Raw genomic sequence first — 57,671 nt, forward strand, 5'->3', positions numbered from 1 at the left:
GGTAATCCCCCCATTTTTTGGAGCACTCAAAAGTAGAGGTCATGCGGCCTGTGCCAAGCGCTGTTTCGGCGTGTAGCCGCCCAGCGCCATATTGGGCCGCTCATGGTTATAAACCCACAGCCAGTTCGTGGCAAATTCCTGTAACTCATTCAGTGACTCAAACAGGTAATGGCCCAACCAGTCGTAACGCACAGTGCGGTTAAATCGCTCTATGTAGGCATTCTGCTGCGGGTTGCCTGGCTGGATATACCTCAGCGCAATCCTCTTCTGCTGCGCCCATTGCTTGAGCTCTTCGCTGATGTATTCCGGACCATTATCACAGCGGATTGCGGCTGGTTTGCCCCGCCACTCGATGACCTGCTCCAGCACCCGTTTGACTCGCGAGGCAGGCAAGGAAAAATCCACCTCGATGCACAGTGCTTCGCGATTGAAGTCATCGATCACATTAAACAACCGCACCGAACGACCATCGCTGAGCTGGTCATGCATAAAGTCCATCGACCAACAGTGATTCGGTTGGTCAGGGACTGCCAACGGCTCCGGCTTGGCGCGTACTAGCCGCTTCTTGGGTTTTATCCGCAGATTGAGCTCTAGCGCCCGATAGATCCGGTAGACCCGCTTGTGGTTCCAGCCAAAGCCTTTGACGTTACGCAGGTACAGGAAGCACAGTCCGAAACCCCAGTTGCGCTGGTTGGCGGTGAGGCGCAGTAGCCAGTCGGCAATCTCCTGGTTTTCATCAGCCAGCACGGGCTGATAACGGTAGCAACCCTCGCTCACCTTGAACACCTGGCAAGCCAGACGGATAGAAATGGCGTAATGAGCCACAGCCTTGGTCGCCATCTCCCTGCGGGCAGATGGCGTCACCACTTTTTTGCCATCGCCTCGGAGATGATCTCAGCCTTTAGGCGCTCCTCGGCATACATCTTCTTAAGGCGACGATTTTCCTCTTCCAGCTCTTTGAGGCGCGCCATGAGAGAGGCATCCATGCCACCGAATTTGGAGCGCCACTTGTAGAAGGTGGCGGAGCTGATGCCATGCTCACGGCAGAGCTCAGGGACGGGTGAACCAGACTCGGCCTGCTTGAGGATGGCGATGATCTGTGCATCGCTAAAGCGTGATGTTTTCATGTAGAACCTCCTGCGTTCAAGATACGAGAAAATTCTACTTATGAGCACCTCAGTTTTTCGGGGGGATTACCTCAGCACCTCGGAGAGCAGCTTGCCAGCCAGATGGGTACAGGTGACGCCGTGGCCGCTGTAGCCCTGCATGTAGTAGATGTTGGGGCCGATGCGACCAAACTGCGGCAGCCGTGACAGGGTGAGCAGGAAGTTGCCGGTCCAGGTGTACTCCACCTTGACGTCGGCCAGCTGCGGGAAGGTCTTGAGCATCTTGGGGATGATCAGCCGCTCGATATCCGCCGGATCCCGCGCGCCATAGACCACGCCGCCGCCATAGAGCAGCCGGTGATCGCCGGAGGTGCGGTAGTAGTCGAGCAGGTAGTTGCAATCCTCCAGACAGTAGTTTTGCGGCAGCAGTGAACGGGCCCGCTCCTCTCCCAGCACTTCGGTGGCGATCACCTGGGTGCCGCAAGGCATGCTCTTGCTGGCCAGTTCCGGCACCAGATTGCCGAGGTAGGCATTGCCCGCCACCACCACAAAGCGCGCCTTCACCGCCCCCTTGGCGGTCTTGACCAAGGCTGGCTGCCCCGGGGTGATACTGGTGACGGCGGATTGTTCGAAGATCTGCCCCCCCTGGATGCGGATGGCTTCAGCCTCCCCCAACGCCAGATTGAGCGGGTGAATATGGCCGCCGCTCTTGTCGAGCAGGGCGCCGACGTAGCGATCGCTCGCGACCACCTCGCGCACCCCCTTGGCATCGAGCAGTTCCAGCTGGTCGTTGCCCCACTTCTGCCAGCGGGCGTATTGGGATTTGAGCTCGTGCAGCTGCTTCTCGGTCTCGGCGGCAAAGACGCCCCCCTCCTGCAGATCGCACTGGATGTTGTAGCGCTTGATCCGCTCGCGGATGATCTGGCCCCCCTCAAACAACATGGAACCGAGCAGCCTGGCCTGATCCGGTGGGCAGTTCGCTTCTATGGTGTCGATGTCGCGGCTGTAGGAGTTGACGATCTGGCCACCGTTGCGACCGCTGGCGCCAAAGCCGACTCGTGCGGCCTCCAGCACCACCACCTTGTAGCCTTTTTCTACCAGATGCAGCGCGCTGGAGAGGCCAGTATAGCCCGCCCCGATGACGCAGACATCGCACTCCAGCTGCTCGGTCAATGTCGGATAGGGCGCGTGTTTATTGGCGCTGGCTGCGTAGTAACTGTTTACATGTTCGGTCATGATCCCTGTTTCCTTACCGGTTCGGTTGCCAAACTACTGTCAGGATTAAAAGCTCGCCGGGGTGTGGGCGCTGACGATGCGACAGGTCTCCCCCGACGGATTGCTGAAGCTGTGGGGCTCGCCGGTGTCGATCACATAGCTGTCGCCCGCCTCCAGCTGATAACTCTGGCCCGCCACCGTCAGGATCACCGACCCCTCCAGCACAGTGCCGACCTCCTCCCCCTGATGGGTCACCTGACCGCCAGTGTCGGTGCCGGGGGGATAGGTCTCCAGCATAAAGCCGAGCTGGCGGCGGTTGTTGCCGTTGTGCACCAGCTTGAGGGAGACCCCCTGACTGCCCAGCTCGATCAGCTGATCCGCCTTGATCACCACTTCCGGAGTGCGGCTCTCCTCCTCGGCGAAGAAGCGCGACAGCGGCAGGCCGTAGATGGTGAGCAGCTTTTGCAGGGAGGCCACAGAGGGGCTCACCTTGTCCTGCTCGATCATGCAGATGGCGCCATGAGTCAGGCCGCTCAACTCGGCCGCTCGCCGCTAGGAGAGCCCCAGCTGATGGCGCACCGCCGCCAACCGTTCCCCCATGGTGCGCGCCCCGGCGTCAGCCCCACTCAACGGCCGAGCCACGCTCTCCCGACTCTGCGGCCCGCTCATGACAAGCCCCCTGCTGCGCCATGTCTGCATCCTTGCATCATCAGCCTCTCCTGCTTGCGCGTGATCGCATCGGATCAGGCGCTGCCTGTTTACCCTGCTGGTTAAAATAGCCGACCAGCTTTCCCTTGCCGTTCACTATGTTACACAGCGAAACCGTTCATTATTTTGCACACCTGATTTACCATCCCCCGGTCGTCTGCCCACTTGCAGCCTGCAAGCGAACCGGAGAAAGCGCGCTACACAGCCCATTTTCTAGCATGGCGCCCCCCAGCAATTCAAATATATTTAACACTTGAAAAACATTTCAGCTCAAATTATGGTCTTCCTGTGCTTATTATTTTATACGGCAGCGGCGCAGGAAGGGTCGGCTTACTCCGGCAACCAGCTGCTCTGACCCACACTCGAGGCTTCTCATGTCAGGAACAACATCCCACTCCAGCTTGATCACATCCCGCGCCTATATAGATGGACAGTGGTGCGAGGCCGCCAGCGGCCGCACCTTCGAGGTCACCAACCCCGCCAGCGGTGCCGTCATTACCCAGGTGCCCGACATGGATGCCGAGGATACCCGCCGCGCCATCGCGGCCGCCCACGCGGCGCAACCCGCCTGGGCGGCGCTGACCGCCAAGGAGCGCAGCAACAAGCTCTACGCCTGGTTTGCCGCCATCACAGCCCACAGCGACGAGCTGGCCCGCATCATGACCTGCGAGCAGGGCAAGCCGCTGGCGGAAGCCAAGGGGGAAGTGGCTTACGGCGCCAGCTTTATCCAGTGGTTCGCCGAGGAGGGCAAGCGCGCCTATGGCCGCACCATCCCGGGCTTTAGCGGCGATCGCCGGTTGGCCACCATCAAGCAGCCGGTGGGCGTGGTCGCCGCCATCACTCCGTGGAATTTCCCGATAGCCATGATCACCCGCAAAGCGGGCCCGGCGCTGGCCGCAGGTTGCACTATCGTCATCAAACCTGCCGCCGAAACCCCGCTCTGTGCGCTGGCGCTGGCGCTGCTTGCCGAGCTGGCGGGCATCCCCGCCGGTGTCATCAATATCGTCACCAGCCATCAGGCGAGCGCGGTGGGCAACGAGCTGTGCAGCAATCCGGTGGTGCGCAAGCTCTCCTTCACCGGCTCCACCCGCATCGGCAAACTGCTGATGCGCCAGTGCGCCGACACCATGAAGAAGCTGTCGCTGGAGCTGGGCGGTAACGCCCCCTTTATCGTCTTTGACGACGCCGACCTCGACGCCGCCGTGGCCGGGGCGCTCGCCTCCAAATACCGCAACGCCGGGCAGACCTGTGTCTGCGCCAACCGGATTCTGGTGCAGGCCAGCGTCTATGACGCCTTCGCCGAGAAGCTGACTGCCGCCGTCAAAGCCTTCAAGGTGGGAGATGGCATGGCGGAGGGCACCCAGATCGGCCCGCTCATCAACCCGGCCGCCGCCAGCAAGGTGGCCGAGCTGGTGCAGCAATCGGTCGCCGCCGGTGCCGAACTGCTGCTGGGGGGTGAAGCTCACCCCGCCGGTCCCCTTTTTTACCGCCCCACCATTCTGGGCAAGGTGGATAAAACCAACCCCATCCTGCAGGAAGAGATCTTCGGACCGGTGGCTCCGCTGGTACGCTTCGAGACGGAAGCCGAAGCCATCGCCATTGCCAACGACACCCCTTATGGCCTGGCCGCCTACTTCTATGGCCGCGATATCGCACGGGTGTGGCGCGTCGCCGAGCAGCTGGAGTACGGCATGGTCGGCATCAACGAGGGGATCATCTCCACCGAGCTGGCCCCCTTTGGCGGGATCAAGGAGTCGGGTCTGGGTCGGGAGGGTGCAGCCGAGGGGCTGGAGGAGTATCTGGAGACCAAATACCTCTGCTTTGGCGCCATTCGCTAGGGCAGCAACAGAGAGACAAGGCGCCGCCGATCTGGCCCGATGGGCTGATCGGCGGTGATGGGCGCCAAAACGCCTGCCACATTTTCAGGGAATATCGGGGGCTGTGGCCCCTCAGGGAGGAAAGATGAGTCAGTCAGAATCAAACAAGGCGTGGCAAGCGCGCCGCGAAGCATCAGTGGTCAATGGCGTTGGCACCCTGCTGCCGGTCTTTATCGACCGTGCGCAAAATGCCGAGCTGTGGGATGTGGAGGGCAACCGCTACATCGACTTTGCCTCCGGCATCGCCGTGCTCAATACCGGCCACAACCACCCCAAAGTGGTGGCGGCGGTGCGCGAGCAGCTGGAAAAGTTCAGCCACACCTGCTTTCAGGTCACCCCCTACCCCGGCTATATCGAGCTTGCCGAGAAGCTCAATGCCCTGGTACCCGGCCCGACGCCGAAGCGCACCCTGTTTCTCTCCACCGGCGCCGAGGCGGTCGAGAACGCCATCAAGATTGCCCGTGCCCACACCGGTCGCAGCGGCACCATCGCCTTCAAGGGGGGCTTTCACGGCCGCACCATGATGGGGATGGCGCTCACCGGCAAGGTGGTGCCCTACAAGACCGGCTTTGGCCCCTTCCCTGGGGAGGTCTACCACATCCCCTTCCCCGCCGATTATCTCGGGGTGAGTGAAGAGGATGCCCTGCACGCCCTCGAGCTCTGCTTCAGCGCCGATATCGAGCCGAATCGCGTCGCCGCCATCATCATCGAACCGGTGCAGGGTGAAGGGGGCTTCTATCCCGCCTCCCCGAGCTTTATGCAAAAGCTGCGCAGCGTCTGCGACCAGCACGGCATTCTGCTGATCTGCGACGAGATCCAGAGCGGTTTTTGCCGTACCGGCAAGACCTTCGCCACCGAGTATGCCGGCATCGAGCCGGACATCATGACGTTGGCCAAGAGTCTGGCGGGTGGCTTCCCCCTCTCCGCCGTGGTGGGCAAGGCGGAGATCATGAACTCGGCCAAACCGGGTGGTCTGGGTGGCACCTATGCGGGGTCCCCCATTGCCTGCGCCGCCGCGCTGGCGGTATTGCAGGTGATCGACGAGGAGAAACTCAACCAGAAAGCGCTGGATCAGGGGGAGCAGATCAAGGCGGGGCTGGAACGCATAGCCGAGCGTTTTGACTGCATAGGTCAAATTCGCGGCCCCGGTGCCATGGTGGCCATGGAGCTGGTAAAACGGCGTGATGCCAGTCAGCCCGATCCCGACCTTACCAAGCGACTGGTGGCCGAGGCGGGCAAACGGGGTCTGGTCCTGCTCTCATGCGGGGTGCGCGCAAATGTCATCCGTTTTCTCGCCCCCCTGACAGCCCCTGCGGCAGTGATTGACGAGGGGCTGCAACTCCTTGAAAAATCACTGGAGGCCGTGCTGGCCTGACCAGCAGGAAAGTGACCACTTACCTGTGCAAATAAATGCAATTTTGCCCCCTTTTTTTCTTGTCAAGGGGGCCCTGCAAATGCACAATGCGCCGCCACTGAAAGAACCGATGTAAAACAATGGCATCGGTTCTTTTTTAGACAGTGAACAAACCCATAAACGAGGCCGGATCACCCCCGGAAAAGATAGCGAGATTGGCAGCAGTCTCCCGACACCAAGTCTAGTGAGGAACAACATGGGGCATCTCAATGCTTTCCAACCGGCCATGGCCGGTGTGCGCCGCCCTGGCGCCCTTGATTCCCGGGCCTCTCTCCCGGTTTCGTTGATGGACCGTGCCACTCTGGCACTGCATGAGGAACATGCATAATGGCGGCCCAGCAGGTTGGTCTGAAAAAGACCCTCAAACTGTGGCAGGTCGTGGTTATGGGACTGGCGTACCTCACCCCCATGGCGGTGTTCGACACCTTCGGCATCGTTACCGAGATCACCGAAGGCCATGTGCCGACCGCCTACCTGTTTGCTCTCATCGGCATGCTGTTCACTGCCCTGAGCTACGGCCATCTGGTGCGCAAGTTCCCGTCAGCCGGCTCCGCCTATACCTATGCCCAGAAGGTGTTTCACCCCTATGTCGGCTTTATGGTGGGCTGGACCTCCCTGCTCGATTACATGTTCATGCCGATGATCAATATGCTGCTGGCCAAGATCTATCTGGAAGCCCTCTTCCCGAACGTAGAGCCCTGGACCTATATCTTCGGTCTGGCGGCGGTGATGACCGCCCTCAACCTGCGCGGCATCAAGCTGGTGGCCAACTTCAACAGCCTGATCGTGGTGATGCAGTTCAGCATCATCGCCATCTTCATCGGCCTGATCGCCTGGGGCGTTCACAATGGTGAGGGGCTGGGGACCGTGGCCAGCAGCCGTCCCTTCTTCTCCGAGCAGATCCAGGTGTCACCGCTGCTGATGGGGGCCTCGATCCTCTGTCTGTCGTTCCTCGGTTTTGACGCCATCAGTACCCTGTCGGAAGAGACCCCGGACGCGGATCGGGTGATCCCCCGCGCCATCGTGCTGACGGCGCTGATCGGCGGTGTGCTGTTTGTCACTACCTCCTACTTCCTGCAGCTCTACTTCCCGGACATCTCCCGCTTCCAGCATCCGGATGCGGTACTGCCGGAGATCGCCCTCTATGTCGGCGGCAAGCTGTTTCAGGCGGTGGTGCTGGTCAGCACCACAGTAGCGGTGCTGGCCTCGGGGCTCGCCTCCCACGCCGGTGTATCGCGCCTGCTCTACGTGATGGGTCGTGATCGCGCTCTGCCTGCCCGCTTCTTCGGCTACATCCATCCGAAGTGGCAAACCCCAGCGTTCAACGTGCTGCTGGTCGGCCTGCTGGCCCTCTCTGCAGTGTCGCTGGATCTGGAGATGGCGCTGGCGCTGATCAACTTCGGCGCCCTGGTGGCCTTCACCTTCGTCAATCTGGCGGTGATTGCCCACTTCTATGTGAAGCTGGGCCGCAACAAGTGTCTCAAGGATCACCTGATGTACCTGCTGCTGCCGCTCTGTGGCGCCGCCTGCATCGGGGTGCTGTGGCTCAACCTCGAGCCCTCTTCCTTCGAGCTGGGTCTGATCTGGGCGGCGCTGGGGGCCATCTACCTGTTCCTGCGCCTCACCGTGTTCCGCATCCCGCTGCATACCGCCGACAAGGTGGAGATCGCCCAGTAACCGCTGGCCCCCTCCCACCGATAGCGAACAAGGAGCCTGTGGGCTCCTTGTTGTTTTTGCGGCGCGCTGATTGCCAGCAGCACGGGTTGCCAGAAATGCGGTTTCTGCAGAAAGTGTGACTGATTTCAAATAACTACCCAGCCGGACTGCTCCCCGGGTCATGGCCCGAGCCGCGTAGCCTTCTATCCTCAGTCATTAATGTGAATGGATATGCAGCCACTCTTTATCCACTTCACCCCCTTCCATCCCCCGCCAGCCGATAAGTTCGCTGGACTCGAGCCCGGGGGAGCGCCGCCAAATATGATCAGGATCAATGTTGAGGCGCTATGCACCCTGCAGCCCCGATTTGCCGATTTTTCATACGCCATGACAGGGTTCTCTTCCCCCCCGAAAAAGGGGGAGCGGCTCGGGGACGGCTGCAGGGGGCGAGTGACCACTTACCTGCCCCGTACGTATGCAAAAAAATGCGTTAATCCGCCCTTTTTTGCTTGTCAAGGGGGCTGACCGAATGCACAATACGCCGCCAATAAAGGACCGATGTTCACTGCGACATCGGTTTTTGTATTTTTGAAGTGCAGTACAAACCCACCACAAGAGGCCGGAACGTTTCCGGAAGTGATATTCGAGATTGCCAAACAATCTCCCGACGTTGAGAGGATAACAATGGGGCGTTTTAATGCTTTCCTGCCGGTACAGCCCGGTATGCGCCTCCCCGGCGCCCTTGATATACAGGCTTGCGAATCCATCGTATCCCTGCGCTCGTTGCAAGCACGTGCTGCGGCACTGATTGAGGAGAAAGCGTAATGGCATCGCAAAACGCCAAGCTGCTCAAGACCCTTACCCTGACCCAAGTGATCGTCATGGGTTTGGCCTACCTGACCCCCATGGCTGTATTCGATACCTTCGCCATCGTCGGTGACATCACCGAAGGCCGGGTCGCCACTGCCTACCTGCTGGCCCTCGGCGGCATCCTGCTGACCGCCTTCAGCTACGGCCATCTGGTGCGCAAGTTCCCCTCTGCGGGCTCTGCCTATACCTACGCCCAGAAAGTGTTCAACCCCTACATCGGTTTCATGGTCGGCTGGTCCTCCCTGCTCGACTACATGTTCATGCCGATGATCAACATCCTGCTGGCCAAGATCTACCTGACCGCCATGTTCCCGGGTGTCGAGCCCTGGGTGTTCATCTTCGGTCTGGTGACCGTAATGACCTTCCTGAACCTGCGCGGCATCAATCTGGTGGCCAACTTCAACGGTCTGATCGTGGTGATCCAGCTGGCCATCATCACCCTCTTTATCGGCCTGATGGCGTGGGGCATCTACCACGGTGAAGGGGCTGGCACCCTGATGAGCAGCCGTCCGTTCCACTTCGAGTCAGCACAGCTGGTACCGCTCTTTACCGGTGCGACCATTCTCTGCTTCTCGTTCCTGGGCTTTGACGGTCTGAGTTCCCTCTCCGAAGAGACTCCGAATGCCGGCAAGGTGATCCCCAAGGCGATCGTGCTGACTGCCCTGATCGGCGGCATCATTTTCGTGGTGGTCTCTTACTGCCTGCAGCTCTACTTCCCGAGCCTCGCCCGCTTCCAGCATCCGGATGCGGTACTGCCGGAGATCGCGCTCTACGTTGGCGGCACCTTCTTCCAGTCCGTGGTGCTGGTCTGCACCACGGTCGCGGTACTGGCCTCCGGCATGGCGGCTCACGCCGGTGTGTCGCGCATCCTCTACGTGATGGGGCGTGACCGCATGATCCCGGAGCGGGTGTTTGGCTACATCCACCCGAAATACCGTACTCCGGCCATCAACGTGCTGATGGTGGGCGGTCTGGCCCTCTCCGCCGTGTCGTTTGATCTGGATACCGCGCTGGCGCTGGTCAACTTCGGCGCACTGGTGGCGTTCAGCTTCGTCAACCTGTCGGTGATCGGTCAGTTCTGGGTGCGCGAGAAGCGCAACAAGACCCTCAAGGATCACGTCATCTACCTGTTGATGCCGCTGCTCGGCGCCGCCACCATAGGTGCTCTCTGGATCAACCTGGAGCAGAGCTCGCTGGAGCTGGGCCTGATCTGGGCTGGCCTCGGCGCAACCTATCTGTTCCTGCGTCTGGCGGTGTTCCGCATCCCGTTCCGTCAGTACGAGGAAGCAGCTGACGCCTGATCCTTTGCGGATAACGGATAGACAGAAGGGGAGCCATGGCTCCCCTTTTTGCTGCCGGTCTGTGGCCGGTCACACGGGCTTGGGCCCGGTCTGCTTACTACTTATCCAGTACGGCGGTCGCCGCAGCCTTGAGCGGATCGCGAGCGATGGTCTTGGCATCCTGCTCCGCCTTGTGCAGCTGCTGGTTTGCCTTGTCCATCTTCTGCTGCATACCGTTGCCGCTCTCCTTGAGGTCGGCACGCTTCTCGCCCAGCAGGTCGTTGCGGCCTTTTTGCACCTCAGCTTTCACCTTCTCTTTCTCCTGCTTCACCAGCTTGCTGGTATCACAGTTGCCCTTGACCCCCAGAGTGGCATTCACCGCTTCGTTTTTGAGGGCCTTGTCGAGGTTGCAGTCGGTTTTCAACAGGCTGGCCTGTGCCCCTGCCGAGAGCAGCCCCAGCGACAGAGAGAGGATCCATGCACGCATCATCTTGTTTACTCCTGCTTGCCAATAAAGGGGCGCAGTGTAGCGATCACATTCCGGCTGACAAGGCGGCAGAGCTTTCGTCCCCCCTTTTGCCACCCCAGAGCCAACCGGCTCGGTCAGCGCCTGTCGCCGCAGTTCATCGTCATAAAAACATCATCGAAATGTCACGTTGTCATATTTCTGTCATTAACCATTGATTAAATGCGCGGGTCATCAACAACCCAAGACGGAACGACCGTCTCAAGAGGCTTTATGCAACACCATCACTCCTTGTCACAGCCGCCCGCGACCCGCGCCCTGTTCAACTGGATGAGTGTCATCGTACTGGTCTACCTGATCCTGGTTGCCGTGGGCGCCATCTCCCACGGCTTCAAAGATTTCTCCGGCGGCGCCGAGGGCGCAGCCCAGATCTTCGCCTTTGCCAACAACCCCTTTGTCGCCCTGCTGCTGGGTATTCTCGCTACCGCGCTGGTGCAATCCTCCAGCACCGTCACCTCGGTGATCGTCGGTCTGGTGGCTGGCGGCCTGCCCATCAGCATGGCCATCCCCATGGTCATGGGTGCCAACCTCGGTACCACCATCACTAACACCATCGTCTCCATGGGCCATGTGCGGGATCGCGCCGAGTTCCGTCGCGCCTTCGCCGCCGCCACCGTGCACGACTTTTTCAACCTGCTGGCGGTGTTCATCTTCCTGCCGCTGGAACTGATGTTCGGTCTGCTGCAACACAGCGCCGAGTGGCTGGCCAACCTGCTGGTAGGCTCCGCCAACATGTCGATGAAGGGCATGGACTTCATGAAGCCGCTGACCGCTCCGGCCCAGCAGCTGATTGACAGCGCCGTTGCCTTCCTGCCGGGCAAGGGTGCCGCCATCGCGACCATCATCATCGGTATCCTGCTGATCCTCGCCTGCGTCACTTATCTCGGCAAAGTGCTGCAACAGGTACTGGTTGGCCGCGCCAAAGAGGTGCTGCACAAGGCGCTGGGCCGTGGCCCGCTGACCGGCATTACCTCCGGTGCGCTGGTGACCATCATGGTGCAATCCTCCTCCACCACCACCAGCCTGATGATCCCGCTGGCCGGCGGCGGCGTGTTCAGCACCCGTCAGCTCTACCCCTTCACCCTGGGGGCCAATATCGGTACCACCATTACCGCCCTGCTGGCTGCCACCGCCATCAGCGGAGCCGGTGCCCAGCTGGCCCTGACCATCGCGCTGGTCCACGTGCTGTTCAACCTCTTTGCCGTGGTCATCATCTATGGCATCCCCTTCCTGCGCGACCTGCCGGTACGCGCCGCCGAGGGGCTGGCCCGGGTAGGCAGCGAGAACAAGCTGCTGGCTCTGGGTTATGTGACAGGTCTCTTCTTCGCCCTGCCCGCCCTGATGATGGTGGCCGCCAAGTAAGCGCCGCCGCCATGACAAGGGGCGAGTCACCGACTCGCCCCTTTTTGCGTCCAGCTCGCCGGGCTTTGCCTGCCCGCTCACATCCTCCCGCCCTGTGGCTCGCCATCAGGGGCTGTGCGCGATAAGATGGCGCCCTCATTGCACTTTTTACATTTCATGGAACAGGAAAAACCGATGAAATTCATACTGATCGCGCTGCTCATCGCCGGTGTGGCCTACTACTTCTACTCCAGCAGCAACAACAAGAAGCTGGCGGCCGACAACGTGCGGATTGGCGCCGAGTTCCTCGCCAGCAACAAGGAGAAACCGCTGGTGACCACCACCGCCTCCGGCCTGCAGTACGAAGTGCTGACCCCGGGCACCGGCACCGTTCACCCCACCGCCACCAGCAAGGTGAAGGTGCATTACGAGGGCAAGCTGCTGGACGGCACCGTCTTTGACAGCTCGATCGCCCGTGGCGAGCCCATCGAGTTTGGCCTCAATCAGGTGATCGCTGGCTGGACCGAAGGGGTGCAGCTGATGGTGGAAGGTGAGAAGACCCGTTTCTACATCCCTGCCAACCTCGCCTACGGCGACCGTGCCGCTGGCAAAATCCCGCCGGGATCAGTCCTGATCTTTGACGTGGAGCTGTTGGGTATCCAGTAACCGCGCAGGATGCTCCAGTGGCAATATCCCACTGAGCGCCCGTCCTGACCTTTGATGTGGAGCTGTTGGGCATCCAGTAAGCGCACCATCAGCAACAAGGCCAGCATTATGCTGGCCTTGTTGTTATGGGAACCTTACTCCCCCTTGGCGATCCCTTCCCGGCGTGGATCCGCTGCGCCAAACCAGCCGCCAGCGTTGCGCTCAACCCCCTGCAGGCCGGAGGTCTGCTCGTTAAGTACCACCTCATGTCCCCTCGCCTTCAATCCCTCGACCACCGACAGGGGGGTGCGTCCCGCTTCCAGCTCGGTGGGGCCGTTGCGGCTGCCAAAGTTGGGCAGGTTGATGGCCTGTTGCAGGTTCAGGCCCCAATCCTGGGTGCCGAGCAGGGTCTTGCCCACGTAGTTGATGATGGCGGAGCCCCCCGGCGAGCCCAGTGTCATGGTCAGCTCACCGCTTGGCTTGTCAAACACCAGCAGGGGTGACATGGAGGAGCGGGGCCGCTTGCCCGGCTCCACCCGGTTTGCCACCGGCAGACCGGCAGCATCTACCGAGGTGAAGGAGAAATCGGTGAGCTGGTTGTTGAGCAGGTAGCCGTTGACCATCTGACGCGATCCGAAACCATCCTCGATGGAGCTGGTCATGGAGATAGCCATCTCCGCCTTGTCGACGATCGAGACATGGCTGGTGGAGGGGAGTTCCGGGGTCGCATCCTTGCCACGCGCCAGCGCCAGTGGCGGCGTACCGGGCTTGGCAATCCCCATGGAGTGCTGACCGACAAGCTTGCCCCGCTCGGCCAGATAGCCCTTGTCCAGCAGCCCCTTCACTGGCACGCTGACAAAATCGCTGTCGGCGACGTACTGGTTGCGATCGGCGAAGGCGAGACGCGCCGCTTCACTGTAGAGATGGATAGCCTCGCTGGAGGCAGCCAGTCCCCCCTCCTTCGTGGTGATCGGCTTGAGGGCCGCCATATCGCGGCTCTCCAGCATGCCGAAGATCTGGCCGAGCGCCAGGGTGCCGGACGAGGGAGTGGGAAAACCGCAGATCTTGCTCTGGCGATAGTCAAAGCAGAGGCCATCCCGCACTTTGGCCTGATAGCTGGCCAGATCGGTGGCCGCCAGTACCCCGGGGTTGGTGGGATGTTGGCGTACCTTGGCCACCATGGCATCCGCCAGCGGCCCCCGATAGAAGGCATCCGCCCCCTCTGTGGCCAGAGTGCGCAGCACCTTGGCCAGCGCCGGATTGGTCAGCCGGGTACCCGCCGTTTTGGGGCTGCCATCCGCCTGATAGAAATAGGCACGCGCCTGCGGATCCCGTGCCAGATAGGGATCCTTGGCCAGCAATGTGGCCAGCCGTGGACTTATCACAAATCCTTGCTCTGCCAGCGTGATGGCGGGCTCGAACAGCACAGCCCATGGCAGCTTGCCATAACGTTGATGGGCCAGTGCCAGCGCGCGCAGGGTGCCGGGAACACCGACCGAGCGGCCCCCCACCACCCCGTCATAAAACGCCAGCGGCTTGCCATCTTGCATAAACAGCTGGTCGGTGGCGGCAGCCGGCGCCGTCTCGCGGCCATCCACCGCACTCACCTTGCGGCCATCCCACACCAGCAGCAGCGTCCCGCCACCGATCCCGGAGGATTGCGGCTCCACCAGTGTCAACACCAGCTGCACCGCAATGGCGGCATCGACGGCACTGCCACCGGCCTTGATGATTTGGTAACCCGCATCCACCGCCAGCGGGTTGGCGGCCGCCACCATGAAGTCATGGCCCTGCCAGCCCTGTTTGTCGGTCCAGCCACTGGCGGCTTCGGGTGCGATCAGGGTCTGGGCTGGCGGGGTGTAGTGAAAGCCATTGTCACTGGCACAACCGGCCAGCAGGGCAAGGGCGACAGCCAGCCCCAGAGGTTTGCGCAACATGACACTCTCCTTGTCTGTTTTATGACCATGAAGAGGGACTATGTCACGATTGGCGCTGACAGCTCAAGTTATTGAACAAGATCAATGTCTTACTCATCTATCAATAATGGCTATCCGTAACAAACATAAAAAAACCGCCCGAAGGCGGCTTTTACGATGGGATGGCAGAGGCCAAACAGGCGCAAGTCCGGTTAGATGGACTGCTCTTCGCCACCCAAGGCGGCAAACAGCGCCGGGATAAACTGGGACAGCTCGGCGGTGACCAGCGCGAAGTCCGCATCCAGACGGGCGGCCGGATCTTCGCTGTTGACGTCGTCGTTCTGCTCGCGCAGCTCTTCGCTGAATTTCAGGCGCTTGATGGAGAGATCATCCCCCAGCACGAAGCTGACAGTCTCGCCCCAGTTGAGGGCCAGCTTGGTCACCAGCTTGTCGTTGGCCAGGTGGTTCTTGATTTCATCCGTCATCAGATCCTGCTGCTTGCAGCGGATGATGCCGCCGTGCTCCATGGCACTGCGCAGCTCGGCTTCATCTTCCAGAGTGAAGGAGGCAGGCAGGTTACCCTCGTTCAACCACTCGGTCATGGTGATCTCGGGCGGGTTCTTGAGGGCCACCGGCACCACCGGCAGGGAGCCGATGGATTTGCGCAGCAGCGCCAGCAGATCGTCTGCCTTCTTGGCAGAACCTGCGTCCACCACCATCAAATTGTCGGCCGGATTGATCCAGGCGAAGGTCTGGCTGGTACGACTGAAGGCACGGGGCAGCAGGGTGTGGAGGATCTCCTCTTTCAGCGCTTCCTTCTCTTTCTTTTTGAGGGCGCGTCCCTGTTCGAACTCGATCGCCTCTACCTTCTCGGCCAGCATCTCCTTGACTACGGTACCGGGCAGCATCTTCTCCTCTTTGCGGGCGCAGATGAGGATGTGACCGGAGGCAGAGTGGGTCAGGGTTGAGCCGAATTTGCCAAGGGGCTTGACCCACCCGAAACGGGAGATGTCCTGACTGCCGCAAGGGGTGAAGGCACAGGCTTCCAGCTGGGTTTCCAGCTGATCAACGGTCAGGTCAAAGGGGCGGGTAAAGCGATAAATCTGCAGGTTTTTAAACCACATGGCGTCCTCGGTCTCTAGATTGTCCGGCGGGCATTGTACTAGAGAGGCGCTTTGTGATCAGCCAATCATTCTCGCTAAATAAAGGGCGATCGACCTCACAGGGTCTCATTTATGTCACCAGTTTGTTCATCAAGTTCTCCTAGACTGCGAAAGTAAATTGTTAATAAGGATGAAGGTATGTTGCGGCCCAGTCGCCCGGAAGACATGGAAGAGATCGTCGAAATCTGGTTGCTGGCCTCCCTGCAGGCCCACGATTTCGTCGATGCCTCCTGCTGGTGGCAGGCCCAGGAGGATCTGCGTACCCGCTATCTCGATCGCGCAGCCATCTGGGTGTTCGAGGAGCGTGGCGATCTGCTCGGTTTCATGGCGCTGGTGGACAACTATCTCGCCGCCCTGTTCGTACGCCCCGACCGTCAGGGGCGCGGCGTCGGCCACGCCCTGCTGCAGGAGGCCAAGCGTCAGGGGGCGTCGCTCCACGCCCGGGTCTTCGTCGAGAATGATCAGGCGGTGCGTTTCTATCGCCGCCACGGCTTCGTCATTGAGGCCGAGGAGTCCGATCCCCTTACCGGCCACCCCCAATACCGGATGTGCTGCGAACCTGCCTGAATCGATGCCAGCCCCCTGTTTTACTTGAAAAAAGCACGGGGCATCCTCATCTTGTCACCATCGGGTGCCACAGGCACCGTCCCTGCAACCGGGCTGCTTTCCAATGAAAATCCTCCATACCGCCGACTGGCACCTTGGCCACCAACTTCATGGTCATGACCGCCGTTTTGAACACGATGCCTTTCTCAACTGGCTGAGCGACACCCTCAAGGCGCGCGAGATTGACGCTCTGCTGGTAGCGGGTGATCTGTTTGATACCGCCAATCCCCCCGCCAGCGCCTGGCAACAGCTCTACCGCTTTCTGGCCAGACTGCGCGCCGAAATGCCCCGCCTCAACATGGTGCTGATCGGCGGCAACCACGACTCCCCCTCCAAGCTCGATGCCCCCCACGAGCTGCTGCGCGCCTTTGATCTGCATCTGGTGGGCAGCATCAGCCGCGACAGTGAGGGCAAGCTCGAGACCGACCGCCTGCTGGTACCGCTGCAAGACCGGGAGGGCAACATTGCCGCCTGGTGTGCCGCCGTGCCGTTCCTGCGCAGCAGCGATCTGCGGGTGGAACAGCTGGCTGAGGGGCAAGACAGGCTGATCGAAGGGGTACGGCAGGTCTATGCCGAGGTGCTGGCTGAAGGGCGCGCTCGCTGTGGGGAGGCGCTGCCACTGATTGTCATGGGCCACGCCTATCTGGCGGCGGGCCAGCTCTCGGAACTGTCAGAGCGGCGGGTGCTCGGCGGCAACCAGCACGCCCTGCCCGCCGAACTCTTTGCCGGTGCAGACTACACGGCGCTCGGCCACCTCCATCTGGCCCAGAGCCCGGCCGAGGGGGTGCACTACAGCGGTTCGCCACTACCGCTCTCGCTTGCCGAAGCGAACTACAACCATCAGGTGCTGGAAGTGACCTTTGCAGAAGGCAAACTGACCGGATTGGAGCGGATCCCGGTGCCCCGCGCGGTGGAGATGATCCGCCTGCCCCAGAGCACCCTCGACGACGCGCTGAACGCCATCGCATCGCTCGAGCTGCCTGCTTGTCCACAAGAGGCACAACCCTTCCTCGAAGTGCGGCTGCTGCTGCCCAAGCCCGAGGCGCGCATCCGCGAACGCATTCTGGCCGCCATCGCAGACAAACCGGTGCGTCTGGCCCGCATCAGCACCCAATATCAAGGCTCCGGTGAAGGGCTGGCCGATGGCCGCGAGCGGCGCAGGCTCGATGAGCTCTCCCCCACCGAGGTGTTTCGCCTCTGCTATCAGCGCCAGTTTGAAGGGGAGCCCGAGGCGGGGTTGGTTGCCTCGTTTGAAGAGATCCTGGAGCAGGTGAAGGAGTCAAACCAATGAAAATCTTGTCTCTGTCAGGTGAGAATCTGGCCAGTCTGACCGGCCCCTTCACCATCGACTTTACCAAGGGGGCGCTCGGCGCCGCCGGCCTGTTTGCCATCACCGGCAACACTGGCGCGGGCAAGAGCACCCTGCTCGACGCCATTTGTCTGGCTTTATACGACGAGATGCCGCGCTTTATCGCCAATCGCAAGAATGTGGCCGAAGTGGGCCGCATGGATGACGAAGAGAAGCTCAAGGCCAACGACGTGCGCGGCATCCTCAGTCGCGGCCACGCCAGCGGTTTTGCCGAGGTGCAGTTTCGTGGCTGTGATGGCCGCATCTGGCTGGCCCGCTGGGCGGTGCGCCGGGCGCGAAACCGCTCGGAGGGGCGTTTTCAGGCGCAAGAGCGCACCCTGACCGATGTGGAGTCAGGGCAGGTTTTCTCCGGCAGCAAGCGGGAGCTGCAGGATCGCATCGACGAGCTGGTGGGACTCTCCTGGGAGCAGTTCCGCCGTGCGGTGATCCTGCCGCAGGGGGAGTTTGCCGCCTTCCTCAAATCGGACGCCAACGAGCGCTCCGCCCTGCTCGAACGGATGACCGGCACCGAGCTCTACTCCGCCATCTCCATCCAGACCTATGAACGGGCGCGGGAGGAGCAGCAGAAGCTGGCCACCATCGCCCAGCGCCTCGGCGACGTGGCGCTGATGGACGAAGCGACCCGCGAACAGTGGGTGAGCCAGCAGATGAGCCTCTCCACCACCCTCAAGCACGAGCAGCAACAGCAGCAGCTGATGCAGGACTTGCGCGACCTCAATAGCCGCATTGCCGCCCAGCTGCAGGGCTGCGCCGAGGGGCAGGCGGCGCTCGATGCCGCCCTGCAGGCCCACGGCGCTGCGGCCCCCGAGCGCGAGGAGTTTGCCCGTGCCGAACAGGCCCAGGTGGCCCGCGCCGATCACGACGAGCTGGCCCGCCTCACCCTTGAGGTACAGCAGCAGGAGAAGCTGATCGCCGAGCTGGTACCAGAGCTGGCCAAACTCGAGGAGCAGACCCAGCAGAGCGCGCTGACCGAGCAGCAGTTGCTGGCGGAGAAGATCGCCGCCGAGCGGGAATGGGGTGCCCTGCAACCCGAACTCAAGCGGGCACAAGAGCTCGATACCCGCATCCGGGAGAAAGTGCAGCAGTTGCAGAAGATCCAGCAGGAGGGGGCACAGGAGCGAGAAGTGCAGCTCACCCTGGAGCAGGGCTGGCGCGAGCAGAGCAGACAGGTGGAACTGCTCAAGCAGCAGCACCAGCAGTGGGGCCTTTGGCTCGAAGAGCACAAGGAGCTGGCACCGGTTGCCCGCCAGTGGCAGCCCCTGCTCACCGCCATGCAGGATTGGGCCGAGGATGCCGACAAGCTGCAGCAACTGCTCACCCTGCGGGATCACAAGCTGCGCGCCCTGCAACAGTTGCAGCGCCAGCTGGAGCAAGGCCAGCAAGAGCGCGACTACTGGCAACATGAACAAGCTCGGCTGCAACAGCAACAGAACGAGCTGCAGGAGCAACAGTGGGAGAGCCGCCTCGCCAAGGCGCAGGAGCAGTGGCAGCAGCAGACCGAACAACTGGGTCAGCTGCGCCAGCTGCTGGAGCTGGCCGATTACGGCCGCAACCACGGCGAGCAGCATACCCGCCTGCAACAGGAGATTGGCCAGCTGGAGCAGGCCCTTGGCAAGCTCGCCACCCTTGGCGAAGAGCTGGCCCCCGCACGCGAGCGGCTCGCCCTGCAGCGGGACGAGGCGCGCCATGCGCTGGAGCAGTCCCGCGCCATCGCCAGCTTCGAGCAGTATCGCCATATCCTGAGCGATGGCGAACCTTGCCCGCTGTGCGGTTCTGGGGAACACCCCTACAGCCAGAGCCAGCCCCAGGTTGCGGGGATCCTGGGTCAGCTGGCGGAACGGGCCCGCAGCCTCGAACTGGAGTGGGATCGGCTCAATCATCAATACATCCAGTGCGAGAGCGAGCGTCAGGAGCTGGCCCGCCAGCTGGCGGTGCGCCAGCAACATCTGCCGGAGCTGGAGGCACGCGCCGAGCAGCTGACCCAGCGCTGGCAACAGCTGGGGGGCGATACCCTGCTCGGCCATCCGCTGCCGCTGCGCCAAAGCCCCATTGAGTGGAACGAGCTGATGAGCACCCTGCTTGGCCGTGGCCAGGCGCTGGAGCAGGGGTTGGCCCAGAGCCAGCAGCAGCTGCGTCAGGCCCAGCTTGGTCAACAACAGCTGCAAGGGGTGCGTCAGCAACTGAGCCAACTGGCTGCCCAGCACCAGCAGTTCGAGCAGCAGTGGCAGGAGGCCGACCGTCATCGCATTGCGCAGGAAGGGGAAGTGAAGGCAATGGGCGAGCAGGAAGCGACCCTGCGCCAGCGCCTCGAACAGGGGGGCAACCGTCTCGATGAACAGATGGCTGGCCAACCCTGGCGCCAGTGGCTCGGCAGCCAGCAGTGGCACGAGTGGCAGCGAGCCTGCGAAGCCTGGCTGCACGGCCAGAGCGAGTGGGAGCGGCTGGGCAGCGAGATCGCCAGCCTCACCCCCGCCCTGAGTGCGCAGGAGGCTCGCCTGCAGACCCAGCGCGAGCTGCTGCACAAACTCGAGCGGGACTACAAGGAGCATGAGCAGCAGCGGCAGGGGCTGCTCACCAGCCGCGCCGCCTGTCTGAATGGCGAGGAGATCCCGCTGGTCGAGAGCCGCTGGCAACAGCGGCTGCAACAACTCGCCAGCGAACTGGAGCTGATGCAAAGCAGCGCTCGTGCTCTGCGGGAGCGGCAGACCGAGCTCAAAACCCGCCTCACCCATGTGGAGCAGGAAAAGCAGACCAGCAGCCGCCGCAAGCGGGAGGTGCTGGGGCGCTGGGCTGCCCACGCCAGTACCCTCGGCATCGCCGAATACGACCTGCGCCGCCTACTGGCCATCACTCCCGATGAACTCAAGGCTCGCCGCACGGCCCTGCAAGGGTTGGAAGATGCCCTTGGTGAGGCGCGTACCCGCCTCGCCGAGCGGCAACGGGCGCTGGCACTGGAGGAGAGCAAGCGGGATCGCTATCGCGAGCATCACCCCGAGCTGGCTGCCCTGCCGGATGCAGAGCTGAGCGATCAGCTGGCGGCACTCGATGCCCGCTGCCGCGCCCTTGAAGAGCAGCTGTTCGAGTGCAAGAGCAAGCTGGCACAGGCCGAAGCCGCCGCTCTCAAGGCAGGCAGCCTGCAACAGGAGCTGGCCGCCCAGCAGGCGGTGGCCGACCACTGGCAGCAGCTGTGCGATCTGATTGGGCAGGCCAACGGCGCCAAGTTCCGCACCTTCGCCCAAAGCCTTACCCTCGAGCGTCTGCTGCTGGAGGCCAACGCCCAGCTCGCCGAGCTGTCGCCGCGCTACCGGCTGGAGCGGGTACCCGGCACCGATCTGGCGCTGCAAGTGGTGGATCTCGACATGGGGGATGAGGTGCGCTCGGTGGACTCCCTCTCCGGTGGCGAGAGTTTTCTGGTGTCGCTGGCGCTGGCGCTGGCCCTCTCCAGCCTCTCGTCACGGCAGACCCAGGTCGAGTCGCTCTTTATCGACGAGGGGTTTGGCACCCTCGATCCGGACAGTCTGGATCTGGCGCTCGCCAGCCTCGACTCCCTCCAAGCCGCCGGTCGCCAGATCGGGGTCATCTCCCACGTTCAGACCCTGGTGGAGCGGATTGGCGTGCAGATCAGAGTCGAAGCCCTCGGCGGTGGCGAGAGCCGGGTAGTGGTCCCCTGAGTAGCATCAGTTCCATCACCAATACCATCGGCTAAATCACTACGCCGGAAATAACAAGACCCCGCCAATTGGCGGGGTCTTGTTGAGAGGCTATCAGCCGAAGCGGTAGGCGCCCATATAGAGGCTGCCACCATCCCAGCTTTCGTGCAGCCGGGTGGGCGCCACACCATCGGCCGCCCCCAACGCCACAAAGAGCGGGCGCAGGTGGTCATCGTGGGGATGGGACTCCACCGCTCCGGGGGCCTGCCGGCGATAGTCGAGCAGCGCCAGCCGATCCTCGTCGGCCATCTTCTGCTCCAGCCAGTCGACAAACTGGCTGGCCCACTCCGGCACTGGCGAGCCTTCCGGTGCCAGCGCCCGCAGGTTGTGGGTGATGGCGCCAGAGGCGAGGATGCCAATCCCCTGACTGCGCAGCGCCCCCAATACCTCTCCCAACTGCCACAATTGGGCCGGGGTGAAGCTCGCGGGAATGGAGATCTGCACCAGCGGGATCTCGCTGTTTGGGTCGATCAGGGAGAGCGGCGACCAGACTCCGTGATCCAGCTCGCGCCGCACCGGGGTGGCGGTCAGTCCGGCCAGTGCCAGCTGGTCGCTCACCCCTTGTTGCAGCAACTCGGGGCTGCTGGCAGGCCAGCGCATCCGGTAGAGGGGCTCGGGAAAGCCGTAAAAGTCGTACATCAAGGCCGGTTTGGGCTCGACGTTGATCTGCAGCTCGCGGCTGAACCAGTGGGCGGAGATGACCACCAGCCCCTTGAGCTCACCCAGACGCAGGGTTCGCAGAAAGCGGGTGGCGGGTTGCTCACGCAGCACCAGATCCGGTGCGCCGTGAGAGATAAACCAGACGGGGGCGAGGGACATAAAGCGGACTCCAACAAAGTATCAGGGGGCGATACCGGAGGGGATATCGCTGTTGGAATCGATTATCCCCCTGCCATTAAAGGTGAACAATCCAGCAAGATAGATAAGCACTATCAACCAACGGTTGATAATTTCACGCCTTCACGACAGGTAATCGGCAATAGATATCAAGGCTGAGGAGCATCCGGCAGCGGTCGGGCTACACGAAGCGCCATCCGGGTCGCTGCACTGTGATCCTGCCACTCTCGCCACGCTAATCCCTCGGCGGCCGCCTCCCCTTTCACTGGGAGGGAGAAGATCGCCAGCAGTCGCGCATTATCAGGCCAGTAGCGGGCTGGCAGCGTCTGAACCAGCAGCAGGGCGGCGCCCAGCAAGAGCAGAGCCCATCCGGTTTCATGGCTGTTTTTCATCCCGACCTCCTTCACCCTTGCGCCAATGAACTAACATTTTTGCGCAAGCCGGTGACAAGACGGTGACAGCGGACGGGTGGTCATTTTACAACATCTGAACCTCAACCCGGCCAAACAACCACAGATGGCAACATTTGTATCCCTTCAGCCCGAACCTGTGGCCGTATGCTCTAAAATGTGACTCACAGGAAAACGTTATCCCTGAAAAGAAAACGTTATCTGGTCAAAACGTTGTTTCTGGATCATAAAAAGATTCCAAAAACTGGTGTATATTGCTCGGCGGAAATTCCTTAACCATGAAGATTGACATGAAAAAGACCAAAATTGTCTGCACCATCGGTCCGAAGACCGAATCCAAAGAAATGCTGGCCAAAATGCTGGACGCCGGCATGAACGTCATGCGCCTGAACTTCTCCCACGGTGACTACGCCGAGCACGGCAGCCGCATCAGCAACCTGCGCGCTGTGATGGCCGAGACCGGCAAGCACGCAGCTATCCTGCTGGACACCAAGGGTCCGGAAATCCGTACCATGAAGCTGGAAGGCGGCAACGACGTCGCACTGGTCGCTGGCCAGACTTTCACCTTCACCACCGACCAGACCGTGGTTGGCAACAAAGACAAAGTGGCCGTGACCTATGCAGGTTTCGCCAACGATCTGCGCGTCGGCAACCGCATCCTGGTTGATGACGGCCTGATCGGTCTGGACGTTATCGAAATCACCGAGCGCGAAGTTATCTGTAAAGTGCTGAACAACGGTGACCTGGGCGAGAACAAAGGCGTTAACCTGCCGGGCGTCTCCATCAAGCTGCCGGCCCTGGCCGAGAAAGACAAGCGCGACCTGATCTTCGGTTGCGAGCAAGGCGTTGATTTCGTTGCTGCTTCTTTCATCCGCAAGAAAGAAGACGTTCTGGAAATCCGTGAGCACCTGAAAGCCCACGGTGGCGAGAACATCCAGATCATCTCCAAGATCGAAAACCAGGAAGGTCTGGACAACTTCGACGAGATCCTGGCTGTTTCCGACGGCATCATGGTTGCTCGTGGCGACATGGGTGTAGAGATCCCGGTTGAAGAAGTTATCTTCGCCCAGAAGATGATCATCGCCAAGTGCAACAAAGCCCGCAAAGTGGTTATCACTGCCACCCAGATGCTGGACTCCATGATCAAGAACCCGCGCCCGACCCGCGCCGAAGCTGGTGACGTGGCCAACGCCATCCTGGACGGTACCGACGCAGTGATGCTGTCCGGTGAATCCGCCAAGGGTAAGTACCCGCTGGAAGCCGTGACCATCATGGCCACCATCTGCGAGCGTACTGATGCCGTGATGCCGTCCAACCTGTCTGCTGCCAACGACAGCAACAAGCTGCGCATCACCGAAGCCGTATGTAAAGGCGCCGTAGAGACCTCCGAGAAGCTGGACGCCCCCCTGATCGTGGTCGCTACCGAAGGCGGCAAGTCTGCCAAGGCCATTCGCAAGTACTTCCCGAAAGCCTGGATCCTGGCTATCACCACCAACAAGAAAACTGCTGCCCAGCTGGTTCTGACCAAGGGTGTGGTTGCCCACGTGGTTGACAGCATCGCCTCTACCGACGATTTCTATCGCATCGGTAAAGAAGCCGCGCTGGAAATCGGCATGGGTCTGAAAGGTGACGTGGTTGTGATGGTCTCCGGTGCTCTGGTACCGAGCGGTACCACCAACACCGCTTCTGTTCACGTTCTTTAATCAGAGCTGAACGAGTTGAAAACGGCGCCTGCGGGCGCCGTTTTTTTTGTCCCTCCCCCCTGCTTACCTGACAAGCCCGGTGTTAGAATCCACGCGAATTTAATCTATGCGGGAAATCTCCCGAATATCGCGTAATAACCCGGAAGTTATATGCCCTCAATACGTTTTAAAAGAGTCTCGGCTACCTTGTTGCCGCTGCTCTGTCTCCTCGCCAGCCTCTGCGTGCCGCAAGCCATGGCGCAAGATGTCCCCTCTCGCAACGCAGTTCAGCGAGCGCTGGATGGTCTGGGTAAATCAGAAACCCTGACCGTCAGTCAGCAAGCGGATCAGAAGTTGCTGACTGAAACCCTCGCCCTGCTCGACAGCATCGACAAGGAAGAGGCGAAGGCCAAGACCCAGGCCCAGCGGATCCGCAACCTGCCCACCGAACTCAGAGAGATCAGCGCCAAGCTCGATGCTCTGACCAAGGGCAAGAGTGCCGAGCAGATCAAGAGCGAATACGCCAGCATGAGTCTGGCAGAGCTCGACAGCCGTCAGCCGGAAGTGCTGGCCAACATGCAGGCGGCCCAGGAGGCCCTCGGCGCCATCGGCAGCCAGCTCACCAGCTTGCAGACCTTGCCGGAGCGGGCCCAGGCCAGCATGAGCCGCGCCTACCAGCGCAGTCAGGAGATCCGTACCCGCCTCAACGCCGGTGAAAGCGTCTCCAGCGCCGAGAAGATGAAGCTCGGTGCCGAGCTGGCCCTGCTCGACCTGCAACTGGCCCACCTGCAAAAGGAGCTGGATAACCGTACCAGCATGCAGGATCTGGCGATCAAGCAGCGCGACTACCAGAGTGCCCGTCTCGCCAGCGAAGAGCAGAAACTGCAGCTGTTGCAGGATCAGAGCAGCGCCAAGCGCCTCGGCGACACCGAAAAAACCGCCGAGCAGACCGGTGAACTGGTGGCGACCGAAGACAGCCCGCTGGTGCAAAAAGAGCAGGAGCTCAATCACCAGCTCAGCCAGCAGCTGATCGGTGCCACCACCAGCCTCAACTCGCTGGTGCAAAAAAACCTGCAAGCCAAGAGCTGGCTGGAGCGCGGCATCCAGACCGAGCGCAACCTCAATGAACAGGTGCAGATGCTCAAGGGCAATCTGCTGCTGTCGCGCATCCTCTATCAGCTCTACCAGCAGTTGGAAGCGGCGCCCACCATCGCCGTCAAAAACCTGGAAGAGCAGATCGCCGATCTGCATCTGGCCCAGTTTGAACTGAGCCAGCAGCGTGACCAGCTGTTCCAGAAGAACCTCTATCTGGACAATCTGATCGCCGGCAGCAAGGATCCGGTCAGCGAGGAGGACAAGGAGAGCCTTGCCAAGCTGCTCGATACCCGTATCAATCTGCTCGATCAGCTCAACCGACAACTCGACAGCCAGCTCACCAACGCCATCAGCCTGCAGCTGACCCAGCAGCAGCTGGCGCGGGTCTATGCCTCTATCGAATTTACCCTGCAGCAACACATCTTCTGGGTAAGCAGCAACAAGCCCATCGACAGCAAGTGGTTTATCAGCTGGCCCGCCCAGGCCTACAAACAGGCCTCCGACTGGGTATTGAAACCGGACTGGAAACGCTGGCGCGAAGAGCTGCTGGGGATCTCCCTGCTCGCCTTCCCGCTGCTGCTGATCGGCGGCCTGCTGGTCTGGAAACGTCCGGCGCTGGTTGAGCGCGAGAAGAAGATCACCAAGGACCTTGGCCGTTTCCGTCAGGACAGCCAGTGGCACACCCCGCGCGCCCTGCTCTATACCGTGCTGCAACGCCTGCCGGGCAGCATGTTCATTCTGGCTGGCGGTCTGCTGCTCACCTACTGCGGTCTGCTCAGTCCCAAGCTGATGTTCCAGATCACCCTGAACCTCGCCCTCGGTTATCTGGTGTTCAGCGTCTATCTGGCGGTGATGCGCCCGGGCGGCATCGCCGAAACCCACTTCCGGATCCCGAAAGCGGAGCTGCAGGCCAAGCGCAACAGCATGCGCTACATCTGGTTGCCACTGCTGCCACTCATCATGCTCGCAACCAAGGCGGTGGTTGAACCCTCCACCCTGGGCAACGACGTGATCGGCCAGGCCATGACCCTGACCCTGCTGGGGCTGGCCGCCTATCTGGTGTTCCCCATCTCCCGCGCCCGCATCAAGGGCGAGGCGAGCATGCAGAAGTCGCTGATCGCCATCGCCCTGGCGCTGGCGCCGGTGGCGCTGATCGTGCTGGCGGTGCTCGGTTACTACTACACCGCGCTGAAGCTGACCGGTCGCCTGATCGAATCCTTCTACCTCATCATCATCTGGAGCCTGGTCTACCGCACCGCCCTGCGTGGTCTTGAGCTGGCTGCCCGTCGTCTGGCCTACCGCCGTGCGGTGGCCAAGCGTGAGCACAAATCTTCGGAAGATGCAGAAGGTGGCGAGTCCATTGAAGAGCAGCCCATGGATCTGGAGGATGTCAGCCAGCAGTCCCTGCGTCTGACCCGTACCGTGCTGATGCTGATCTTCGGCGTCGCCTTCTACTGGCTCTGGTCCGATCTGGTCGCGGTCTTCTCCTACCTCGACAGCATGGTGCTGTGGCACCGCAGTGAAGGCACCGGCGCCAACGCCGTGCTCTTCCCCATCAGCCTCAGTGACGTGCTGATCGGCTTCCTGCTGCTCGGCGGTGCATGGTCACTGGCGCGCAACCTGCCGGGCTTGCTGGAGGTGCTGGTGCTCTCCAAGCTCAACCTGGCTCAGGGTACCGCCTACGCCATCACCACCATGCTCAACTACGTGCTGATCGGCTTTGGCTCCCTGACCGCTCTCTCCATGATGGGCGTGCAGTGGGACAAGCTGCAGTGGGTTGCGGGTGGTCTGTCAGTCGGTATCGGTTTCGGCATGAAGGAGATCCTCTCCAACTTCGTCTCCGGCATCATCATCCTGTTCGAGCGTCCGGTGCGGATCGGTGACACCGTCACCATCGGCTCCTTCTCCGGTACCGTCTCGCGGATCCGCATTCGCGCCACCACCCTGACCGACTTCGACCGCAAAGAGGTGATCATCCCCAACCAGCAACTGATGACAGAACGGCTCATCAACTGGTCGCTGAGTGACACCGTCACCCGGGTGATCGTTCGGGTGGGCGTGGCGTATGGCTCGGATCTGGAGCTGACCCGCACCCTGCTGAAACAAGCGGCCGACGAAAACAGCCGCGTGCTGAAAGATCCGGCCCCCATCGTCTACTTCCTCACCTTTGGTGCCAGCACGCTGGATCACGAACTGCGCTTCTTCGTGAGCGAACTGGGAGACCGTAACCCGGCGGTGGACGAGTTGAACCGCAAGATCGACCAGCTGTTCCGCGAGAACGGCATCGAGATCGCCTTCAACCAGATGGATGTCTACATCAAGAACATGCAGGGCGAAGAGCAGAAGGTGGAGTCCAACTCCGCCGCTCTGCCGCCGCCCTCAGAAGATGGCAAGCAGCCAGCCTGATAGCGAACTGCATTAATCTGATAGCAACAGCCGCTCACCCAGGTGAGCGGCTTTTTTATGCCAGTTTATGGCGATAGAGACAGTTATCCATTGCCAACATGGCTGGCCGCCGCACAACAGGCAGCTATCACCCTTGATAAAATATAAAGAGAAATAAAAGTCTAAAAACAAACACTTGCCCCACACCACTACTTACCGCATGGATGAAACCTGCGCCCTTATCCCCTCACCGCTTACCCCATACTGCGCTCGCTCCGGCCCCCGGATTTTTATAACTTTTTTTAATTTTATTTGAGTGTCCTCTTCATCCTGACCATTGCAAAGTGGCGCCATTCCAGCGCCGGGCACTGTGGCCACCACTCGGCTGACACCGACTTGCTCATTTGATAATTGAAAGGATCCGAGAGATGAAACACTCCTTGATGGTAATGGGGTTGGCCGCCAGTCTGGCATTGAGAGGCTGCCAGAATATGGATACCAAGAAAGTCCTGATAGGTGCAGCTGCGCTGGGTGCCATCGGCGCCGCTGGCTATTACGCCGGGAAAAAGCACAGCGATAACAAACACGAGCATGATGGCCAACATGACGATAGCAATGACCAGCATATGGCCACCAGCAAGATGCCCCGTTACTGCTCGGGGGAAGCAGCCAGCAAATTCCATGTCTCCCCGCGCGATATCACCACCGAGTCGGCAGAAGAGAGTGGCCACAGATACAAGGTCTATGGCCAGTACGAGATCGATGATGATGCAGTCGACTTTACCTGCACCTTCAATCACGACGGTCGCTTCCTCTCGGTCGTTCGCAGCTGATTGGCCACCGGTTACAGCCAATTCACCACCGACTCTCCATACAGGACACTCACGATGAAACAGCAACGCAGCATGATCGCCAGCCTGATTGCGCTGGCCCTGCTTGGCCTCGCTCCATGCGCCGGTGCCACCAGCGGCCACTCCGGGGTGGATCTGGCCAGCATGGATAACAGCGTGCGCGCGGCGGACGATCTGTTTCGCCACGTCAACGGCAACTGGCTGGCCCAGACCCAAATACCGGATGACATGCCGGGGCAGACCATCGGCAATCTGTTGGCGGACAAGTCGCTGGAGGATCGCAAGGTGTTGCTGGAGGAGCTGCTCAAGCGCCCGCAACAGGCCGGAACCCCTCACCAGCAGATCGCCGACCTCTACGCCAGCTATCTGGATCAGGCCGGGCGGGATGCCAAAGGGCTGACCCCCATTCAGCCACTGCGCGACGAGATCATGGCCATCCATGATGGCGCCTCGCTAGCCACCTACTTTGCCCGGGTTAACAAGCTGGGGGGCGGCGCTCCCTTTGGTATCGGGTTCATGGCCGACAAGAAACAGCCTGACAGCTACGGGATCTACCTGCAGCAATCCGGCCTCGGTCTGCCGGATCGGGACTACTACCTGAAAGCAGATGCCGCCAGCAAGGCTCTGCGGGCCAGCTACGAGCAGTTAATTACCGCCCTGCTCAACCATGCCGGCGTCGAGGGGGCGAGCGAGCAGGCCCATCGCATTCTGACGTTGGAGACCCGCCTCGCCAGCCTGCAGTGGGATAGAGTCAAGCTGCGGGATGACAACCTCACCTACAACAAACTACCCATCGCTCGCCTCAGTCAGTTGCTGCCCACCCTGGATTGGCAACGCTACCTGACAGAGGCCGGTATCGCCGGGGAAACGGAGATCATCGTCAGTGAGCCGGACTATCTGGAGAAGCTGGCCGCCGTGATGCAGGAGACCAGCATCGCGCAGTGGCAATCCTACTGCCTGTTCCATCTGCTACGTACTTATGCGCCCTATCTCGACAGCCAGAGCAATGCCCTGCACTTCGCTTTCTACGGTACAACCCTGAGCGGCATCCCCCGGCAGCGGGAGCCTTGGAAGCAGGCCATGGAGGTGCTGGACGACTATCTGGGTCAGGCGGTGGGCAAAATCTACGTGGAGCGCTACTTTCCGGCCGAAGCCAAGGCACAGATGGCGACCATGGTACGCAATCTGATCGCTGCCTATCGCCAGGAGATCTGTGGGCTCGACTGGATGTCTGCCCCGACCAAACAGCAGGCGCGGGCGAAACTAGAGAAGGTACGGGTCAAGATCGGCTATCCCGACCAGTGGCAGGATTACAGCGCAATCGAGATCCGTCCCGATGATCTGGTCGGCAATGCCCAGCGCGCGGCCACGGTGCGTTACAACGAGCACCTTGCCCGCCTCCATCAACCGGTAGATCGGGAGGAGTGGTTCGACAATCCGCAGACGGTGAATGCCTACTACAACCCGAACAACAACGAGATCGTCTTCCCGGCCGCCATACTGCAACCGCCCTACTTCGATCTTAAGGCGGATGATGCGGTCAACTATGGCGCTATCGGCGCGGTCATCGGTCACGAGTTGAGCCATGGTTTCGATGATCAGGGGGCCAAATTCGATGGCAACGGTGCCTTGCACAACTGGTGGGCTCCGGCCGATCTCAAGGAGTTCACCGCCAGAGCGCAAAAACTGGCGAAACAGTACGACCGTTACGAGCCCATCAAGGGGGAGCATGTCAACGGCCAGCTGACCCTTGGCGAGAACATCGGCGATCTCGGCGGCCTGACCATCGCCCACAAGGCGTACCAGCTCGCCCTGGGCAACCGCCAGCCAGCGGTGCTCGATGGCTTTACTGCCGAGCAGCGTTTCTTTATCGGCTGGGCGCAGGTGTGGAAAGGAAAGTACCGGCCCGAGCTCGCTGCCGTTCTGCTCAAGACAGATCCCCACTCGCCGCTGGAGTACCGGGTCAACGGCGTCGTCGCTAATATTCCGGCCTTCTATAGCGCCTTTGCCATCAAGCCGGGAGACAAGCTCTATCTGCCACCTTCCGAGCGTGTGAAGATTTGGTGACCACCAGCAGGGGCCCTGGCCCGAAAAGCTCCAGCAGATGGACCACCTCCACCTGAGCTGAAGATGACCGACGCAGGGAGTGTCTGTTTTACCCTGTCTGGTTTTTCCCGACCCACATGTGCCTGACCATGTGGTTTTTTTTGACCCTTTTGCCCCGCCGCTTCTCCTCAGCCTGCCCAGCTTTCACCCGATACGGCCACGGCACACAACCCCGCCATTTTCTCGCCTTTGCCTTTGGCTGAAAAACCGGCGGCGTAACCGCTATAAATCGGTTTACCACCAAACAGGTCTGACCTATGGTAAAGCATGTAAAAGATGCATCGTGGAGCCGCTTTTCCTATGAATGACCGAGAACTGCAACAGATCCTGTTTCGCTCCTTCGATGTGATCCCGCTGCCTATTCTGGTGTCAGAATCCATTGCCCGTCACGATGGCTGCTCACCCGACATGATCCCGCAGCGGCGCCACCGCTTCCTGAATAAAGCCTTTATTGAGCAACTGGGCTACAACCTTGACGATCTGCCGGACATGGCTTCCTGGTTTCAGGTCGCCTACCCGGATGAAGGGTATCGCCGCACCATCATCGACTCCTGGCACTCCCAAGTGGAACAGAGCTTGTCGCAAGGGCTGGAGGTTGCCGAGATGCCTGCGCTGATCCGCTGCAAAAGCGGTCAGTCGCGCTGGTTTATCGTCACTGCCCAACTGGGTGCCGATGCCATCCCGGATGGCCATATCGTCACCTTTCGCGATATCCACGACCTGCAGTGTATGGTGGAAGAGGTGAGCCGCCTCTCCTGCACAGACCCGCTCACCGAACTGACCAACCGGCGCGGCGCCCAGCAACAGCTGCAGGCCCTTTGGTTGCAGGGGGAGCCCCTCTCGGTAGTGCTGGGAGATATCGACCATTTCAAACAGGTCAATGACCGCTACGGCCATCCTGCGGGCGATGCCGCGCTCTGCGCCGTCGCCCACGCTATGGCGGGCCAGCTGTTGCCGGGGGAGAGTCTGGCCCGTTGGGGCGGGGAGGAGTTTCTGCTGATCCTGCCTGGTTGCGATATTGAACAGGCAGCACGGCGCGCCGAACAGCTGCGCCAGCATGTCAGTACCACCCGCTTGCCATGGCAGGGGAAGCAGCTATCCCTCACCATCAGTCTGGGGTGTGCCAGCATGAAGGGGCAGGAGGGCATCGACTATCTGCTGATGATGGCCGACCGGGCACTTTATCAGGCCAAGGATCAGGGCCGTAACCGGGTTGTCATCTCGACGGAATAAAGTGGTAACCAGAACGGAAAGCTGACTCGCGGCCATAAAAAAACCGAAGCACAGGGCTTCGGTTTTTTACTGCGCAACTGGCGTGAGCCAGCCGGGCATTACTTCTTGATACGGATAACCGGGGTCTCGCCCACAGTTACGGCACCAGTCATTTTGATCAGCTCTTTGATCTCGTCCATGTTGGAGATGACAACCGGAGTCAGGGTAGACTTGGCTTTCGCTTCCAGAACGGCCAGATCGAACTCGATGATGGTGTCGCCGCGCTTGACCTGCTGGCCTTCCTGAGCGATACGCTTGAAGCCTTCGCCTTTCAGTTCAACGGTGTCGATACCGAAGTGAACGAACAGCTCGATACCGGAGTCGGATTCCAGAGAGAACGCATGGTTGGTCTCGAAAATCTTGCCGATGGTACCATCGCACGGAGCAACCATCTTGTTGCCAGCCGGCTTGATGGCGATACCGTCACCAACGATCTTCTCGGCGAAGACAACGTCAGGCACATCTTCGATCGGCACGATTTCGCCAGACAGCGGAGCAAAGATTTCGATGCCGCCGGTGTCAGAGCTATCGTCGGAAACCAGTTTCTTCAGTTTATCAAACAGACCCATATAAAGCTCCTAGAGATGATTTGTCGCTGTTTGCAGCCGATCTTAGCAGACTGCTTTCTGCTTAATAAAGTTATCTACGCATGCTTCGATTTCAGCGGCGGTGGCAAAGCTCAGTGCTTGATCAGCCATTGCCTTCACATCTTCGAAGTTGGTGTTGCGGATAAGCTTCTTGATACGCGGTACAGAGATGGCGCTCATGGAGAACTCATCCAGACCCATACCCAGCAGCAGCAGGGTAGCGCGCTCGTCACCAGCCAGTTCACCACACATACCGGTCCACTTGCCTTCGGCGTGGGACGCATCGATAACCATCTTGATCAGGGTCAGGACGGAGGGTGACAGCGGGTTGTACATGGCGGAGATCATCTCGTTACCACGATCGACAGCCAGGGTGTACTGGGTCAGGTCGTTGGTACCGATACTGAAGAAATCCACTTCCTTGGCCAGATGATGAGCCATCACGGCAGCGGCCGGGGTCTCGATCATGATACCCACTTCGATGGATTCATCAAAGGCTTTGCCTTCGGCACGCAGTTCGGCCTTCAGCGTCTCTACGGTAGCTTTCAGGCTACGGAACTCTTCGACAGAGATGATCATCGGGAACATGATGCGCAGTTTGCCGAAGGCAGAGGCGCGCAGAATGGCCCGCAGCTGAGCGTGCATGATGTCTTCGCGGTCGAAGAAAATACGCACGGCACGCCAGCCCAGGAAGGGGTTCATCTCTTTCGGGAAATTCATGTACGGCAGCTCTTTGTCGCCGCCAATATCCATGGTACGCACGATGATCGGCTGATCCGGCATCGCTTCGGCCACTTCTTTGTAGGCTTTGAACTGCTCGTCTTCGGTCGGCAGCGCGTCACGGTCCATGAACAGGAACTCGGTACGGTACAGACCCACGCCTTCGGCGCCATTGCGGATGGCACCTTCGGTATCCTTGACGGTACCGATGTTGGCGCACACTTCGACCTGGTGACCATCCAGCGTGATGGCGGGCAGATCTTTCAGCTTGGCCAGCTCATCTTTCTCGGCCTGGAACTGAGCCTGGAACTTCTTGGCTTCGGTCAGCTGTTCAGCGGTCGGATTGATGATGATCTGGTTGTTGATCGCATCCAGCACCAGCATGTCACCGTTCTTGACGCGCTCGGTGATGTCGTTGGTGCCTACCACGGCCGGCAGCTCCAGGGAGCGGGCCATGATGGAGGTGTGAGAGGTACGGCCACCGATGTCGGTAACGAAACCCAGCACATATTTCAGGTTGATTTGAGCGGTTTCGGACGGGGTCAGGTCTTTGGCGACCAGGATCACCTCTTCGTCGATGGTGCTCAGGTTGACAACGGCGATGCCCAGTACGTTCTTGACCAGACGGGTACCGATGTCACGGAAGTCGGTAGCGCGTTCGCGCAGATAAGGGTCATCCAGCTCGGCCATCATCTTGGCGTACTGTTCGATCACCTCATAGATGGCTTTGTCAGCGGAAGCCTTGTTCTCTTTGATGAAGGATTTGATATCCCCTTCCAGCTCCTCATCTTCGAGCAGCATGATGTGGCCTTCGAAGATGGCCTCTTTTTCCTCACCGAAGGTGCGACCGGCCATCTCTTTGATGGCTTCCAGCTGGGTAGCTGACTTGGTACGAGCTTCGAGGAAACGGTTGATCTCGGCATCAATCTGGTCAGCAGAGATTTTGCCCTGATTGATAACGATTTCATCTTCTTTCAGAAGAAGCGCCTTACCGAATGCGATACCGGGGGACGCAAGAATGCCAGATATCATAATCCTTCCTATTAAAACGACTGTGGGGGAGGAATCTAAAGCTGGATTACTCCAGCTCGTCCATCAGGGCAACCAGCTTCTCAACAGCTTGCTGAGCATCCGGGCCATCAGCCTGGATAGTTACGTTGGTACCCTTGGTCAGGCCCAGGGTCTGCAGCTTGAACAGGCTCTTGGCGCTGGCGGACTTACCACCGGAGACCACAGTGATCTCGCTTTGGAATTCTTTGGCTTCTTTCACGAACTGAGCTGCCGGACGGGTGTGCAGGCCGTTTTCAGCAGTAATAACAACAGACTTCTCGTACATGGTTTCACCCCATATTATTGATATTTTTTGGTGGATTGGTCGTTTTTGAAGCAACCTGACCCACCGTGTCAGTATGGATATGTTGTAAAGTAACGAAAGCAGACCCGCAATGGTTTAATCCAGGTCAAGTTTCTGTGCAGTAATCGGCGCGCTGGTTGGCAATTTTCCGTTATTGGGCTACAAGCCGCATCAGGACTGGCTTGAAATTATTTTATAACGAAAAATAACACTTTGTTACTTTGTGATACCGAGCCAGCAAACACCGCGTGACGCCGCACAGGATATGAGATTTAGAGCGGAATGTCTGCTTTTTTTCTCACTCCGGAACTTGTTATTTTACCCCAAAAAATAAGGATCAAGTGACACTAACAGGGGTTGAGTCTAGCCCATAAAGAAGCGGCGCTCCTGGGAGCGCCGCTGTTTTGAAATATTTCGATCAGTTACTGCTGCAGTTCCTGCTCGCTGAACACCCCGGCAAACAGGGCGCTGGAGAGGTAACGTTCCGCCGCACTCGGCAGGATGACCACAATGGTTTTGCCCGCAAATTCCGGCAGCTCGGCCAGACGGCTGGCAGCCACCACCGCAGCACCGGAGCTGATACCGGCCAGGATCCCCTCCTCCTCCATCAGGCGGCGAGCCATCTCGATGGCTTCATCGCTGGTCACCTTCTCCACCCGATCGATAAGGGAGAGGTCCAGGTTACCCGGGATAAAGCCGGCGCCGATCCCCTGGATCTTGTGGGGGCCCGGTTTGATCTCTTCCCCGGCCAGCTTCTGGCTGATGACCGGCGACTCGGCCGGTTCGACCGCAACAGAGACCACCGCCTTGCCTTTAGTCTGCTTCAGATAGCGGGAGACACCGGTAATGGTACCGCCGGTACCGACCCCGGCCACGAACACATCCACCTCGCCGTCAGTGGCATCCCAAATCTCGGGTCCGGTGGTCTTTTCGTGGATCTCCGGGTTGGCCGGGTTTTCAAACTGTTGCAGCAACACATACTTGCCCGGCTCGGACTCGAGGATCTCGTTGGCCTTGGCAATGGCCCCCTTCATGCCGAGCGGCCCTTCGGTCAGCACCAGATTGGCACCGAGCGCCTTGAGCAACTTGCGGCGCTCCAGGCTCATAGTGGCCGGCATGGTCAGAGTGATGGGATAGCCGCGAGCTGCCGCGACAAAGGCCAGAGCAATACCCGTGTTGCCGCTGGTGGGCTCGATGATCTCCTTACCCTTGGTCAGGATGCCGCGCTTCTCGGCATCCCAGATCAGGTTGGCGCCGATCCGGCACTTGACGCTGAAGCTGGGATTACGGCTCTCGATCTTGGCCAGCACGCGGCCTTTGGTAACACGGTTGAGACGAACCAGCGGGGTGTGACCGATAGTCTGGCTGTTGTCCTCAAATATTTTGCTCATGGTGCTATCCCTGTGTTTGTTACGACGATGAAACAAGATTACCCTGTGGTTTCTGAATGAGAAGTGACTATTCGTTATAACCATATGGTATTACAACATATAGAGCTTATTCTCTCTGGCCCCTGACTCCGGGCGCCAATCGTCAAAGGAACCGACGTTATGGGATTTTCAGGAAGCAGCCAGTATCTCGCCTCCGATGCATTGAAGATGGCGGTCAATGCCGCCATCACCCTCGAGAAACCGCTGCTGATCAAGGGGGAGCCGGGCACCGGCAAGACGGTGCTGGCGGAAGCGGTCGCCGACCATCTCGGCACCGACCTCATTGCTTGGCATATCAAGTCCACCACCAAGGCCCAGCAGGGACTCTACGAATATGATGCGGTGGCCCGGCTGCGGGACTCCCAGCTCGGCGACCCCAGAGTGGCCGATATCAGTCACTACATTCGTAAAGGCAAGTTGTGGCAGGCCTTCAGCGCCGAGCAGCGACCTGTGCTGCTGATCGACGAGATCGACAAGGCCGACATCGAATTCCCCAACGATCTGCTGCTGGAGCTGGATCGGATGGAGTTCGACGTCTACGAGACCGGCGAGCGAGTAAAGGCACGCCAGCGGCCTGTGGTCATCATCACCTCCAACAACGAAAAAGAGCTGCCGGATGCCTTCCTGCGCCGCTGTTTCTTCCACTACATCCGCTTCCCCGACAAGGCCGAGATGCAGGCCATCGTCAAACTCCACTACCCCGACCTCAAGGAGAGCCTGCTTGGCGAGGCAATGGATCTCTTCTTCGAGCTGCGCGAGGTAGAGGGGCTACGCAAGAAGCCCTCTACCTCGGAGCTACTGGACTGGATCCGCCTGCTCTTGGCCGACGATATCGCCCCCGAGGCAATGCGTGCCCGCGAGCCAGGCAAGCTGGTGCCCGCGCTATATGGCGCCCTGCTCAAGACCGAGCAGGACCTGCATCTCTTCGAGAAGCTCGCCTTTCTGGCCCGGCGCGGCAACTGACCCATGCTGATCGACTTTTTTACCCACCTGCGCCGCCACAAGCTCCCCTGCAGCCTGCGCGAGCTGCTGGACTTGCACGCCGCACTGGCAGCCCGGTTGGTCGCTGTCGATATGGACGAGTTCTACCAGCTCTCCCGCTGCCTGCTGGTAAAAGACGAGGCCCACTACGATCGCTTCGATCGCGCCTTCGCCGAATACTATGAGGGGCTGGACGCCATCCCCCTGCTGCCGGAAAGCCTGCCCGAGGAGTGGCTGCGCAAGGAGTTCGAGCGACTGTTGAGCCCAGAGGAGAAGGCGCTGCTCAAATCCCTCGGCGGACTCGACAAGCTGCTGGAAACCCTTAACCAGCGCTTAAGCGAGCAGAAAGAGCGCCACGCCGGTGGCAACAAGTGGGTGGGAACCGGCGGCAGCAGCCCGTTTGGCCATGGCGGTTTTCACCCCGAGGGGGTGCGAATGGGTGGAGAGGGGCAGCACAGCAAGGCGGCCAAGGTATGGGAGGCCCGTCACTATCGCAACTTCAGCGATGACTCGCCGCTCGGCCAGCGCGCCATTCAGCTGGCGCTGCGCAAACTCAGGCGTTGGGTTCGCAAAGGCAATCCCAACGAGCTGGATCTCGACGACACCATAAAAAGTTCGGCCCGCCAGGGCTGGCTCGATGTGAAGCTGCGGCCCGAGCGCCACAACGGGGTCAAGCTGTTGGTCTTTTTCGATGTGGGAGGATCCATGGATGCCCACGTTGCCGAGGTGCAGCGTCTCTTCTCTGCGTTGCGCCACGAGTTCAAGCATCTGGAGTACTTCTATTTTCACAACTGCCTCTACGACTTCGTCTGGAAGGATAACGCCCGCCGCTTTGAGGAGCGGTTCGATACCCTGCGGCTGCTGCGCACCTACGGCAGCGACTACCGGGTGATCCTGGTGGGGGATGCCACCATGGGCCCCTACGAGATCACCTGGCCGGGCGGCAGTGTCGAGCAGTGGAACGAGGAGTCGGGTCAGGTGTGGCTCACCCGCTTGCAGCAGCACTTTCCCAAACTGGTGTGGATCAATCCCACCCCGCGGCGGGAGTGGCTCTGGCATCCCTCCATCAAACTGATGAATGACGTGGTTGGCGGACGGATGCATCCGCTGACCCTGGCGGGTCTCGCTGCGGCGATCAACCAGCTCTAACCCTCTCACCCCTATAAACCGACAAGCCGGGAACGCACCCGGCGAGGAGCAAAGATGACCTCTATCGTGATCAGTGGCTCAGGCCTCTATACCCCACCCTTTGCCGTCAGCAATGAAGAGCTGGTGGCCGCCTTCAACCAGTATGTGGATCTCTACAACGAGGAGAACGCCTCCGCCATCGATGCCGGCCAGCTTCCCGCCAAGCAGCACTCCAGCTGCGAGTTCATCGAGAAGGCATCCGGCATCAAGAGCCGTTATCTGGTGAGCCGCGAGGGAGTACTCAATCCCGATATCATGCAACCGCTGCTGGCGGAGCGGCCCGACGAGATGCCCTCCATCATGGTGGAGATGGCGGTGGCCGCCGCCGAGCAGGCACTGATCGCCGCCGGTCGCGAGCCGGGAGAGATCGACTTGGTGATCGTGGCCGCCTCCAACATGCCGCGCCCCTACCCGGCGCTGGCCATCGAGCTGCAGCATTATCTAGGGGCGAGCGGCATGGCCTTTGACATGAACGTGGCCTGCTCGTCTGCCACCTTCGGCATCAAGACAGCCGCCGATATGCTGGCGGCAGGCACCGCCAAACTGGCGCTGGTAGTCAATCCGGAGATCTGCTCGGGACACCTCAATTTCCGGGACAGAGACAGTCACTTTATCTTCGGCGATGCCTGCACCGCGGTGCTGCTGGAGCGGGAAGCCGATTGCAAGGTGGCCAATCCGTGGCAACTGGTGGCCAGCAAGCTGGTGACTCAATACTCCAACAACATCCGCAACAACTTCGGCTTTCTGAACCGGCTGAGCCCGCGCACCCGCTACGGCGACGACAAGCTGTTCCGCCAGCAGGGGCGCAAGGTGTTCAAGGAGGTGTTGCCGCTGGTGTGCGACCAGATAGCCAACCAGCTCGATGAGCAGGGCTGGCCCGCTGGGAGCCTGAGCCGGCTCTGGCTCCATCAGGCCAACCTCACCATGAACCAGTTCATCGGTCGCAAGCTGCTGGGCCACGATGCCAGCCAGCAGGAGGCGCCGGTCATTCTTGATAGCTATGGTAATACCAGCTCGGCGGGTTCCATCATCGCGTTTCATCTGTACAATCGCGACCTTCCTGCGGGGGCTCGCGGCGTACTGTGCTCCTTTGGCGCTGGCTACTCCATCGGTAGCCTGCTGCTGCGACGCCTGTAATGGCGGGCCTCCCGCCGACATAACAATAACCAGCAACATGGGTGGGAATATGCAGAGGATCACGGGGCGCTGCGCCCTGCACTACGGGGTAACCCTGTCACTATTTTGTCTCTATGGCTGGCAGGTTTGCCCGTTTCTCGAGAGTCTCACCCTGCCCCAGCTGCTGGGGCCGACCCTGGTGACGTTTGCCATCATGTTCGCCGTGCGCAACCGGCTGCTCTCAAGGCGGCCCCTGCCGCGCAACGGGCTGGACGGGTTTGGACTAGAGGTGGGTTTCTACCTACTGGGAGCACTGCTGCTGTCGGGCTACAACGCCCTGACCCACGACTTTCCGCTGGAGAGTCACCTCAAGGTGCTGCTGGGGATGACTACCCTCGGCTTTCTGGTGGCGGCCGATCTGACCCTGGAGCGGGATTGGAATCGGGCCAGAACACGGCAAGCCGAGCAGAGCCTGGCACTGAGCCACCCGCTGGCCATGCCGCTGCCACGCAAGTTCACCCTATTTACCCTGGCGACCCTCACCCTGCTGGGGGGTGTCTTCTTCTTGCTGTTCAACAAGGATCTGGAGTGGCTGGTGACGGTGGAGCGCAGCCTGCCGAGGGTCGATGCCCAGCACTACATCCTGTGGGAGATCGCCTTCGTAATGACGGTGACCTTTTGTTATCTCGCCCTCATTATTCACGGTTATGGTCGCAATCTCGGCCTATCCCTGCGCCAGCAGACCCGCACCATGGCCAGAGTACAGTGTGGTGACTTCGACGCCCGGGTGCCGGTCACCCGGGATGACGAGTTCGGCCTTATCGCCGCCAGCACCAATCAGATGATCGGTGAGCTGAAATCCCGCAGCGACGAGCTCAACCTGACCCGCGACGTGGCCATCCTCGGCCTCGCCTCCCTGGCGGAGACCCGGGACAACGAGACCGGCGCCCATATCATTCGCACCCAGCACTACGTCAAGGCGCTGGCGCAATACCTCAGTCGCAGCGATTGGGATCGCTATCCGCTCGATGACGCCACCATCGATCTGCTGTTCAAGTCGGCCCCTCTGCACGATGTGGGCAAGGTGGGCATTCCCGATGCAATCCTGCTCAAACCGGGCAAGCTGACCGACGAGGAGTTCGCCATCATGAAGCGCCACCCGCAGATCGGCGCCGATGCGCTGGCGAGCGCCGAGGCGCAGCTGGGCTCCAACTCCTTCTTGCGGCTGGCCCGGGAGATCTCCCTCACCCACCACGAAAAGTGGGATGGCAGCGGCTATCCGGCTGGGCTGGCGGGTGAGGATATTCCCCTCTCCGGGCGCTTGATGGCGGTAGCGGATGTCTACGATGCCCTCATCTCGAAACGGGTCTACAAACCCGCTTTCAGCCATGAGGAAGCGAAGGAGATCATCGTGAAGGGGAGCGGCAGCCATTTTGATCCCGGCATTGTCGCGGCGTTTCTCGCCTGCGAAGCGCAGTTCAGGGAGATTGCCGCGCAGTTTCAGGATCACCACTGAGCAAGTACATTCCGACCAGCTTGCCCTGATGGCTGACAGGGCAACCGGCGTCATAAATTGTACACAAACAAGTCTGACCATGGCCGGTTCAGCGCCATGCTGACGGCATTTGCCACGCCGCGCCTATATTGATATTTCCCTTTATTTACAGCTGTTTTTTGTCATTTTGTGATCCGGATTCGTGCCAATGACGCAACCGGGATCACAAGATGGCAGGAAAAGGCCGCAATTTGCCCTCCGGCGCCAATGATGGCTTCCAATGAAAGCGAGGTTTGCTATCATCCGGAGACATTTTTCATCTGTCGCCGGCTACAAAAGAATACCCTCATGTACACACAGTTCTTCGGCCTCTCGGAACACCCGTTTTCCATCTCGCCCAATCCCAAGTACCTCTATATGAGCGAGCGCCACGGCGAAGCCCTTGCTCATCTCAACTATGGATTGCAGGATGGCGGCGGCTTTGTGCTGCTGACCGGCGAAGTGGGCACTGGCAAAACCACCGTCTCCCGCTGCCTGCTGCAACAGCTCCCCGCCGAGACCGAGATCGCCTACATCCTCAACCCCTCCCTGACCGAACGGGATCTGCTGGCCGCCATCTGCGACGAGTTTCAACTCCCCTATCCCGATGATGCCGGGATCAAGCGGCTGTTCGACCTTATTCGCGATCACCTGCTTGCCAACCTGGCGGCAGGCAAGCGCAGCGTGGTACTGGTGGATGAGGCGCAGCACCTGCTGCCCGGCGTACTGGAGCAGCTGCGTCTGCTCACCAACCTCGAAACCGACGAACGAAAACTGCTGCAAGTGGTGCTGATCGGTCAGCCCGAGCTGCAACAGATGCTGCGCCAACCCCTGCTGCGTCAGCTGGCCCAGCGCATTACCGCCCGCTATCACCTGCTGCCGCTCTCTCATAGCGATGTGGATGCCTACGTCCGCTTCCGGCTGCAAGTTGCAGGCTGCGTACAACCCATCTTTACCCCGCGCGCCATCAAGACGCTTCATCGCCTGAGTGGCGGCATCCCCCGTTTCATCAACCTCATCTGTGACCGCGCCCTGATCGCCGCTTTCGCCCGTGGCAGCTACAAGATTGTCCACAGCGATATCAGCCAGGCCGCCTTCGAGGTCAATGGCGTTCGGGACGAAGGAAGCTGGGCCTCCGGTCTGATGGTGACGCTGGCGGGCGCCCTGCTAGTGGCCGCAGGCTGGTGGGGCTGGCAATTTTTCGGCGTGTTCCCCACCCGTCCGGTAGTCAAGGTCGAGGTACCGGTCACCATCGACGAAACCGCCGAGCAGCAGGAGCAGCTGACCGCGGCGATCAATCAGGCCATAGACCCCGACAGCGCCATGCAGAATCTCTATCGGGTCTGGGGTTATGAACCGGAACCGTTCGAGGCAACCTGTGACAACGCGCCCCGTGCCGGTCTGCGCTGTCAGGAGGGAGAGGCAAGCCTTGACGAGCTGCGCGCCCTGCAGTATCCCGCCATGATCACGCTCACTGACCAGACTGGCGGTCTCTACTACGCGACCCTGGTCAATCTGGGGCCGAACAAGGCCAGCCTGATGATCGGCGACCAAAGCTGGCAGGTGGATCGCCAGTGGCTCAGCGACAACTGGGGCGGCAGCTACACCCTGCTCTGGCGCATGCCGAAAGGGGGGGTGAGCCTGATCGCCAGCAATGCCGGTCAGACCCAGATCCAGTGGCTCGACAATGCCCTCAGCCGCGCGCTGCAACAACCCGAGCGCAAGGTGCGCCGTTTCGATGGCGAGCTCAAGAACAAGCTGCAGCAGTTCCAGCGGGATCAGGGGCTCACCCCTGATGGCATCGCTGGCAGCAACACCCTGCTGCGTCTCAACGCCCTCTCCGGTGAACCCATGCCCAGACTGGAGGAGGCCTCCTGATGTCTACCCTGCTCAAGGCGCTGCGCCGTGCGCAGCAACCGCAACTCTCCGCCCATATTCCGGCCATGGGCTTGCCCATGCCCCGGGAAGAGGAGCGCAGCCCACGCCGCATCGGCTGGCTGCTGGCTCCCCTTGCCCTGTTGCTGGGGGCGGGCGCCAACTATGGCTGGCATCTGATCCACCTGCGCCCCATCGAGGAGAAGGTGGAGGTGAAAGAGGTGATCACCCCGCCCTTCGTGCGGGTCGAACCCAAGGCAATGGTGACTCGTCCGCTGCCCCCGCCCCTGCCGGAGCCGGTGGCCCAACCCAGAGCAGTAGCCAAAAACGAAGGGACCAGTCAGGGGAATACCCCCGCGCTGAGTCTGGCCGAGCAGCTGATGAAAGCCCTCAATGAAACGCCATTGCAGGAGACGCCACACGCCGCCAGCCAGAACGTGCAACCAGCCCAGTTGATGGCGCTGGGCTCGGCACCCCAGTCGGTGCGCCAGCAGGTACCGCAATTGAGCTATGGCTCTCATGTGTTCTCTTCCAACCCCGCCAAGCGGGCCGTAGTGCTCAATGGCCGGGAATACCGGGAGGGGAGCGAAATCGCCCCGGGGGTCGTTCTCGCCACCATCGACCAGCAATACATAGTGCTGCAGGTCGCCGGACAGAGCGTGACCCTCAAGGCGCTGCAGGATTGGCGAGGATGAGTACGCACCGTACCCTGATGTTCGCTGGCAAGCAGGATGCACCTCACCTGAGTGCCACTTTTGTGAGCATTCAAAGGTTTACGGTGTGATGAAATATCCATTTTTACGGTTTGGCGCGCCCCGACCCGTTGTGTCACAGCCACCGGCCGTACACAATACGCAGCCGCCCCAGAGCCTGGAATTTGTTGATTAATATGACGCTACGATTCAGGGATGACATCTTGACCATGCTGCTGGCCCAGTGCCGGCGGCTTCCCATGACCAGAGTCACCCAGGTGGCCTTTCTGGCGCTGCTGATCATGCTGGCCCAGCAGAGCGCCGCCCTCACCTGGCGTCTGCTCACCCTGGCAAGCCCGCAAACCAGCCAACCGTGGCAACCCTCCGCAGTGGCGATCAGCGGCCAGAGCAACCCGCGCCTTGAACTGGGCGAGGTGAGCCGACTGGCGCTGTTTGGCAAGGCGATCCCCAAGGCGCAAGCCAAAGCCGCCGTGGCCGCCAATGCGCCGCGTACCCAGCTCAATGCCCAGCTCAACGGGGTGCTGGCAAGCTCGGATCCCGCCAAATCCATCGCCATCATCGCCATGTCCGGCATCCAGAACTCCTACGGGGTCGGTGACATGATTGACGGCACCCAGGCGCGGATCCGGCAGGTCTATCCGGATCGGGTGATCATCGAGCGGGATGGCCGCGACGAGACCCTGATGCTGGATGGCGAGGAGTATGGCAAGCCGCTGCCGCAGACCAACGCTGCCCCCCTTGGCTCCCTGCGCAGCGAGCTGATGGCTGATCCGGGCAAGATCACCGATTACCTCAATATTTCACCGGTTCAGGTGGATGGCCGCATGACCGGCTATCGCCTCAATCCGGGCAGCAATCCTGAGTTTTTCAACCAGAGCGGGCTGCAGGCCAATGACCTGGCCATCAGCATCAACGGGCTGGATTTACGGGACAACATGCAAGCCATGCAGGCGATGCAGCAGATGGCTGGCGCAACGGAAATGACAGTGACCGTCGAGCGACAGGGCGAACAGTTCGACATCTATGTGCGCTTGTCAGAATAATGATTTGGAGTCGTACCAATAATGACCACTAAAGGGAAAAGCTGGCGTCTGGCCACTATCGCAGCGGCACTGATGATGGCGGGCTCAGCTTGGGCCACCGAATACTCTGCCAGTTTCAAGAACGCCGACATTGAAGAGTTCATCAATACGGTGGGCAAGAACCTCAATAAAACCATCATCATAGAGCCCTCGGTGCGCGGCAAGATCAACGTGCGCAGCTACGACCTGCTCAATGAGGAGCAGTACTACCAGTTCTTCCTGAGCGTGCTCGACGTCTACGGCTTTGCCGTGGTGCCGATGGACAACGGGGTGCTCAAGGTGCTGCGCTCGCGGGATGCTAAGACCTCCGCCATTCCGGTGGTGGATGGCAGCAACCCGGGCTCCGGCGACGAGATGGTGACTAGAGTAGTACCGGTGCGCAACGTCTCGGTCCGCGAACTGGCACCGCTGCTGCGCCAGCTCAACGACAACGCCGGTGGTGGCAACGTGGTGCACTACGAGCCCTCCAATGTGCTGCTGATCACCGGCCGCGCCGCCGTGGTCAACCGCTTGGTGGAGGTGGTGAACCGGGTCGACCGCGCCGGCGATCAGGATGTGGACATCATCAAGCTCAAGTTCGCCTCGGCAGGTGAAATGGTGCGGCTGGTGACCAACCTCAACAAGGATGGCAACCCCCAGGGCGGCACCGCCTCCCTGCTGCTCTCCCCCAAGGTGGTGGCCGACGAGCGCACCAACTCTGTGGTGGTGAGTGGTGAGCCGAAAGCGCGCGCCCGCATCATCCAGATGGTGCGCCAGCTTGACCGCGACCTGCAGAGCCAGGGCAACACCCGGGTCTTCTACCTCAAATATGGCAAGGCCAAAGACATGGTCGAGGTGCTCAAGGGCGTCAGCTCCAGCATCGAGGCCGACAAGAAGGGCGGCGGCGCAACCACAGGTGGCGCCAGCATCGGCGGTGGCAAGCTGGCCATCTCAGCCGACGAGACCACCAATGCGCTGGTCATCACCGCCCAGCCGGACGTGATGTCCGAACTGGAGCAGGTGGTGGCCAAGCTCGATATCCGCCGCGCCCAAGTGCTGGTGGAGGCGATCATCGTCGAGATGCAGGATGGCGACGGCCTCAGCCTTGGCGTCCAGTGGGGCAATGCCAACGGCGGTGGCACCCAGTTCACCAACTCAGGTCTGCCTCTCGGCAGCGCCATTGCGGCGGGCAAGGATTACCAGAATGGCAAGACCGACACCGCTGCCGGTCTGCTGAAAGAGTTCAACGGCATGGCCGCCGGTTTCTATCACGGCGACTGGGCCATGCTGGCCACGGCGCTGGCCTCCAACACCAAGAACGATATTCTCTCCACCCCGAGTATCGTCACCATGGACAACAAGGAGGCCTCCTTCAACGTCGGTCAGGAGGTCCCGGTCCAGAGCGGTTCGCAAAGCTCCACCACCAGCGATCAGGTGTTCAACACCATCGAGCGCAAGACGGTGGGCACCAAGCTGGTGGTGACCCCGCAGATCAACGAAGGGGATTCGGTGCTGCTCAATATCGAGCAGGAGGTCTCCAGCGTCGCCCAGACCCAGGCGACCGGTACTGCCAACCTTGGCCCCACTTTCGATACCCGTACCGTCAAGAACGCGGTGCTGGTCAAAAGCGGCGAAACTGTGGTGCTGGGCGGTTTGATGGACGAACAGACCAAGGAGCAGGTCTCCAAGGTGCCGCTGCTTGGCGATATTCCGGTGCTGGGCTATCTGTTCCGCTCCACCTCCAACACCACCTCCAAGCGCAACCTGATGGTCTTTATCCGGCCGACCATCTTGCGTGATGCGGATGTCTATACCGGTGTCTCCAGCAACAAGTACTCCCTGTTCCGCGCCGAGCAGCTCAATGCCGCTTCGCAGGAGGGGTATCTCACCTCCCCCGCCCGTCAGGTATTGCCTGCCTATGGCCAGGATGTGATGGTGTCGCCCGAGCTGCAAAAAGAGATCCAGAAGCAGATCAACGAGATGCGGAGCAGACAGCAAAGCACTGTCGAGACCACCACCCCGTTTGTGCAGAGTAAGCCCTGATGAGTGCCTACCATCTGGATGGAAGCGCCGGGCCTGCGCCACTGCCCGAGCTCCCCTTTGTCTTTGCCCGCAACTTCGGGGTGATCCTGATTGAGCGGGAGGGCGCTCCCGTGCTGCAGTGCCGCCCTGGCGTCACCCCGCAGGCCCTGCTGGAGGTGCGGCGGGTCGCTGGTTGCAGCTTCGCGGTGGAGCAACTCGACAACGAGGCCTTCGAAGAGCTGCTGATGGCCCACTACCAGCGCGACTCTTCCGAGGCGCGCCAGCTGATGGAAGATCTCGGCAACGAGATGGACTTCTTCGCCCTGGCCGAAGAGCTGCCGCAAAGCGAAGATCTGCTGGATGCCGATGATGACGCCCCCATCATTCGCCTCATCAACGCCATGTTGAGCGAGGCGATCAAGGAGGAGGCCTCCGATATCCATATCGAGACCTTCGAGCGGGCACTGGTCATTCGTTTTCGCATCGATGGGGTACTGCGGGAGATCCTGCGCCCCCATCGCAAGCTGGCATCACTGCTGGTCTCGCGGATCAAGGTGATGTCGCGGATGGATATTGCCGAGAAGCGGGTACCGCAGGATGGCCGTATCTCGTTGCGTATCGGCGGTCGTGCCGTCGACGTGCGGGTCTCCACCATGCCGTCCAGCTACGGCGAGCGGGTGGTATTGCGTCTGCTCGACAAGAACAACGTGCGTCTCGAGCTCAAGCAGCTGGGGATGACCGCGGCCAACCGCACCATCATCAGCGAGCTTATTCGCAAGCCCCACGGCATTATTCTGGTTACCGGCCCGACCGGTTCCGGTAAATCCACCACCCTCTATGCGGCGCTGTCTGAAATCAACTCGCGGGATCGCAACATCCTGACGGTGGAAGACCCCATCGAATATGACCTCGAAGGGGTGGGCCAGACCCAGGTCAACACCAAGGTGGACATGACCTTCGCCCGCGGCCTGCGCGCCATTCTGCGTCAGGATCCGGATGTGGTGATGGTGGGGGAAATTCGTGACCTCGAGACCGCCCAGATTGCGGTGCAGGCCTCCCTCACCGGTCACCTGGTGATGTCGACCCTGCACACCAACACCGCCATCGGCGCTATCACCCGGATGCGGGACATGGGGATCGAACCCTTCCTGCTCTCATCGTCCCTGCTGGCGGTGCTGGCCCAGCGGCTGGTGCGCACCCTCTGCCCCGATTGCCGTGCCCCGCGCCCCATCACCGAGCAGGAGCGCCTCGCCATGGGCATCGAGCTGGCCCCCGATCAGCAGGTGTGGCGTCCGGTCGGGTGCGAGCTGTGCAACCACACCGGCTACCGTGGCCGGACCGGCATCCACGAGCTGGTGGTGATCGACGAAGCGGTGCGTGAAGCCATTCACAGTGCCAGCGGTGAGCTCGCCATCGAGCGGCTGATCCGCGGCCACACCCCCAGCATCCGCCGTGACGGCATCGACAAGGTCCTCAAGGGGCAAACCAGCCTCGAAGAGGTGCTGCGCGTGACCCGGGAAGATTGAGATGGCGGCATTCGAATACAAGGCCCTCGACAACAAGGGGCGCAGCAAGAGCGGCGTAATGGAGGGCGACTCGGCCCGTCAGGTACGCCAGCTGCTGCGCGAACAGGGGCTCACTCCCCTTGAGGTGAACGAGACCACCGAGAAGGCGAAACGGGAAGCGACCCGCTTCGCCCTGTTTCGGCGCGGTGCCAGCACTGCCGAGCTGGCCCTTATCACTCGCCAGCTGGCCACTCTGGTGGGCGCCGGTCTCACCATCGAAGAGGCGCTCAAGGCGGTAGCCGAGCAGTGCGAAAAGGCCCACTTGCGATCTCTGGTGGCCACTGTGCGCAGCAAGGTGGTGGAAGGCTATTCGCTGGCCGACTCGCTGGGGGCTTTTCCCCATGTGTTCGACCAGCTGTTTCGCTCCATGGTGGCGGCCGGTGAAAAATCGGGCCATCTGGAGAAGGTGCTCAACCGCCTCGCCGACTACACCGAACAGCGCCAACATATGCGCACCAAGCTGTTGCAGGCGATGATCTACCCCATCGTGCTTACCTGTGTCGCCATCGGGGTTATTTCGATCCTGCTTACCGCCGTGGTGCCCAAGGTGGTGGCCCAGTTTGAACACATGGGCCAGCAGTTGCCGGGCACCACCCGCTTTCTCATCGGTACCAGCGAACTGATGCAGGCCTACGGCCTCTGGTTCCTGCTGCTGATCTTCCTTGGCAGCTTTGTCTGGCGCTGGTGGCTCACTGATGAAAAACGCCGCCGACGCTGGCATCAGGTGCTGCTCGGTCTGCCGGTGATTGGCCGGGTCAGTCGCGGTCTCAACACCGCCCGCTTCGCCCGTACTTTAAGCATCCTCAACGCCAGTGCGGTGCCGCTGCTGGAGGGGATGAAGATCTCCGGCGAAGTGCTCTCCAACGACTTTGCCAGAATGCGCATTCTCGAGGCCGCCGAACGGGTGCGCGAGGGGACCAGTCTGCGCAAGTCGCTGACCGAGACCAAGATTTTCCCGCCCATGATGCTGCACATGATCGCCTCCGGCGAGCAGAGCGGCGAGCTCGACAGCATGCTGGAGCGGGCGGCAGACAACCAGGATCGGGAGTTTGAATCCCAGGTCAATATCGCCCTCGGGGTGTTCGAACCCATGCTGGTGGTCTCCATGGCCGGGGTGGTGCTGTTTATCGTGATGTCGATCCTGCAGCCGATCCTCGAGCTCAACAATATGGTGAATATGTAAGTTTCCGGTGTTCGGTGGCGCCGCTGGCGGCCCGTCGAACCCACCCAGTGATCACTCTCTGATGGGCCATCCCATCTCATTCGTTACGGAGCAACTCATGAACAAACGTCGTCAATCCGGTTTTACCCTGCTGGAAGTCATGGTGGTCATCGTGATCCTCGGCATTCTGGCCAGTCTGGTGGTGCCCAACCTGATGGGCAACAAGGAGAAAGCTGACCAGCAGAAAGCGGTCTCCGATATCGTGGCGCTGGAAAACGCCCTCGACATGTACAAGCTGGACAACAACCGCTACCCGACCACAGAACAGGGTCTGGACGCGCTGGTGACCAAGCCTTCCATCGATCCGGCGCCGCGCAGCTACCGCGATGGCGGCTACATCAAGCGCCTGCCGCAAGATCCCTGGGGCAACCCGTACCAGCTGCTGAGCCCGGGCCAGTTCGGCAAGATCGACATCTTCTCCATGGGTCTGGATGGTGAAGCCGGTACCGATGACGACATCGGCAACTGGAACCTGAAGGATTTCCAATAAGTGATATGTCGCCACCGCACTCCTTGTGAGCTGACTGCATGAAGCGATCTCTCTCCTTTCATCGTCAATCCGGCTTTACCCTACTGGAGGTGCTGCTGGTCGCCATGCTGATGGGGCTGGTGGCCACCGCCGTCACCCTCAGCATGGGAGGCGCCAGAGGGGATCGGGAGCTGGACAAGCAGGCGCGTCGCCTGATGGCGACGCTGCAGCTGGCGCAGGAGTATGCGGTGATGGATGGTCGGCTGGTAGGCATTCGCATCGAGGATAACGGCTGGCAGTTTATGCAGCGTCAGGCCAAGGATCGCAAGTGGCTGGCCCTGACTGGCGACAAGCAGCTGGGGCCGGTGCAACTGGCCGAGAACATGACGCTGGCGCTGGAGCTGGAAGGCTTTGGCTGGCAGCCGGACTCCGACGAGAAAACCGAACAGAAGCGCGACGAGAAGGAGCGCACGCCGCAGTTGCTCATCTTCCCGGGCGGCGAGCTGAGCCCGTTCGTGCTCACCTTCACCCAGCAGGATGACGATGCCCGCTACACCCGCATCGTCAAGGGGGACGAGTTCGGCCGCCTCACCCTGCTCACCGGCGATGAAGATGAAGAGGTGAGCGAATGAACGCCCGCGGTATGACCTTACTCGAAGTGATGGTGGCGCTGGCGGTCTTTGCCATCGCGGGTCTCGCGGTAATGAAAACCGCCAGCGAACACCTCTCGGCCCTCAACTATCTGGAGCAGAAGACACTCGCCACCTGGGTGGTGGAGAACCAGCTGGTGCAACAGAAGCTCGAGAACAAGTGGCCAGGTGACAGCTGGGTGGAAGGGGATGAGCAGATGGCGGGCAGCACCTGGTACTGGCGCTATCGCGGCGTTGCCACCGCCGACAACAACTTCCGGGCGCTCGATATGGAAGTGCGTACCGAGGCCAAGGCCGAGAACCCGGTCGCCATGATGCGGACCTATATCAGCCGATGACTCAGCACTCCGCCCGCACGCCTCGCCCCGTCCGCCATGCCGGTTTTACCCTGCTCGAAATGCTGGTGGCGATCGCCATCTTCGCCACTCTCAGCATGGGCGCTTATCAGGTGCTGCAAGGGGTGCTCACCAGCGACGAGGTAGCCAAGCGCAAGGAGGCCCGCCTCAACGAACTGCAACTCGCCTTCACCCTGCTGGAGCGAGACATCACCCAGATGGTGCCGCGCAGCGGTCGCATCGAGGGGGAGAACAACAAGGTGCTGCTGGCGGCCTCCCGTTTCGGCCAGCAGAGCGATGACTGGGGTATGGCTTTTATGCGCAGCGGCTGGCTCAACCCGGACGGCATGCTGCCCCGCTCCCATCTGCAGCGGGTCGGCTGGCGCCTCAAGGATCAGAAGCTGGAGCGCCTGAGCTACCTCTATCCGGATCCGGTGATCGGCACCGAGCCGCGCATCCAGCCGGTGCTGACGGGGGTCACGGCGTTTCGCCTCTACTTCTTCGACAAGGGCAACTGGAAAGAAGAGTGGAGCCAGCGCAGCGTGCTACCCCACGGGCTGGCAGTGGAGCTGGATCTGGAAGATTACGGCACCATTCGCCGCCAGTTCCTGATTGGCGCCGGCGGCCAGCGCGCCGAAGAGAACAGCCAGAGCAGCAACCCCGACCAAGGGGGTGGCAGCAACAGCAGTAACGGGAACAATGGCGGCAACAGCAATACCAATGGCGGTAATGGTGACAGCCAGAACGGAGGGGGCGCCAATGCGGGCTAATCTCGCCGCTCCCGGTCGCCAGCGCGGCATGGCGCTGCTGGTGGTGCTGCTGATCCTCTCGGTAATGGTGATCATCGCCAGCAATATGAGCGGCCGCCTGCAGCTTGAGCTGCGCCGCACCGCCAACATCACCACCGGCAAACAGGCGTGGTGGTATGCCCTCTCGGCGGAAGCGCTGGTGAGCAAGGTGCTGACGCAGGATTTCAAGGACAACCCCGAGGTGGTCAACCTCAGCCAGAACTGGGCCCGCAAGAACACTGTATTTCCGGTGGACGATGGCCAGCTCAAGGGCGAGGTGACCGACCTGCAATCCTGCTTCAACCTCAACAGCCTGAGCGTGGCCTCCAAGGCGGGAAGCGGCGAGGAGCTGGCGCAGCAGCCCTATCCGGTGCAGGTGTTTCGCGAACTGCTCAAACAGCTGGCGATGGATGATTACGAGGCAGCCCAGCTCACCGACGCCATCCGTGACTGGACCGACAAGGATACGGTGCTGGTCTCCAGCCTTGGCGCCGAGGACGCCTATTACGAGGGGCTCAAGCCACCCTATCTGACCGCCAACCAGTGGATGCTGGGCAAGGATGAGCTGCGGGCGGTGCGCGGGGTGACGGCAAGGGTCTATGCCAAACTGGCCCCCTATGTCTGCACCCTGCCCAACGACAAGTTGAAGATCAATATCAATACCCTTGCCCCCCAGCGCCCCGAACTGCTGGTCGCCCTCTATCTGGGCACTATCGGGCTGGATGACGCCAAGCGAGTACTGAACGAGCGGCCACAGAAGGGGTGGAAAGAGAGCAAGCTGATGACAGACATGCTCGCTCCGGTCGATGCGGTGAAAGGGCTGAAAGAGGCGCTGGTGGTCAAGAGCGACTTCTTCGAAGCCCGAGTCGTGGCCGAGGTCGGCGACAACCGGGCCTGGCTCGAAACCCTGTTCCAGCGGGGCAAGGACAATAAACTGGTGATGCTGCGCCGCCTCAGTAGTGGCGCCGAATAAACAGCGCACCTGCAGGCCATCGCCCGCGGGTACGAGAGATGTTGGATGCAGCCTGCGGGCTGCGCACCGGTTGCCAGGGCGCACAACGCCCTTTGCAAACCGGTATCGCAGGAGAGAGATGCGTGAGCGAAAGTCTGGTCATCCGACTGGGGACCAATAAACAACAACCCGTGGCCTGGCTGGTCTGGTCCGGTCAGGAGCAGGAGATCATCGCCTCCGGCACCCTGCCCTCGGCCGATGCCCTGAGCGAGCTGCAGGAGCGGGCCGGTGGCCGCCCCGTGGTCACCCTGGTGCCGGGCAGCGATCTGATCTTCCGGCGCGTCACCCTGCCTGGTCGCTACAACCGCCAGTCGGCGGCGGCCCTCCCCTACCTGCTGGAGGAGCAGATCGCCTCCGATGTGGACGAGCTCCATCTGGTGGTGCTGGCCCACGAAGGGCAACAGGTCGACCTGATGGCGGTGGATCGGCAGAAGATGACCGAGTGGCTCGGCTGGCTCGATGCCGCTGGCCTCAAGAGCCTGCAACTGCTGCCCGATGTGCTGGCGCTGCCACAGGCCGCTGATGGCTGGTCTGCGCTGCAACTCGGCAATGAGTGGCTGGTACGCCAGGGCCCCTGTCAGGGGATCGTCGCCGACGAGCCGCTGCTAGCTATCTTGCTGGCGACTGAAGCGGAGCCGGTCACCATCCACAGCCACACCCCGGTGCCCGCCATTGCAGCCGCCAACTGGCAGGCGGCGGAGCCTGAACTCCCTATGCTGCTGCTGGCCAAGGGGGCACTCACCTGCCGCGCCAACCTGCTGACCGGCCCCTATCGACCCCAGACCGAATATGCCCGCTACTGGTTACAGTGGCGCAAGGTGGCCATCACCGCAGGCTTGTTGCTGCTGGTGGCCCTCGGCCAGCGCGGGGTGCAGCTCTATCAGCTCACCGAGCAGGACAAGGCGCTGAAAGCGGAGATCCGCGCCGTCTATACCCGCATCTTCCCGGGTGAGAGCCGTATCGTGAACGTGCGCAGCCAGATGAACCAGCATCTGCAACAGCTGGGACAAGCCCCGCAAAACGGCGTGCTGCTGATGCTCACCGAGCTGGCCCCCACCTTTGCCGAAGTCCCCGGTCTGAAACCGCAGGTGATGCGCTTTGATGCCAGTCGCCGCGAGCTGCGGCTGCAGGTGACCGCCCCAGGCTTTGCCGAGATCGAGCGGTTCCGCGAGCTGGCAGGCAAGCAATTCGAGGTACAGCAAGGCGAGGTGCGCAGCACCGAGGGCAAGGTAGAGGGCGCACTGGTGCTCAAGGGTAAATCATCATGATAGAAAAATTGCAGAGCTGGTGGCACGGCATCACCGCACGGGAACAGCGGCTGGTGGTCGCAGGTAGCGCCCTGCTGCTGGTCGGTCTCTTCTACTGGAGCGTCTGGCAGCCCATCGCCAACCGCATCGCGGAGCGGGAGCGGCAGGTGCAAAACCAGCAGCAGACCCTCGCCTGGCTCAAGGAGAAGGGGGAAGAGGTGCTGGCCATGCAGGGGGGCTCGGGTCGCCAGATCGACACTAGCGGCACCCTGGAAGGGGTGGTCAACCGCACCGCCTTCAACCACAAGATCAAGATTGCCCGGCTGCAACCCCAGGCGCAGGAGCTGCAAGTGTGGATCGACACGGTCCAGTTCGATGACTTGCTGCTCTGGCTCTCCACACTGGTGGAGCAGCACGGCATTCAGGTTCAAATCATCGAGATCGCCCGCGAGGATCTGGCCCCGGGTCTGGTCAAGGTCAGACGTTTGCAGTTGAGTCGTCCACAATGAAAAAACGCATCCTGATTGCCAGCCTGTTTCTGGCCGCCTATCTGGTCTTCCTGCTGGCCACCCTGCCCGCGGCACTGGTGGCTCGCCATCTGCCGCTGCCTGCCAACATTGCCAACCTGCTGAAACTGGAAGGGGTGAGCGGCACCCTCTGGAGTGGCCAGATTGCCCGACTGCAATATGCCAGCGAATCGGTGAACCAACTGCGCTGGGATCTCAACGGCTGGTCACTGCTGCGCTTCGCCCCCGAAGTGGCCATACGCTTTGGCGATCGCAACGGATTCAATGGTCAGGGCGTTGTCGGCTGGAATGGCGCCGCCTTCGGCCGGGATCTAACCCTCAACGCCCCCGCCCCCTGGTTGCTGAGCCGGGTGCCGATGCGCCTGCCGATCCCGCTCACCGTCAGCGGTCAGCTGCAGCTCAAAGTGGAGCAATTTGCCCAGGGCAACCCCTGGTGTGACAACCTCTACGGCAACCTCGACTGGTACAACGCCAGCGCCGATACCCCGGCGGGCAAGCTGGATCTGGCCGATCCTGAGCTGAAGCTCACCTGCCTCGACTCCAAACTGGTGGCCGAACTCAAGCAGGGCTCGGATGCGGTGCAGACCATGGGGCACCTCGAGCTGCAACCCAATGGCCAATACCTGTTCCAGGGCACCCTGAAGCCAGGCCCAGAACTGCCGCCACAGATGCAGCAAGGGCTCCCCTTCCTCGGCCAGCCCGACAGTCAGGGCCGCTTCCCCCTGCGCTATCAGGGTCGGATCTAACCCCTGCTGCGACAAGGCCCCGAAGTATTTCCGGGGCCTTTATCCGCTAATAACCTGCTCCTGTTACCAATATTTGCTTATCTCTCGGCGCAACGCTTCGGCGGTTGCCTGACCGCTTTCCGATGCCAGTGCCCGTCCGGCGATAAAGGTCTTGGCCCGGATCCCTTCAAACAGATGGATATCTTCCGGCACGATACCGCCGGTAATCGACAGCTCCAGCCCCAGTTCGGAGAGTGCCCGCATCTTGCTCAAATCGGCCTGTGTCCAGCTGACTCCGGCCAACTCGGCATCCCGCGAGCGGTGATAGATAGCCTGGGTGATCCCCATATCGGCCCACTGTTTGGCATCATCCAGCGTCCAGTTGCCATAGATCTCGATCTGGATCTCCCCACCAAACTCGTCCGCGACTTTCTTGCAGGCAGCAATGGTAGCGACATGTGCGGCGGCCGATACCGTGATCCAGTCAGCTCCGGCTGAGAAGGCCATGCGAGCCAGAATGGCACCACCATCTGTGGTCTTCATATCACACACGATAATGTGATCAGGATGATGCTCGCGCATGGTGCGTACCGCAGACATCCCTTCTGCAAAAGCCAGAATAGTGCCGACCTCGATCACCTCGACATAACTGGCGACGCGATCGGCAATATCCACAGCGGTAGCAAGCTCGGTAGAATCGAGAGCAATCTGTAACATGGGTTTGGTCATACTATATTTCCTCAATTTAAAACATTGGCAGAATAGATTGGCCCATTGATTTAAAGTCGATAAAGGGCCGTAACCTGACGTCACTAACATAAATAGATGGGCAATTTAAATAACGGGGCGACTAATTAGCGCTGGCCGTAATAGGCATTCTCACCATGCTTTCTGAAATAGTGTTTGTCGGACAACTCCTGCGTAATATGGATGGCCGGATTCAACGCTCTGGTTGCCAGCGCCATGGTAGCGACCTCCTCCAGCACCAGCGCATTGTTCACCGCATCCACCGCACTCTTGCCCCAGCAGAAGGGGGCATGACCGGTGATGACCACGCCTGGCAAGGCCTGCGGATCCAGATCCCGTCGCTGAAATTCTTCGACAATGACCTTGCCGGTATTTTTTTCATAATCAATGTGGATTTCATCTTCAGTCAGCGGACGGGTGCAGGGAATATCGCCATAGAAATAATCGGCATGAGTGGTACCCAAGGCGGGAATATCCATTCCTGCTTGCGCCCAAATAGTGCCATGACGGGAATGGGTGTGCACAATACCGGAAATGCCTTTAAACGCTTTATATAAAACCAGATGAGTTGCGGTATCACTGGACGGGGATAAATGCCCATCAACGATCTGGCCTTCCAAATTAACGACCACGATATCATCAACAGTCATATTGTCGTAAGAGACCCCCGATGGCTTGATGGCCACCACGCCCAAGCTGCGATCAATCTGGGATACATTGCCCCAAGTCAGGGTAACCAGACCGTACCGGGGCAACAGCAGGTTGGCCTCCAGTACCGCCTCTTTTAATGAGTTGTACATTTCGTTCTCCTGGGCCCCTTGCGGAACCCCGTTGGGTGCCTCAGACCACTTGCGCCAGCGCCTGATCAATGACGTTGAATACATCTGCTGTGCTCTGACACGCTCGCAGCTTGTCGAGGTTGATCCCGCTCTCGCTGCATTCATCCTCCAGCACCTGAGTCACCTCCATCAGCCCCTCCATGTGTTCATCCGAGGTGCTGCCCGCCAGCGTTACCAGCACGTCCACCGGCTCCTCTTCCCCTTCAAATTTCACCGGCGTGGTCAGGGTGACCAGTGCAAACGCCGTGCGATTGACTCCATCCTCCGGCCTCGCATGGGGCATCGCGAATTGGGGGGCAATCACGATATAGGGCCCCATCTTTTCAATGCTGCCGATGATCGCATCGTGGTAACGCGGCTCCACGGCGCCGGAGCGGATCAGCATGTCAGTACCCAGCTTGATGGCGCTGCGCCAGTCGCTGGCGGCCGAGTTGAGCAATACAGAGTTGTTTTCCATCAGCGATTGTTTGAATTTCATCTTGTTCTCCTTGCCCGCTGCCGAGTGCAGCGAGGATCATCGGCTTAATTTGCAAAGTTGTTCTTGATGATGCCCAGCAGTTCATCACCAAACGAATTGGGGTTGAGCATGTTCTGCACGCCCAGCACGAATTTGCCCTCACCGGGGATCATCTCGCCGGCCAGATGCTTGGAAGAGACGATGATGTCGGTGGTCTGCAGCTTGGTTTTGTAATCAGCAACGGCGCAGGAATCCATGACATGGGGCACGCCACGCTGTTCGAGAAACTTGCCGATCTTCATCTTCATCATCATGGATGAGCCCTGACCGTTGCCGCATACCGCCAGGATCCGCACTGCATGCCCCCCTTTGGCACTCTCGACTGGCGAGGCTGGCAGATCGGCCGCGTCTTCTGCCACGGCAGCACTCGGGACAGCCATATCCTCTTCCATGCGCAGGGTGCGGGA

General features: G+C 60.7%; 45 protein-coding genes and 3 pseudogenes (1 of these 48 running past the window's edge). 32 read left to right on the forward strand and 16 right to left on the reverse strand.

Annotated features, from left to right (window positions below):
• Positions 1-39 precede the first annotated feature (39 nt).
• From AB5Y97_RS14650 to puuR, 3 genes and pseudogenes are all read right to left on the reverse strand, one after another.
• Positions 40-1,127, reverse strand: a protein-coding gene (locus tag AB5Y97_RS14650) for an IS3-like element ISAs22 family transposase (RefSeq protein WP_088821966.1) whose coding sequence is annotated in 2 segments (ribosomal slippage) — positions 40-875 and positions 875-1,127 — 1,089 coding nt in all. Because the reading frame shifts where the segments join, the coding sequence is not laid out codon by codon here.
• A gap of 72 nt (positions 1,128-1,199) precedes the next feature.
• Positions 1,200-2,342: pseudogene (locus AB5Y97_RS14655) on the reverse strand (NAD(P)/FAD-dependent oxidoreductase); the annotation flags it as partial.
• 45 nt (positions 2,343-2,387) lie between these two features.
• Positions 2,388-2,990: pseudogene (gene puuR, locus AB5Y97_RS14660) on the reverse strand (HTH-type transcriptional regulator PuuR).
• A 413-nt stretch (positions 2,991-3,403) separates the two neighbouring features.
• Here puuR and AB5Y97_RS14665 point away from each other — a divergent pair.
• The 4 genes from AB5Y97_RS14665 to AB5Y97_RS14680 all read left to right on the forward strand — a co-directional run bounded on the left by AB5Y97_RS14665 (position 3,404) and on the right by AB5Y97_RS14680 (position 10,147).
• Entirely contained in the window at positions 3,404-4,867 is a 1,464-nt protein-coding gene (locus AB5Y97_RS14665) for an NAD-dependent succinate-semialdehyde dehydrogenase (RefSeq protein ID WP_139432651.1), read from the forward strand.
• A 124-nt stretch (positions 4,868-4,991) separates the two neighbouring features.
• Positions 4,992-6,281: a 4-aminobutyrate--2-oxoglutarate transaminase gene (gabT, locus tag AB5Y97_RS14670; protein WP_199416669.1), complete on the forward strand. Its 1,290-nt coding sequence runs from the start codon at positions 4,992-4,994 to the stop codon at positions 6,279-6,281.
• A 366-nt stretch (positions 6,282-6,647) separates the two neighbouring features.
• Positions 6,648-7,997, forward strand: a complete 1,350-nt coding sequence (locus AB5Y97_RS14675) for an APC family permease (protein WP_204479803.1) — start codon at positions 6,648-6,650, stop codon at positions 7,995-7,997.
• A gap of 803 nt (positions 7,998-8,800) precedes the next feature.
• Positions 8,801-10,147, forward strand: coding sequence for an APC family permease (locus AB5Y97_RS14680; RefSeq protein ID WP_204479806.1), 1,347 nt, complete (start codon positions 8,801-8,803; stop codon positions 10,145-10,147).
• Between the two features lie 97 nt (positions 10,148-10,244).
• Here AB5Y97_RS14680 and AB5Y97_RS14685 read toward each other — a convergent pair whose 3' ends face one another.
• On the reverse strand, positions 10,245-10,616 hold the full coding sequence (locus AB5Y97_RS14685; RefSeq protein WP_139411105.1) for a hypothetical protein: 372 nt from the start codon (positions 10,614-10,616) through the stop codon (positions 10,245-10,247).
• Positions 10,617-10,865: 249 nt separating this feature from the next.
• On the opposite strand from AB5Y97_RS14685, the gene AB5Y97_RS14690 reads away from it, so the two are divergent.
• Both AB5Y97_RS14690 and AB5Y97_RS14695 read left to right on the forward strand, forming a co-directional pair.
• Positions 10,866-12,014, forward strand: coding sequence for a sodium:phosphate symporter (locus AB5Y97_RS14690; protein WP_005338243.1), 1,149 nt, complete (start codon positions 10,866-10,868; stop codon positions 12,012-12,014).
• 174 nt (positions 12,015-12,188) lie between these two features.
• A complete protein-coding gene (locus AB5Y97_RS14695) occupies positions 12,189-12,659 on the forward strand; it encodes an FKBP-type peptidyl-prolyl cis-trans isomerase (RefSeq protein WP_368158279.1) in 471 nt (156 codons plus the stop codon).
• A 134-nt stretch (positions 12,660-12,793) separates the two neighbouring features.
• Here AB5Y97_RS14695 and ggt read toward each other — a convergent pair whose 3' ends face one another.
• Positions 12,794-14,575 (reverse strand): gamma-glutamyltransferase, encoded by a 1,782-nt coding sequence (gene ggt, locus AB5Y97_RS14700; RefSeq protein ID WP_368158281.1) that lies wholly within the window; start codon positions 14,573-14,575, stop codon positions 12,794-12,796.
• A 191-nt stretch (positions 14,576-14,766) separates the two neighbouring features.
• Entirely contained in the window at positions 14,767-15,678 is a 912-nt protein-coding gene (gene rdgC / locus AB5Y97_RS14705; RefSeq protein ID WP_338774253.1) for a recombination-associated protein RdgC, read from the reverse strand.
• Between the two features lie 177 nt (positions 15,679-15,855).
• Here rdgC and AB5Y97_RS14710 point away from each other — a divergent pair, with 177 nt between their 5' ends.
• The 3 genes from AB5Y97_RS14710 (at position 15,856) to AB5Y97_RS14720 (ending at position 21,363) form a co-directional block, all read left to right on the forward strand.
• A complete protein-coding gene (locus AB5Y97_RS14710) occupies positions 15,856-16,284 on the forward strand; it encodes a GNAT family N-acetyltransferase (protein ID WP_005338252.1) in 429 nt (142 codons plus the stop codon).
• A gap of 103 nt (positions 16,285-16,387) precedes the next feature.
• Entirely contained in the window at positions 16,388-17,614 is a 1,227-nt protein-coding gene (locus tag AB5Y97_RS14715) for an exonuclease SbcCD subunit D C-terminal domain-containing protein (protein WP_368158285.1), read from the forward strand.
• Entirely contained in the window at positions 17,611-21,363 is a 3,753-nt protein-coding gene (locus tag AB5Y97_RS14720) for an AAA family ATPase (RefSeq protein WP_368158286.1), read from the forward strand. The genes AB5Y97_RS14715 and AB5Y97_RS14720 overlap by 4 nt, the downstream gene beginning before the upstream one ends.
• Positions 21,364-21,456: 93 nt before the next feature.
• Here the strand turns inward: AB5Y97_RS14720 and AB5Y97_RS14725 are convergent, their stop codons facing one another.
• Positions 21,457-22,221: a class III extradiol ring-cleavage dioxygenase gene (locus tag AB5Y97_RS14725; protein WP_047440603.1), complete on the reverse strand. Its 765-nt coding sequence runs from the start codon at positions 22,219-22,221 to the stop codon at positions 21,457-21,459.
• 167 nt (positions 22,222-22,388) lie between these two features.
• Positions 22,389-22,631: a hypothetical protein gene (locus AB5Y97_RS14730; RefSeq protein WP_005338258.1), complete on the reverse strand. Its 243-nt coding sequence runs from the start codon at positions 22,629-22,631 to the stop codon at positions 22,389-22,391.
• A gap of 308 nt (positions 22,632-22,939) precedes the next feature.
• Between AB5Y97_RS14730 and pykF the strand changes: the two genes are divergently transcribed.
• From pykF to AB5Y97_RS14755, 5 genes are all read left to right on the forward strand, one after another.
• Positions 22,940-24,352, forward strand: coding sequence for a pyruvate kinase PykF (gene pykF / locus AB5Y97_RS14735; protein ID WP_031227651.1), 1,413 nt, complete (start codon positions 22,940-22,942; stop codon positions 24,350-24,352).
• A 150-nt stretch (positions 24,353-24,502) separates the two neighbouring features.
• A complete protein-coding gene (mscK, locus tag AB5Y97_RS14740; protein ID WP_368158288.1) occupies positions 24,503-27,832 on the forward strand; it encodes a mechanosensitive channel MscK in 3,330 nt (1,109 codons plus the stop codon).
• A gap of 407 nt (positions 27,833-28,239) precedes the next feature.
• Positions 28,240-28,644, forward strand: coding sequence for a hypothetical protein (locus AB5Y97_RS14745; protein WP_368158291.1), 405 nt, complete (start codon positions 28,240-28,242; stop codon positions 28,642-28,644).
• Positions 28,645-28,698: 54 nt separating this feature from the next.
• On the forward strand, positions 28,699-30,729 hold the full coding sequence (locus AB5Y97_RS14750) for a M13 family metallopeptidase (RefSeq protein WP_368158293.1): 2,031 nt from the start codon (positions 28,699-28,701) through the stop codon (positions 30,727-30,729).
• A gap of 339 nt (positions 30,730-31,068) precedes the next feature.
• A complete protein-coding gene (locus AB5Y97_RS14755) occupies positions 31,069-32,001 on the forward strand; it encodes a GGDEF domain-containing protein (protein ID WP_042083675.1) in 933 nt (310 codons plus the stop codon).
• 98 nt (positions 32,002-32,099) lie between these two features.
• On the opposite strand, the gene crr is transcribed toward AB5Y97_RS14755, so the two are convergent.
• From crr to cysK, 4 genes are all read right to left on the reverse strand, one after another.
• Positions 32,100-32,609 (reverse strand): PTS glucose transporter subunit IIA, encoded by a 510-nt coding sequence (crr, locus tag AB5Y97_RS14760; RefSeq protein ID WP_005338264.1) that lies wholly within the window; start codon positions 32,607-32,609, stop codon positions 32,100-32,102.
• A 42-nt stretch (positions 32,610-32,651) separates the two neighbouring features.
• Positions 32,652-34,379 carry a phosphoenolpyruvate-protein phosphotransferase PtsI gene (gene ptsI / locus AB5Y97_RS14765; protein ID WP_021229076.1) on the reverse strand — a complete coding sequence of 576 codons (1,728 nt, stop codon included), beginning with the start codon at positions 34,377-34,379 and terminating at the stop codon, positions 32,652-32,654.
• Positions 34,380-34,425: 46 nt separating this feature from the next.
• Positions 34,426-34,683 carry an HPr family phosphocarrier protein gene (locus AB5Y97_RS14770; RefSeq protein ID WP_005338266.1) on the reverse strand — a complete coding sequence of 86 codons (258 nt, stop codon included), beginning with the start codon at positions 34,681-34,683 and terminating at the stop codon, positions 34,426-34,428.
• Between the two features lie 440 nt (positions 34,684-35,123).
• Positions 35,124-36,092, reverse strand: a complete 969-nt coding sequence (gene cysK / locus AB5Y97_RS14775) for a cysteine synthase A (protein WP_005338267.1) — start codon at positions 36,090-36,092, stop codon at positions 35,124-35,126.
• 159 nt (positions 36,093-36,251) lie between these two features.
• On the opposite strand from cysK, the gene AB5Y97_RS14780 reads away from it, so the two are divergent.
• From AB5Y97_RS14780 to exeN, 18 genes and pseudogenes are all read left to right on the forward strand, one after another.
• Positions 36,252-37,094 (forward strand): MoxR family ATPase, encoded by an 843-nt coding sequence (locus tag AB5Y97_RS14780; RefSeq protein ID WP_167570306.1) that lies wholly within the window; start codon positions 36,252-36,254, stop codon positions 37,092-37,094.
• 3 nt (positions 37,095-37,097) lie between these two features.
• Complete coding sequence (locus AB5Y97_RS14785; RefSeq protein WP_368158297.1) at positions 37,098-38,261, forward strand: VWA domain-containing protein; 1,164 nt, start codon at positions 37,098-37,100, stop codon at positions 38,259-38,261.
• A 54-nt stretch (positions 38,262-38,315) separates the two neighbouring features.
• The gene (locus AB5Y97_RS14790) at positions 38,316-39,437 is read left to right on the forward strand and encodes a beta-ketoacyl-ACP synthase III (RefSeq protein WP_368158299.1); all 1,122 of its coding nucleotides are present in this window, start codon (positions 38,316-38,318) and stop codon (positions 39,435-39,437) included.
• Between the two features lie 49 nt (positions 39,438-39,486).
• Positions 39,487-40,932: an HD domain-containing phosphohydrolase gene (locus AB5Y97_RS14795; protein WP_368158301.1), complete on the forward strand. Its 1,446-nt coding sequence runs from the start codon at positions 39,487-39,489 to the stop codon at positions 40,930-40,932.
• 327 nt (positions 40,933-41,259) lie between these two features.
• Positions 41,260-42,828 carry an ExeA family protein gene (locus tag AB5Y97_RS14800; protein ID WP_111900408.1) on the forward strand — a complete coding sequence of 523 codons (1,569 nt, stop codon included), beginning with the start codon at positions 41,260-41,262 and terminating at the stop codon, positions 42,826-42,828.
• The gene (gene exeB, locus AB5Y97_RS14805) at positions 42,828-43,520 is read left to right on the forward strand and encodes a GspB family T2SS assembly factor variant ExeB (RefSeq protein ID WP_047440302.1); all 693 of its coding nucleotides are present in this window, start codon (positions 42,828-42,830) and stop codon (positions 43,518-43,520) included. The genes AB5Y97_RS14800 and exeB overlap by 1 nt, the downstream gene beginning before the upstream one ends.
• A gap of 227 nt (positions 43,521-43,747) precedes the next feature.
• The gene (gene exeC / locus AB5Y97_RS14810; protein ID WP_139742655.1) at positions 43,748-44,581 is read left to right on the forward strand and encodes a GspC family type II secretion system variant ExeC; all 834 of its coding nucleotides are present in this window, start codon (positions 43,748-43,750) and stop codon (positions 44,579-44,581) included.
• 21 nt (positions 44,582-44,602) lie between these two features.
• Complete coding sequence (gene exeD / locus AB5Y97_RS14815; RefSeq protein ID WP_005359020.1) at positions 44,603-46,642, forward strand: GspD family T2SS secretin variant ExeD; 2,040 nt, start codon at positions 44,603-44,605, stop codon at positions 46,640-46,642.
• On the forward strand, positions 46,642-48,147 hold the full coding sequence (exeE, locus tag AB5Y97_RS14820) for a GspE family T2SS ATPase variant ExeE (protein WP_075115638.1): 1,506 nt from the start codon (positions 46,642-46,644) through the stop codon (positions 48,145-48,147). Before exeD ends, exeE begins: the two co-directional genes overlap by 1 nt.
• Position 48,148: 1 nt before the next feature.
• A complete protein-coding gene (exeF, locus tag AB5Y97_RS14825; RefSeq protein WP_005338296.1) occupies positions 48,149-49,369 on the forward strand; it encodes a GspF family T2SS innner membrane protein variant ExeF in 1,221 nt (406 codons plus the stop codon).
• Between the two features lie 97 nt (positions 49,370-49,466).
• Positions 49,467-49,898: a GspG family T2SS major pseudopilin variant ExeG gene (exeG, locus tag AB5Y97_RS14830; RefSeq protein WP_005338297.1), complete on the forward strand. Its 432-nt coding sequence runs from the start codon at positions 49,467-49,469 to the stop codon at positions 49,896-49,898.
• 38 nt (positions 49,899-49,936) lie between these two features.
• Entirely contained in the window at positions 49,937-50,509 is a 573-nt protein-coding gene (gene exeH / locus AB5Y97_RS14835) for a GspH family T2SS minor pseudopilin variant ExeH (protein ID WP_005350046.1), read from the forward strand.
• Complete coding sequence (exeI, locus tag AB5Y97_RS14840) at positions 50,506-50,865, forward strand: GspI family T2SS minor pseudopilin variant ExeI (RefSeq protein ID WP_005338301.1); 360 nt, start codon at positions 50,506-50,508, stop codon at positions 50,863-50,865. The genes exeH and exeI overlap by 4 nt, the downstream gene beginning before the upstream one ends.
• Positions 50,862-51,509: pseudogene (gene gspJ / locus AB5Y97_RS14845) on the forward strand (type II secretion system minor pseudopilin GspJ); the annotation flags it as partial. The gene exeI and the pseudogene gspJ, both read left to right, overlap by 4 nt.
• Before the next feature lie 112 nt (positions 51,510-51,621).
• Positions 51,622-52,623, forward strand: coding sequence for a GspK family T2SS minor pseudopilin variant ExeK (exeK, locus tag AB5Y97_RS14850; RefSeq protein ID WP_005359007.1), 1,002 nt, complete (start codon positions 51,622-51,624; stop codon positions 52,621-52,623).
• Between the two features lie 122 nt (positions 52,624-52,745).
• Entirely contained in the window at positions 52,746-53,930 is a 1,185-nt protein-coding gene (gene exeL, locus AB5Y97_RS14855; protein ID WP_274160718.1) for a GspL family type II secretion system protein ExeL, read from the forward strand.
• A complete protein-coding gene (gene exeM, locus AB5Y97_RS14860) occupies positions 53,927-54,418 on the forward strand; it encodes a GspM family type II secretion system protein ExeM (protein ID WP_368158305.1) in 492 nt (163 codons plus the stop codon). The genes exeL and exeM overlap by 4 nt, the downstream gene beginning before the upstream one ends.
• Entirely contained in the window at positions 54,415-55,182 is a 768-nt protein-coding gene (gene exeN / locus AB5Y97_RS14865) for a GspN family type II secretion system protein ExeN (RefSeq protein ID WP_368158307.1), read from the forward strand. The genes exeM and exeN overlap by 4 nt, the downstream gene beginning before the upstream one ends.
• Before the next feature lie 63 nt (positions 55,183-55,245).
• On the opposite strand, the gene AB5Y97_RS14870 is transcribed toward exeN, so the two are convergent.
• The 4 genes from AB5Y97_RS14870 to AB5Y97_RS14885 all read right to left on the reverse strand — a co-directional run.
• Complete coding sequence (locus tag AB5Y97_RS14870) at positions 55,246-55,890, reverse strand: 3-keto-L-gulonate-6-phosphate decarboxylase UlaD (RefSeq protein ID WP_201947963.1); 645 nt, start codon at positions 55,888-55,890, stop codon at positions 55,246-55,248.
• Positions 55,891-56,015: 125 nt separating this feature from the next.
• The gene (locus AB5Y97_RS14875) at positions 56,016-56,708 is read right to left on the reverse strand and encodes an L-ribulose-5-phosphate 4-epimerase (protein WP_042083634.1); all 693 of its coding nucleotides are present in this window, start codon (positions 56,706-56,708) and stop codon (positions 56,016-56,018) included.
• A gap of 40 nt (positions 56,709-56,748) precedes the next feature.
• Entirely contained in the window at positions 56,749-57,225 is a 477-nt protein-coding gene (locus AB5Y97_RS14880; protein ID WP_042083631.1) for a PTS sugar transporter subunit IIA, read from the reverse strand.
• Between the two features lie 44 nt (positions 57,226-57,269).
• Positions 57,270-57,671 carry the 3' end of a PTS ascorbate-specific subunit IIBC gene (locus AB5Y97_RS14885; protein WP_201947962.1) on the reverse strand. It continues 1,350 nt past the right edge of the window, so 402 of the gene's 1,752 nt are visible here — the last part of the coding sequence; its start codon lies off the right edge, out of view; it ends in the stop codon at positions 57,270-57,272.

Source organism: Aeromonas sp. R10-2, from assembly GCF_040908445.1.
Taxonomy (GTDB): Bacteria; Pseudomonadota; Gammaproteobacteria; order Enterobacterales; family Aeromonadaceae; genus Aeromonas; species Aeromonas veronii.

Excerpts from the sequence above, each read along its gene's own strand:
- AB5Y97_RS14665 (WP_139432651.1), top strand. The coding sequence starts at position 3,404 with ATGTCAGGAACAACATCCCACTCCAGCTTGATCACATCCCGCGCCTAT.
- gabT (WP_199416669.1), top strand. The coding sequence starts at position 4,992 with ATGAGTCAGTCAGAATCAAACAAGGCGTGGCAAGCGCGCCGCGAAGCA.
- AB5Y97_RS14675 (WP_204479803.1), top strand. The coding sequence starts at position 6,648 with ATGGCGGCCCAGCAGGTTGGTCTGAAAAAGACCCTCAAACTGTGGCAG.
- AB5Y97_RS14680 (WP_204479806.1), top strand. The coding sequence starts at position 8,801 with ATGGCATCGCAAAACGCCAAGCTGCTCAAGACCCTTACCCTGACCCAA.
- AB5Y97_RS14685 (WP_139411105.1), bottom strand. The coding sequence starts at position 10,616 with ATGATGCGTGCATGGATCCTCTCTCTGTCGCTGGGGCTGCTCTCGGCA.
- AB5Y97_RS14690 (WP_005338243.1), top strand. The coding sequence starts at position 10,866 with ATGCAACACCATCACTCCTTGTCACAGCCGCCCGCGACCCGCGCCCTG.
- AB5Y97_RS14695 (WP_368158279.1), top strand. The coding sequence starts at position 12,189 with ATGAAATTCATACTGATCGCGCTGCTCATCGCCGGTGTGGCCTACTAC.
- ggt (WP_368158281.1), bottom strand. The coding sequence starts at position 14,575 with ATGTTGCGCAAACCTCTGGGGCTGGCTGTCGCCCTTGCCCTGCTGGCC.
- rdgC (WP_338774253.1), bottom strand. The coding sequence starts at position 15,678 with ATGTGGTTTAAAAACCTGCAGATTTATCGCTTTACCCGCCCCTTTGAC.
- AB5Y97_RS14710 (WP_005338252.1), top strand. The coding sequence starts at position 15,856 with ATGTTGCGGCCCAGTCGCCCGGAAGACATGGAAGAGATCGTCGAAATC.
- AB5Y97_RS14715 (WP_368158285.1), top strand. The coding sequence starts at position 16,388 with ATGAAAATCCTCCATACCGCCGACTGGCACCTTGGCCACCAACTTCAT.
- AB5Y97_RS14720 (WP_368158286.1), top strand. The coding sequence starts at position 17,611 with ATGAAAATCTTGTCTCTGTCAGGTGAGAATCTGGCCAGTCTGACCGGC.
- AB5Y97_RS14725 (WP_047440603.1), bottom strand. The coding sequence starts at position 22,221 with ATGTCCCTCGCCCCCGTCTGGTTTATCTCTCACGGCGCACCGGATCTG.
- AB5Y97_RS14730 (WP_005338258.1), bottom strand. The coding sequence starts at position 22,631 with ATGAAAAACAGCCATGAAACCGGATGGGCTCTGCTCTTGCTGGGCGCC.
- pykF (WP_031227651.1), top strand. The coding sequence starts at position 22,940 with ATGAAAAAGACCAAAATTGTCTGCACCATCGGTCCGAAGACCGAATCC.
- mscK (WP_368158288.1), top strand. The coding sequence starts at position 24,503 with ATGCCCTCAATACGTTTTAAAAGAGTCTCGGCTACCTTGTTGCCGCTG.
- AB5Y97_RS14745 (WP_368158291.1), top strand. The coding sequence starts at position 28,240 with ATGAAACACTCCTTGATGGTAATGGGGTTGGCCGCCAGTCTGGCATTG.
- AB5Y97_RS14750 (WP_368158293.1), top strand. The coding sequence starts at position 28,699 with ATGAAACAGCAACGCAGCATGATCGCCAGCCTGATTGCGCTGGCCCTG.
- AB5Y97_RS14755 (WP_042083675.1), top strand. The coding sequence starts at position 31,069 with ATGAATGACCGAGAACTGCAACAGATCCTGTTTCGCTCCTTCGATGTG.
- crr (WP_005338264.1), bottom strand. The coding sequence starts at position 32,609 with ATGGGTCTGTTTGATAAACTGAAGAAACTGGTTTCCGACGATAGCTCT.
- ptsI (WP_021229076.1), bottom strand. The coding sequence starts at position 34,379 with ATGATATCTGGCATTCTTGCGTCCCCCGGTATCGCATTCGGTAAGGCG.
- AB5Y97_RS14770 (WP_005338266.1), bottom strand. The coding sequence starts at position 34,683 with ATGTACGAGAAGTCTGTTGTTATTACTGCTGAAAACGGCCTGCACACC.
- cysK (WP_005338267.1), bottom strand. The coding sequence starts at position 36,092 with ATGAGCAAAATATTTGAGGACAACAGCCAGACTATCGGTCACACCCCG.
- AB5Y97_RS14780 (WP_167570306.1), top strand. The coding sequence starts at position 36,252 with ATGGGATTTTCAGGAAGCAGCCAGTATCTCGCCTCCGATGCATTGAAG.
- AB5Y97_RS14785 (WP_368158297.1), top strand. The coding sequence starts at position 37,098 with ATGCTGATCGACTTTTTTACCCACCTGCGCCGCCACAAGCTCCCCTGC.
- AB5Y97_RS14790 (WP_368158299.1), top strand. The coding sequence starts at position 38,316 with ATGACCTCTATCGTGATCAGTGGCTCAGGCCTCTATACCCCACCCTTT.
- AB5Y97_RS14795 (WP_368158301.1), top strand. The coding sequence starts at position 39,487 with ATGCAGAGGATCACGGGGCGCTGCGCCCTGCACTACGGGGTAACCCTG.
- AB5Y97_RS14800 (WP_111900408.1), top strand. The coding sequence starts at position 41,260 with ATGTACACACAGTTCTTCGGCCTCTCGGAACACCCGTTTTCCATCTCG.
- exeB (WP_047440302.1), top strand. The coding sequence starts at position 42,828 with ATGTCTACCCTGCTCAAGGCGCTGCGCCGTGCGCAGCAACCGCAACTC.
- exeC (WP_139742655.1), top strand. The coding sequence starts at position 43,748 with ATGCTGCTGGCCCAGTGCCGGCGGCTTCCCATGACCAGAGTCACCCAG.
- exeD (WP_005359020.1), top strand. The coding sequence starts at position 44,603 with ATGACCACTAAAGGGAAAAGCTGGCGTCTGGCCACTATCGCAGCGGCA.
- exeE (WP_075115638.1), top strand. The coding sequence starts at position 46,642 with ATGAGTGCCTACCATCTGGATGGAAGCGCCGGGCCTGCGCCACTGCCC.
- exeF (WP_005338296.1), top strand. The coding sequence starts at position 48,149 with ATGGCGGCATTCGAATACAAGGCCCTCGACAACAAGGGGCGCAGCAAG.
- exeG (WP_005338297.1), top strand. The coding sequence starts at position 49,467 with ATGAACAAACGTCGTCAATCCGGTTTTACCCTGCTGGAAGTCATGGTG.
- exeH (WP_005350046.1), top strand. The coding sequence starts at position 49,937 with ATGAAGCGATCTCTCTCCTTTCATCGTCAATCCGGCTTTACCCTACTG.
- exeI (WP_005338301.1), top strand. The coding sequence starts at position 50,506 with ATGAACGCCCGCGGTATGACCTTACTCGAAGTGATGGTGGCGCTGGCG.
- exeK (WP_005359007.1), top strand. The coding sequence starts at position 51,622 with ATGCGGGCTAATCTCGCCGCTCCCGGTCGCCAGCGCGGCATGGCGCTG.
- exeM (WP_368158305.1), top strand. The coding sequence starts at position 53,927 with ATGATAGAAAAATTGCAGAGCTGGTGGCACGGCATCACCGCACGGGAA.
- exeN (WP_368158307.1), top strand. The coding sequence starts at position 54,415 with ATGAAAAAACGCATCCTGATTGCCAGCCTGTTTCTGGCCGCCTATCTG.
- AB5Y97_RS14870 (WP_201947963.1), bottom strand. The coding sequence starts at position 55,890 with ATGACCAAACCCATGTTACAGATTGCTCTCGATTCTACCGAGCTTGCT.
- AB5Y97_RS14875 (WP_042083634.1), bottom strand. The coding sequence starts at position 56,708 with ATGTACAACTCATTAAAAGAGGCGGTACTGGAGGCCAACCTGCTGTTG.
- AB5Y97_RS14880 (WP_042083631.1), bottom strand. The coding sequence starts at position 57,225 with ATGAAATTCAAACAATCGCTGATGGAAAACAACTCTGTATTGCTCAAC.